Annotated in this window: 55 protein-coding genes, 2 tRNA genes, 2 pseudogenes and 1 riboswitch (2 of these 60 cut by a window edge); of the genes and pseudogenes, 35 read left to right on the top strand and 24 right to left on the bottom strand. The window is 34.1% G+C overall.

Features of this window, described 5'->3' with window-relative positions; all coding sequences use genetic code 11:
* On the top strand, positions 1-392 hold the 3' end of the coding sequence (locus tag G551_RS0102075) for a M16 family metallopeptidase (protein WP_169558805.1). Its footprint begins 2,431 nt before the window's first position; the window shows 392 of its 2,823 coding nt (coding positions 2,432-2,823); its start codon lies beyond the left edge, outside the window; the stop codon is at positions 390-392.
* A gap of 65 nt (positions 393-457) precedes the next feature.
* Here the strand turns inward: G551_RS0102075 and G551_RS0102070 are convergent, their stop codons facing one another.
* The 4 genes from G551_RS0102070 to G551_RS0102055 all read right to left on the bottom strand — a co-directional run bounded on the left by G551_RS0102070 (position 458) and on the right by G551_RS0102055 (position 2,632).
* Complete coding sequence (locus tag G551_RS0102070) at positions 458-727, bottom strand: DUF6520 family protein (RefSeq protein ID WP_027884007.1); 270 nt, start codon at positions 725-727, stop codon at positions 458-460.
* A gap of 91 nt (positions 728-818) precedes the next feature.
* Positions 819-1,241: a MauE/DoxX family redox-associated membrane protein gene (locus G551_RS16635; protein WP_027884006.1), complete on the bottom strand. Its 423-nt coding sequence runs from the start codon at positions 1,239-1,241 to the stop codon at positions 819-821.
* 108 nt (positions 1,242-1,349) lie between these two features.
* Positions 1,350-2,261: a helix-turn-helix domain-containing protein gene (locus G551_RS16105; protein ID WP_027884005.1), complete on the bottom strand. Its 912-nt coding sequence runs from the start codon at positions 2,259-2,261 to the stop codon at positions 1,350-1,352.
* Positions 2,258-2,632, bottom strand: coding sequence for a DUF7793 family protein (locus G551_RS0102055; protein WP_027884004.1), 375 nt, complete (start codon positions 2,630-2,632; stop codon positions 2,258-2,260). The genes G551_RS16105 and G551_RS0102055 overlap by 4 nt, the downstream gene beginning before the upstream one ends.
* Positions 2,633-2,818: 186 nt before the next feature.
* Between G551_RS0102055 and G551_RS0102050 the strand changes: the two genes are divergently transcribed.
* The 12 genes from G551_RS0102050 to G551_RS0101990 all read left to right on the top strand — a co-directional run bounded on the left by G551_RS0102050 (position 2,819) and on the right by G551_RS0101990 (position 12,452).
* Complete coding sequence (locus G551_RS0102050) at positions 2,819-3,670, top strand: RteC domain-containing protein (protein WP_229797286.1); 852 nt, start codon at positions 2,819-2,821, stop codon at positions 3,668-3,670.
* Between the two features lie 304 nt (positions 3,671-3,974).
* A complete protein-coding gene (locus tag G551_RS0102045) occupies positions 3,975-4,253 on the top strand; it encodes a helix-turn-helix domain-containing protein (protein ID WP_027884002.1) in 279 nt (92 codons plus the stop codon).
* 2 nt (positions 4,254-4,255) lie between these two features.
* Complete coding sequence (locus G551_RS0102040) at positions 4,256-4,795, top strand: hypothetical protein (protein ID WP_027884001.1); 540 nt, start codon at positions 4,256-4,258, stop codon at positions 4,793-4,795.
* Complete coding sequence (locus G551_RS0102035) at positions 4,792-5,460, top strand: P-loop NTPase family protein (protein ID WP_027884000.1); 669 nt, start codon at positions 4,792-4,794, stop codon at positions 5,458-5,460. Before G551_RS0102040 ends, G551_RS0102035 begins: the two co-directional genes overlap by 4 nt.
* 249 nt (positions 5,461-5,709) lie before the next feature.
* Complete coding sequence (locus G551_RS0102025) at positions 5,710-5,997, top strand: hypothetical protein (RefSeq protein WP_027883999.1); 288 nt, start codon at positions 5,710-5,712, stop codon at positions 5,995-5,997.
* On the top strand, positions 5,997-6,275 hold the full coding sequence (locus G551_RS0102020) for a hypothetical protein (protein ID WP_027883998.1): 279 nt from the start codon (positions 5,997-5,999) through the stop codon (positions 6,273-6,275). Before G551_RS0102025 ends, G551_RS0102020 begins: the two co-directional genes overlap by 1 nt.
* A complete protein-coding gene (locus G551_RS0102015; RefSeq protein WP_027883997.1) occupies positions 6,268-8,670 on the top strand; it encodes a TraG family conjugative transposon ATPase in 2,403 nt (800 codons plus the stop codon). The genes G551_RS0102020 and G551_RS0102015 overlap by 8 nt, the downstream gene beginning before the upstream one ends.
* A gap of 18 nt (positions 8,671-8,688) precedes the next feature.
* Positions 8,689-9,282 (top strand): hypothetical protein, encoded by a 594-nt coding sequence (locus G551_RS0102010; protein WP_036243104.1) that lies wholly within the window; start codon positions 8,689-8,691, stop codon positions 9,280-9,282.
* A complete protein-coding gene (locus G551_RS0102005) occupies positions 9,282-10,109 on the top strand; it encodes a hypothetical protein (protein WP_036243103.1) in 828 nt (275 codons plus the stop codon). The genes G551_RS0102010 and G551_RS0102005 overlap by 1 nt, the downstream gene beginning before the upstream one ends.
* Before the next feature lie 17 nt (positions 10,110-10,126).
* Positions 10,127-10,753 carry a conjugal transfer protein TraK gene (locus G551_RS0102000; protein WP_027883994.1) on the top strand — a complete coding sequence of 209 codons (627 nt, stop codon included), beginning with the start codon at positions 10,127-10,129 and terminating at the stop codon, positions 10,751-10,753.
* Complete coding sequence (gene traM, locus G551_RS0101995; protein ID WP_027883993.1) at positions 10,734-11,648, top strand: conjugative transposon protein TraM; 915 nt, start codon at positions 10,734-10,736, stop codon at positions 11,646-11,648. The genes G551_RS0102000 and traM overlap by 20 nt, the downstream gene beginning before the upstream one ends.
* A gap of 3 nt (positions 11,649-11,651) precedes the next feature.
* A complete protein-coding gene (locus tag G551_RS0101990; RefSeq protein ID WP_027883992.1) occupies positions 11,652-12,452 on the top strand; it encodes a DUF4138 domain-containing protein in 801 nt (266 codons plus the stop codon).
* Between the two features lie 484 nt (positions 12,453-12,936).
* Here the strand turns inward: G551_RS0101990 and G551_RS0101985 are convergent, their stop codons facing one another.
* A complete protein-coding gene (locus tag G551_RS0101985; protein ID WP_027883991.1) occupies positions 12,937-13,146 on the bottom strand; it encodes a hypothetical protein in 210 nt (69 codons plus the stop codon).
* A 257-nt stretch (positions 13,147-13,403) separates the two neighbouring features.
* Between G551_RS0101985 and wrbA the strand changes: the two genes are divergently transcribed.
* Positions 13,404-14,003 carry an NAD(P)H:quinone oxidoreductase gene (gene wrbA, locus G551_RS0101980; protein ID WP_027883990.1) on the top strand — a complete coding sequence of 200 codons (600 nt, stop codon included), beginning with the start codon at positions 13,404-13,406 and terminating at the stop codon, positions 14,001-14,003.
* A gap of 38 nt (positions 14,004-14,041) precedes the next feature.
* Here wrbA and tenA read toward each other — a convergent pair whose 3' ends face one another.
* The 5 genes from tenA to G551_RS0101955 all read right to left on the bottom strand — a co-directional run bounded on the left by tenA (position 14,042) and on the right by G551_RS0101955 (position 20,801).
* On the bottom strand, positions 14,042-14,695 hold the full coding sequence (tenA, locus tag G551_RS0101975) for a thiaminase II (protein WP_027883989.1): 654 nt from the start codon (positions 14,693-14,695) through the stop codon (positions 14,042-14,044).
* Positions 14,679-15,521, bottom strand: a complete 843-nt coding sequence (gene thiD / locus G551_RS0101970; RefSeq protein WP_027883988.1) for a bifunctional hydroxymethylpyrimidine kinase/phosphomethylpyrimidine kinase — start codon at positions 15,519-15,521, stop codon at positions 14,679-14,681. The genes tenA and thiD overlap by 17 nt, the downstream gene beginning before the upstream one ends.
* Entirely contained in the window at positions 15,521-16,150 is a 630-nt protein-coding gene (gene thiE, locus G551_RS0101965) for a thiamine phosphate synthase (RefSeq protein WP_027883987.1), read from the bottom strand. Before thiE ends, thiD begins: the two co-directional genes overlap by 1 nt.
* Positions 16,143-16,946 carry a hydroxyethylthiazole kinase gene (thiM, locus tag G551_RS0101960; RefSeq protein ID WP_027883986.1) on the bottom strand — a complete coding sequence of 268 codons (804 nt, stop codon included), beginning with the start codon at positions 16,944-16,946 and terminating at the stop codon, positions 16,143-16,145. The genes thiE and thiM overlap by 8 nt, the downstream gene beginning before the upstream one ends.
* A 60-nt stretch (positions 16,947-17,006) precedes the next feature.
* A riboswitch (TPP riboswitch) is annotated at positions 17,007-17,099 on the bottom strand.
* Between the two features lie 120 nt (positions 17,100-17,219).
* Positions 17,220-20,801: a metallophosphatase gene (locus G551_RS0101955; protein ID WP_027883985.1), complete on the bottom strand. Its 3,582-nt coding sequence runs from the start codon at positions 20,799-20,801 to the stop codon at positions 17,220-17,222.
* Between the two features lie 167 nt (positions 20,802-20,968).
* Here G551_RS0101955 and G551_RS0101950 point away from each other — a divergent pair, with 167 nt between their 5' ends.
* From G551_RS0101950 to tamL, 4 genes are all read left to right on the top strand, one after another.
* Entirely contained in the window at positions 20,969-22,891 is a 1,923-nt protein-coding gene (locus G551_RS0101950) for a tetratricopeptide repeat-containing sensor histidine kinase (RefSeq protein WP_156876736.1), read from the top strand.
* A complete protein-coding gene (locus G551_RS0101945) occupies positions 22,892-23,563 on the top strand; it encodes a response regulator (RefSeq protein ID WP_027883983.1) in 672 nt (223 codons plus the stop codon).
* Positions 23,564-23,968: 405 nt separating this feature from the next.
* Positions 23,969-28,972 carry a translocation/assembly module TamB domain-containing protein gene (locus G551_RS0101940; protein ID WP_156876735.1) on the top strand — a complete coding sequence of 1,668 codons (5,004 nt, stop codon included), beginning with the start codon at positions 23,969-23,971 and terminating at the stop codon, positions 28,970-28,972.
* Positions 28,973-31,285 (top strand): translocation and assembly module lipoprotein TamL, encoded by a 2,313-nt coding sequence (tamL, locus tag G551_RS0101935; protein ID WP_027883981.1) that lies wholly within the window; start codon positions 28,973-28,975, stop codon positions 31,283-31,285. It abuts the gene before it with no gap.
* On the opposite strand, the gene G551_RS0101930 is transcribed toward tamL, so the two are convergent.
* Entirely contained in the window at positions 31,282-31,998 is a 717-nt protein-coding gene (locus G551_RS0101930) for a hypothetical protein (RefSeq protein WP_156876734.1), read from the bottom strand. The genes tamL and G551_RS0101930 overlap by 4 nt on opposite strands.
* A 127-nt stretch (positions 31,999-32,125) precedes the next feature.
* Here G551_RS0101930 and G551_RS0101925 point away from each other — a divergent pair, with 127 nt between their 5' ends.
* On the top strand, positions 32,126-32,980 hold the full coding sequence (locus tag G551_RS0101925; RefSeq protein ID WP_036243099.1) for a phosphatase PAP2 family protein: 855 nt from the start codon (positions 32,126-32,128) through the stop codon (positions 32,978-32,980).
* Here the strand turns inward: G551_RS0101925 and G551_RS0101920 are convergent.
* The 9 genes and pseudogenes from G551_RS0101920 to G551_RS0101880 form a co-directional block, all read right to left on the bottom strand.
* Positions 32,977-33,840 (bottom strand): formate/nitrite transporter family protein, encoded by an 864-nt coding sequence (locus G551_RS0101920; RefSeq protein WP_027883978.1) that lies wholly within the window; start codon positions 33,838-33,840, stop codon positions 32,977-32,979. The genes G551_RS0101925 and G551_RS0101920 overlap by 4 nt on opposite strands.
* 475 nt (positions 33,841-34,315) lie before the next feature.
* Positions 34,316-35,455, bottom strand: coding sequence for a glycosyltransferase (locus G551_RS15240; RefSeq protein ID WP_036243096.1), 1,140 nt, complete (start codon positions 35,453-35,455; stop codon positions 34,316-34,318).
* A 178-nt stretch (positions 35,456-35,633) separates the two neighbouring features.
* The gene (locus G551_RS0101910) at positions 35,634-35,939 is read right to left on the bottom strand and encodes an STAS domain-containing protein (protein ID WP_027883977.1); all 306 of its coding nucleotides are present in this window, start codon (positions 35,937-35,939) and stop codon (positions 35,634-35,636) included.
* A gap of 176 nt (positions 35,940-36,115) precedes the next feature.
* Positions 36,116-36,550 (bottom strand): hypothetical protein, encoded by a 435-nt coding sequence (locus G551_RS0101905; RefSeq protein WP_027883976.1) that lies wholly within the window; start codon positions 36,548-36,550, stop codon positions 36,116-36,118.
* A 279-nt stretch (positions 36,551-36,829) separates the two neighbouring features.
* Positions 36,830-37,090: a PAS domain-containing protein gene (locus G551_RS0101900; RefSeq protein ID WP_240470465.1), complete on the bottom strand. Its 261-nt coding sequence runs from the start codon at positions 37,088-37,090 to the stop codon at positions 36,830-36,832.
* 6 nt (positions 37,091-37,096) lie between these two features.
* A pseudogene (locus G551_RS16100) lies at positions 37,097-37,390 on the bottom strand (PAS domain S-box protein); the annotation flags it as partial.
* Positions 37,391-37,445: 55 nt separating this feature from the next.
* The gene (locus G551_RS0101890) at positions 37,446-37,955 is read right to left on the bottom strand and encodes a PAS domain-containing protein (RefSeq protein WP_027883973.1); all 510 of its coding nucleotides are present in this window, start codon (positions 37,953-37,955) and stop codon (positions 37,446-37,448) included.
* A 112-nt stretch (positions 37,956-38,067) separates the two neighbouring features.
* Positions 38,068-38,456: pseudogene (locus G551_RS15235) on the bottom strand (heme NO-binding domain-containing protein); the annotation flags it as partial.
* A 39-nt stretch (positions 38,457-38,495) separates the two neighbouring features.
* Positions 38,496-38,909, bottom strand: coding sequence for a response regulator (locus tag G551_RS0101880; protein WP_027883972.1), 414 nt, complete (start codon positions 38,907-38,909; stop codon positions 38,496-38,498).
* A 200-nt stretch (positions 38,910-39,109) separates the two neighbouring features.
* Between G551_RS0101880 and G551_RS0101875 the strand changes: the two genes are divergently transcribed.
* Positions 39,110-40,492 (top strand): NAD-dependent succinate-semialdehyde dehydrogenase, encoded by a 1,383-nt coding sequence (locus G551_RS0101875; RefSeq protein WP_036243091.1) that lies wholly within the window; start codon positions 39,110-39,112, stop codon positions 40,490-40,492.
* A gap of 39 nt (positions 40,493-40,531) precedes the next feature.
* Here the strand turns inward: G551_RS0101875 and G551_RS0101870 are convergent, their stop codons facing one another.
* From G551_RS0101870 to G551_RS0101855, 4 genes are all read right to left on the bottom strand, one after another.
* Entirely contained in the window at positions 40,532-41,434 is a 903-nt protein-coding gene (locus tag G551_RS0101870; protein WP_027883970.1) for an alpha/beta hydrolase, read from the bottom strand.
* A gap of 106 nt (positions 41,435-41,540) precedes the next feature.
* A tRNA-Pro gene (locus tag G551_RS0101865) sits at positions 41,541-41,615 on the bottom strand.
* Between the two features lie 70 nt (positions 41,616-41,685).
* Positions 41,686-41,771 (bottom strand) — tRNA-Ser (locus G551_RS0101860).
* Positions 41,772-41,907: 136 nt separating this feature from the next.
* Positions 41,908-43,143, bottom strand: coding sequence for an NAD(P)/FAD-dependent oxidoreductase (locus tag G551_RS0101855; protein WP_027883969.1), 1,236 nt, complete (start codon positions 43,141-43,143; stop codon positions 41,908-41,910).
* A 60-nt stretch (positions 43,144-43,203) separates the two neighbouring features.
* Here G551_RS0101855 and G551_RS0101850 point away from each other — a divergent pair, with 60 nt between their 5' ends.
* The 15 genes from G551_RS0101850 to G551_RS0101775 all read left to right on the top strand — a co-directional run.
* Positions 43,204-44,736 carry an HAL/PAL/TAL family ammonia-lyase gene (locus G551_RS0101850; protein ID WP_027883968.1) on the top strand — a complete coding sequence of 511 codons (1,533 nt, stop codon included), beginning with the start codon at positions 43,204-43,206 and terminating at the stop codon, positions 44,734-44,736.
* Positions 44,732-45,463, top strand: coding sequence for a 3-oxoacyl-ACP reductase FabG (gene fabG / locus G551_RS0101845; protein ID WP_027883967.1), 732 nt, complete (start codon positions 44,732-44,734; stop codon positions 45,461-45,463). Before G551_RS0101850 ends, fabG begins: the two co-directional genes overlap by 5 nt.
* A gap of 9 nt (positions 45,464-45,472) precedes the next feature.
* The gene (locus G551_RS0101840) at positions 45,473-46,339 is read left to right on the top strand and encodes an LpxL/LpxP family acyltransferase (protein WP_027883966.1); all 867 of its coding nucleotides are present in this window, start codon (positions 45,473-45,475) and stop codon (positions 46,337-46,339) included.
* A 123-nt stretch (positions 46,340-46,462) separates the two neighbouring features.
* Positions 46,463-46,885 carry a hypothetical protein gene (locus G551_RS0101830; protein WP_027883965.1) on the top strand — a complete coding sequence of 141 codons (423 nt, stop codon included), beginning with the start codon at positions 46,463-46,465 and terminating at the stop codon, positions 46,883-46,885.
* A gap of 15 nt (positions 46,886-46,900) precedes the next feature.
* Positions 46,901-48,049 carry a beta-ketoacyl synthase N-terminal-like domain-containing protein gene (locus tag G551_RS0101825; protein ID WP_051191186.1) on the top strand — a complete coding sequence of 383 codons (1,149 nt, stop codon included), beginning with the start codon at positions 46,901-46,903 and terminating at the stop codon, positions 48,047-48,049.
* Positions 48,042-48,665 carry a hypothetical protein gene (locus G551_RS0101820; RefSeq protein ID WP_027883963.1) on the top strand — a complete coding sequence of 208 codons (624 nt, stop codon included), beginning with the start codon at positions 48,042-48,044 and terminating at the stop codon, positions 48,663-48,665. The genes G551_RS0101825 and G551_RS0101820 overlap by 8 nt, the downstream gene beginning before the upstream one ends.
* A complete protein-coding gene (locus G551_RS0101815) occupies positions 48,640-48,891 on the top strand; it encodes a phosphopantetheine-binding protein (RefSeq protein WP_027883962.1) in 252 nt (83 codons plus the stop codon). Before G551_RS0101820 ends, G551_RS0101815 begins: the two co-directional genes overlap by 26 nt.
* A gap of 52 nt (positions 48,892-48,943) precedes the next feature.
* Positions 48,944-50,131: a beta-ketoacyl-[acyl-carrier-protein] synthase family protein gene (locus G551_RS0101810; protein ID WP_027883961.1), complete on the top strand. Its 1,188-nt coding sequence runs from the start codon at positions 48,944-48,946 to the stop codon at positions 50,129-50,131.
* The gene (locus tag G551_RS0101805) at positions 50,128-51,204 is read left to right on the top strand and encodes a beta-ketoacyl synthase N-terminal-like domain-containing protein (RefSeq protein WP_051191184.1); all 1,077 of its coding nucleotides are present in this window, start codon (positions 50,128-50,130) and stop codon (positions 51,202-51,204) included. The genes G551_RS0101810 and G551_RS0101805 overlap by 4 nt, the downstream gene beginning before the upstream one ends.
* A complete protein-coding gene (locus tag G551_RS0101800; protein ID WP_027883959.1) occupies positions 51,197-51,970 on the top strand; it encodes a polysaccharide deacetylase family protein in 774 nt (257 codons plus the stop codon). Before G551_RS0101805 ends, G551_RS0101800 begins: the two co-directional genes overlap by 8 nt.
* On the top strand, positions 51,939-52,580 hold the full coding sequence (locus tag G551_RS0101795; RefSeq protein ID WP_027883958.1) for a LolA family protein: 642 nt from the start codon (positions 51,939-51,941) through the stop codon (positions 52,578-52,580). The genes G551_RS0101800 and G551_RS0101795 overlap by 32 nt, the downstream gene beginning before the upstream one ends.
* A gap of 129 nt (positions 52,581-52,709) precedes the next feature.
* Positions 52,710-53,081 carry a hypothetical protein gene (locus tag G551_RS16095; RefSeq protein WP_051191182.1) on the top strand — a complete coding sequence of 124 codons (372 nt, stop codon included), beginning with the start codon at positions 52,710-52,712 and terminating at the stop codon, positions 53,079-53,081.
* Between the two features lie 9 nt (positions 53,082-53,090).
* The gene (locus tag G551_RS0101785; protein WP_051191179.1) at positions 53,091-54,290 is read left to right on the top strand and encodes a DUF2062 domain-containing protein; all 1,200 of its coding nucleotides are present in this window, start codon (positions 53,091-53,093) and stop codon (positions 54,288-54,290) included.
* Complete coding sequence (locus G551_RS15225) at positions 54,283-56,715, top strand: MMPL family transporter (RefSeq protein WP_051191177.1); 2,433 nt, start codon at positions 54,283-54,285, stop codon at positions 56,713-56,715. The genes G551_RS0101785 and G551_RS15225 overlap by 8 nt, the downstream gene beginning before the upstream one ends.
* Before the next feature lie 22 nt (positions 56,716-56,737).
* On the top strand, positions 56,738-57,671 hold the 5' portion of the coding sequence (locus G551_RS0101775; RefSeq protein WP_156876733.1) for a C45 family autoproteolytic acyltransferase/hydolase. 716 nt of this gene lie beyond the right edge of the window; 934 of the gene's 1,650 nt are visible here — the first part of the coding sequence; it begins with the start codon at positions 56,738-56,740; its stop codon lies beyond the right edge, outside the window.

The raw sequence follows: 57,671 nt of genomic DNA, 5'->3' as shown, positions 1-57,671 counted from the left end.
AAAAAGGGTTTCCTTTATATGATTATGCAACAGTCGGAAAGTTTAACGAGGCTATGAATCGTTTTGAGTTTGAAATTCAAGTCAATTCACAGGATAGTAAAATTAAAGAGTTACGAAAGGAATTAGATTTTATATTAAAAAATATTTCTGAAGATTTATCCGAAGATATATTCCATCAGGAGAAGAAGCGAATAATTCAAGGAATTGATTTTAAACAGGAGTTCTTGAATGAAAGAGAAAAAAAATTATATAACTATTACAGATATCAAAAACCTTTGATCAGTATCCAACAACATAAAAATTACCTTACTGATCTAAAACTAGAAGATTTCTTAAAAGATATGACTAATTTTATCGAACAAAATAGTAAAATGGAATTTATATTCTTGTAAAACTATAGTAAATAATAAAAGCACTGGAGATTTTCTCCAGTGCTCCTTTTTAGATTATGGAATAATTAGAATAACTCAATAGGATTAGGGTTATTCGTATTTTTGGCAACAGTTAAGTCTTCATCATCAAAAACTTGATATTCTGTTCCATTAGGCTCTAATTGAACTCTACAATTTAATGTTCCTGCTCCGCATTGCATTTCAGAAATACGAACTACTCCGGCATCGGTAGAGATAAAATCAAAATCCGGATTTACTACAGTTCTAGCTGTAGTAAAGGACATCGCGGTTGTAAAGATTACCGCTAACAACGGAATTAAAAATTTACTTTTCATAATATTGAATTTTTAAATGAATAATATGCCTACTATTTTATACAGGTGTTCAGCTTCCTCCTGGTTTTGTTGCGCAACAAAACAGGTAATACTATTTTATTTTTAAACCTCGTAACTGTAATAAACCTATTAGAAATACAAATAAGCTTAGTGTAAAGTATAAGTGACCATACCAACCCAGTAGCGGTAGAACAGTCCTACAGGTACAGGGGATTTCTTCTTGAAAGAATAAGAGGTTGATCAAATATCCGCTATAGACTATCAATACTATCAAAGAGATATACAGACCAATATTTTTCTTAGGATAAAACAAAAAAGTAAAAGAGGTGGTTATTTCCACGAGAGGAATCCCCAAACTTAATCCTTCAATAATAAGCTGGTTTTCGATATTGGTTGAATTCAGTAAGGTATGGTAGAAAAGATCCCCTTCCCATAATTTTTTTAAACCGGTATAGAGAAATAATATTCCTACTATAAGTGTAGAAATTTTTAAGATGTACTTTTTGGTTTCCATAACCTTTTCTTTTAATGAGGTTAAAGTTAAGGAAGCGAAAATGTTCTTAAGGGATAAAAAACTGTCTATAAAGGATTTATTATTGTTTAACCCTAAAACACACTAAATTTAATTATTACCATTTCTGAATTTTTTAGGGGATTTTCCATATTTCTTTTTGAATGCTTTTAAAAAATGGGAGTAGTCTTTAAAACCAAATTGAAAGGATATTGATTTTAAGGGAAGTTGGGTACTTTCAATTAATGTTTTAGACATTTCAAGACGCTTTTCTAAATGAAATTTAAATACAGTAATTCCATAAATGGTTTTGAATCCTTTCTTTAGTTTATATTCGTTTAGATTGGCACTTCGAGCAATGATTTGCAATGGCGGCAAGCTCTGATGCAGATTATCTAATATATACTGATGTACCTCTCTAATTTTGAGAATATCATTTTGTACCTGTTTCTTTTTCAATTTTTTATCTTCCGCTTCAGAATTATCAGGTTCAATTTGAGAAACTTTTATAAATTTTAAGGGTAATAGTCTAAAAAAATAGAATCGTTCGCGTTGATTGACAATCAAATGACAATATCCCCAAACTTTCAATTCCTCATTGTGTTTAGTCATAAAAGTCAAGATAATTTTAACCGGAGTAAAAGTCTGTCCCGTGTGAAAATTAGAATTCACCAAATGCTGAAGTTCTAATGCAGAGCTTTTGGTTAAAAATTGCGATATTTCCTTGTTAAGGATCTCATTATGACTATTAAATAAATGAGAGAATCGACAATTAATAGCTTTAATATTCAATTGATTATCAAGTACGAAGGTATAGGGGTCAGTCATATTTTTCTCACCAAACGAGTTCGAACTGATAAAAAAATTACTTAATTCTTCGCCTAGCATATTCAGCATCATCGCTAAATCTGAACCATCTTCCTGAAGATCTGATTCATTTATTCTATAGGCAAAATTTCCTTGGGCAAGCTGCATAATAGCCTCATATAATTTCTCTAGGTTCTTTTTTTTGATCTTACTCATCGTTTATAAAGTTTTAAAAAATCTAAGGCTTCATCCTGCTCTGAAAAAACTTTTGTAGGAATAAGTGGTTTATTGACTTTAATGAAAAATTGAATAAGACTTCTTTCGCTATCTTTAGAAATGAAATAAGCGACCGCCTTTAATCCCAAGGAGCCATGAATAGCTAAGTAGTGTCTTGCCTGTTCGTCAGGAAATACCATTTTGCGTATATCACAAAAGGCAGGTAAAACTCTTTCTCCTTGAAAATATAAACGATCCTCAACTACTTGCTGAGCGATTTTAAGGTTAAAAGTCTGGAATGCTTTATATTTACAGTAAATAATACCATCCTTAATATCAAATTTCACATATTCACTCTCCCAGGAATTCATAAATATTACCTATTAGAAGTTACTTAAAATTACATTTTAACGAATAAATATACATTTTATCGATAAAAAAGGTCTTTAAGGGATTAATAAAGGTATATAACGGATTCATTTATGTTTTGAGAGAATTAGAGGTAAAGCTTTGAAATATAATTCTGTAGCTTTCATTTTCTACCTAATAGTTATGAGATGATGAAAGATTATGAAAAAGTTATAAAAGAGTTTGAATACAAACTTCAAGGACTTCAGCAAAAAAAATTGGAACCTATTAAATATATGGTTTCAGGGATTAGTTTATGTAATAAAACGCTAGCCAAACTTAAAAGTTTAGTAGAAGAATTTGATTTTGAAACCATTCCCGGTGAGATCCACTTCTTCAAGCATTTAAAATCCATTCCTATGAGTCAATTGATTCTTTTTACGGAAATGCGTACCTGCGAATTACAGAAACCTAAAGCGGGAAGGCAGTATAAAATTAATTTTTTGGAAAAAGAACTTAAAAAAATCAATAAATTCTTTTATCGTAATTCCGATTTCGTTTACTATATGGAAATGGATTATAGTTACCTAGACCATCAGTTTTTTTCACGTACCCATCGCTCAAAATTTCCGGTTAGCCCACTTACCGATTACTATCAGTTTCCGGAGTTTTCAACCTCCCACGATATGCTTTGGGCAAAAGTAAAAGCCATGTATCAATTCATACATTACTTAAGGGAATCTTTAGAAGAACTAAAGCCGGGGCAAACCAAGAAATATGAACAGAAAAAGCATCAAGTTTTAGTATGGACAGCTTCCAAGACAGCACTGATTGAACTCATTTATGCGCTCTATTCCGATCAATGTGTGAATCACGGAGCAGCTGATTTGAAAATGATTACTTCCAGCTTTGAAGATTTTTTCAATATCAAACTTGATCAAATTTATAAAACCTATTCAGAGATAAAGGAAAGGAGGGGAAGTAGAACTAAATTTCTTGATGAATTGATTATTCATCTTCAACATAAAATGGATAAAGAAGAAGGCTTCGAAAAAACGTAGTTACGATTCGAGCTACTTCTTAAATTTTTTGATAGAAAAATCCCTAGAGGATTAAAATTAAAGCCTAAATCATCGTATTTGGGCTTTTTTGTATCTATTTAGAGAGGATGTTAAAGTTTGTCGTAACTGCGATTCATCTTGGGATAAGAACCCGTAAAAAGATTCAAAATTTGTAATGAAAGTCAAATCAACGGTTGATGGAACCGTTCTATGAATAGAGCAAATTCATCAGCCAAATTTAAGTGAGTACCTGAATAGGTGATAGTAGGAGGGTACTCGCTTTTTTAATTTAAAAACAAATATTATGTCAGCAACTATCATTACCACCGATGATCTTCGAGAATTTAAACTTGAACTTCTTGAGGAGATCCAAGAATTACTATTAAAACAATACTCAACTACTTCGAAGAAATGGTTACGGTCAAAAGAAGTTCGTGAACTTTTAGGAATTTCCCCCGGCACCCTTCAGAATTTACGAATTAACGGCACGCTACCTTATACTAAAATTGGAGGTGTTCTCTATTATGATGAGGAAGAAATCAATGCTGTTTTAGAGAAAAATAGAATACATCATACCTTTTGATTTTGGAAGCAGTAAATTACATCAAACATCTCAATCGCGTATTTGCGCTTTTTTCTCGAGATAATCGACTAAATCCTTCGCACATCAGTCTGTATCTTGCCCTTTTTCAATTTTGGAATGTCAACTACTATAGCAGTGAATTTTTTATTAATCGCCAGGAAGTGATGAACCTGGCTAAAATTGGTTCTAAATCCACTTACCATCGATGCATCAGAGAATTGAGCCATTGGAGCTATTTGGTTTATATGCCTTCCCATAATCCTTGGAAGGGTAGCAAAATTAAGATGTTCAATTTTGGGACAAGTAGTGAACAAGTATTAGACCTCAACCATACTAAAAATAGGACAAGTAGTGAACAAGCATTGGTATCTATAATAAAACATATACAAACTATAGAAAACATTAAAAACAATAAAAAAACAGAAATTTTTGAAAATTTAAATTTTTCGGAAAATGAAAACACTGAAAAACTTAACCTAGATGTCCCGAATCAGGACAACCTTAGAACTAGTGATGATAAAAATTATGATGAACCCTTATGAATTTTAAATCACCACATATCATTCAGGAAGGTGGAGTTGCTTATGAAATAGGAAAAATCTACGGAAAAGAAATTCGTTATGATTTTAAAAAAATGCAAGTCTACCTGGAGGCTAAAGGTAAATTGCTTTTCGGGGAAAAATTTAAATTATACCGAGAGGATCGAGAGATTATCTACAAGCTTTGTTCATACCTCATTAGGGATAAGGAAAATTGTGAAAAATTCGAAATAGATGTCCATAAAGGGATTTTATTATCCGGACCCGTGGGTTGTGGAAAAACAAGTTTAATGAAGCTTTTAAAATTTCTGGTTCCACAGCAACGTCCTTATGAGATGATTCCTAGTAGAAATGTGGTGTTTAGTTTTAACCATCTTGGTTATAAGGCCATTGAAGATTACGGCAATTCCAATTTTTTCTGTTTTGATGACCTGGGTATTGAGCCTTACGGTAGATTCTACGGAAAGGATTGTAATGTGATGGGAGAAATCCTGCTTTCAAGACATGAACTTTATTTAAATACCCACAGAAAGCTAAAAACTCACGTGACTACTAATCTTAATGCAGAGGAACTGGAAGAGCGCTATGGGAATCGCGTTCGAAGTAGGATGCGGGAGCTTTTTAATTTGATTGCCTTTAGCAAGGATGCAAAAGATAAAAGAACGTAAATATGAAGAGCCTCCAAGACTTTTGGATAGAAAATTGACGTTTTTAGAGATGATTATCCTTATCACTTTTTCGGTTATCAACAGCAATTTTCAAAACGATCATTTATTTTAAGATGATTTAGAACCATATTACAACAATGAATAGCAAATAGAATGTTATTCACAGATTCCTGACGTTTAGCATAATAAAGAGCTGAATATCATAGCTTTACTTTATCAATTTCAAGTATCACAAAAATCTTATTTGATATGAAAAAAGCTATTTATGTTTCACTTTTATTACTCTTTTTCACAGGATCGGCCTGGGCACAAATCGGAGGAATTGAAAATTCCGTGAATGATATTTCAGATACTATTCGAGCGATCTTTCCCATTATCCTTGGAGTCATTTTTTTAGTAGGTTTCCTGTTTAACGCCGGTCACTTTTTTGGAGAAAATGCAGATCTTAAAAAGGGGATCACCCGGGTACTCATCTTTGTTCTTATTGCGGGAGCGGTAGTTGGGATTTTTACGTACCTGATAGGAATAGTGGTCTAATGAAACAATTTAAACCCTATCGGGATATTCGAAAAAAAGCGGTCATCTTCGGTTTGCCCTTAAACCTCTTTGCGCTGCAGATGTTATCGGTGATCGGCTCTTTGATGGTAATTATTTTCTCTTTTGGAATGTTAACCATTCTAACCGCAATTGCCTGGAACTGCCTTCTTTTTATAGGGCTTAACAGGTTTTCAAAACAACCCCATTTAGGATTTTTAAAAAAATCTTTTCCTAAACGAATTAGTAATAAACGCCAATCAACTCTTGACTATGAATGAATTTAATCTCTCTTCACATTATCCCATTTTAGATATACAGGATAATTTAGTTTTTGCTGCTAATGGAAATCTGGTGATCGGTTATGAATTGCAGCTTCCGGAAATCTATTCGCTTTCAGAAAAGGATTTTGAAGCACTGCACGCCCAATTTTTTCAAGCTATCAAAAGCTTACCGGTGGGCACCATTGTGCATAAGCAGGATCTCTATAGAAAATCAATTTATAAAGGAAAGCAGCTTCAACGAGAAACGTTTTTACAAAAGTCTACCTATCACTATTTTAAAGGGAGAAACTATCTAGAACATCAGAGTTACCTGTATTTTATTTTGCCGGCCTCTAAAACCACTAAGGCTAGTGGGGATATCAATCCTTTTAAAACTGTAAAAACAGATTTTTATAAGAAGATAAAAGCTAGGGCACAGGCGTTTCAGCACGCCGTATACGATGTGATCGCTTTTGTTCAAAATTCCAAAAAAATAGAGATACAACCATTACATTCTTCATCATTTCATCAGCAAACTCAGCGTTACTTTAATGGGTTTAATGAACATGTAGATACTGATATCGAGTTAAGCAAGGAAATCAAAATCGGGAAGTATTATTTTGATGTATTGGCTATTAATAGCGAATTATGTTTTGGTGATACGTTGCAAACCAGTAAAATCAATGAAGAATTTACTTCGGACGATTTCAGTTTTCATCAGGGGTTTATCGATGGTTTAGGACTTAATCTCCACGAAAACCATATGGTCAACCAAGTCTTGTTTCTTGATGATAAACATCGATGGAGAAAACTTTTGGAGAAAAAAGTAACTGCGCTTCAAAAAAGCGCAAATTTTGGAACCCAAAACAAAGTGATTCTTGAAAAAATAAAGCATATTCTGGATAGGATCAATAAAGATGAACAATCGCGAATTATTCGAGGACAGCTCAATGTCATTTATTGGAGTGAAACATTAGAGCAGTTAAAATCTATTTCCTCCCAAATAAAAGGTGAATTCAAAGAATTGGATATGATTCCTTATGCTCCTAAAGGAGATGCACGAAAGCATTATTATCTAAATTCCTATTTCTGCTACTCTAGTAATTTTACCGATGAAGATCTATACGTGAGTGATTTGAAACACGCCCTTTGTTTATGGATACAAAGCACCAATTATAAATCAGACCAACAAGGGGTAATTTTTAATGATCGTCAACATAACTTACCCATCTTAAAGGATGTATGGGATCAAAAGAAAAAAAGAATTAAGGCAAGAAATTTCGCCATTTTTGCACCCACGGGGGAAGGAAAATCTTTTTTGGCCAATAACATCCTTCGACAGTATTTCGAAGACAAGGTACGATTGGTGATCATCGATTTGGGGGGGTCTTATTCCAAGTTTGCAAAACTATACCCTGACGAGCATATTATTTTACGCTATCAGCACGGAGAAAGTTTAGGAATTAATCCATTTTATATTTCAAGTGAGCAAGACCTGACCCCGGAGCGATTGGAAGACTTAAGTGTTTTTCTGTTAGAGTTGATGGCGGAAGGAGCCAAGGTCTCTAAGGCAAAACAGGTAGCCATGAAGAAGGTGCTATTGTATTACTATAAAGAAATCAGAAAAGAACATTCTCTGAGTTCTCTTTATGATTTTGTAGATCATCATAAAGACCACTTTCATCAACTGCTTGGTATACGGGAAAGTTATTTCAGTATTTATGATTTTTTACATATTCTATCAGAGTATGTAGGTGATGGTCTATATAGTTTTCTATTTGAGGTTGGTGAAGACCAGACATACAGGATTGAGGATAAGCAGATGATTATCTTTGAGTTAGACGAGGTAAGAGATAACAAAGAAATCCTCTCGGTGATGTTAAAGCTAATTAAATCGGCCATTCAACGCACGATTTGGCGAAATCGTTCTGAACGTGGAATCATTTTGTTTGATGAGTTTGCCAAACAATTGAAATTTCAAAATGTGTTGGAGAGTGTGGAGTTTTACTACCAAGCTATTCGAAAACAAAATGGAGCCATCGGTATTATTCTTCAATCGATTAATCAATTACCTAAAAACGCTACTTCGGCTAGTATTTTGGAAAATACTCAAGTGGTTTATAGCCTTAGAAATGAAAAAGGTTACGATGACCTACAAAAAAGACTGAACCTTTCCAGTCACGATCTGAATCAGTTAAGATCCATCCGGAATCGTCTCACCGGTGATAGAAAATATACAGAAATGTTTATCAAAATAGGGAAGGAGAGCAATATTTTTCGTCTAGAGGTTCCTCCTGAGGTATACGCGGCTTACCTCACCGATGGGGAAGAAAGCGATCAAATTCTTAAGCTATTCCAAGAATCGGGGAATATGGAACAAGCTATTCAGGATTTTCTTCAACGTAAAAATTAAATCTTAAAACTTATAGAAATGAACAATCTTATATCACCACCGCTTCGAAAGATTACCATCATACTATGTTTGGCTTTTCTAATGCCAAGCATAGCAATGTCACAGGGAATGCCTGTATATGATAATACAAATTTCATCAGCCTGGCCAAGCAGTTGGTGGAGTCAGCAAAACAAACTACAAATCTTTTAAAGACGGTAGAATTTTTAAAACAACAAAAGGAACGTATTGAAAAGGTAAGTAATGTGATTCAGCAACTAGATGCGGTCAGTAACCTTATTCAAAACAATCAGCAACTTTACCAGTTGGTTCAACAGGATTTACAGGAAATCTTAAGTTCACCTTATATCAAACCGGAAGAAGTTGATCAGGTAAGTGAATCATTTGATGAAATCCTGCAACGCTCCACTCAAAATGTAAATTACATCGATAAAATTTTAACCAGTGACTATTTAAAAATGAGTGATGGAGAACGGGCAGCCATACTTAAAGCCCATGAAGAAACTTCCTCGGAGATGTTAGCGGAAGTAAATAACAAAACACGAAGATATCACAGCATTATATCATTTCGAAAAATGCAGGATAAAATCAATAATCGTGAAACCGATTTCTGATGAGTATAGGTTTAGAATATATCGATACGGTATTCCAGACGATTAAAGAAAGTGACTTTTCTCAATATACCATCACAGGTATGAAGACGCTTGCCATATTGTTCTTTCTGGTCAATATTTTAAAAAAATATAATGAAGGAATGGCAAACACTGATGGTCAAACTTGGGGTCTTCGTCCTAATGAACTTTTTAAGAACTTTATCATTGTGCTATTAGTGATCTTTTCCACTGAAATTCTGGGGGTCTTTGATGGTATTCTGGTTTCTATAGAAAGTCAATACAGAACTACGGCACCGGCACTGATGCCATTACAATTAAGTGATGTCGATTTGGAAAAAGATGTAGGTGCCATTGAAGCCACAAAAAAGGCGATGGCCGTGCTTTACGAAGCTTTGGTGACCCCACTTTTTGGTTTAAAAATGATTGCATTTATTGCCGGGGTCATTCTTTGGCTATTGGATTTATTTATCTATCCCTTATTTCTGGCTGAACGCTATTTTTTATTGGGGCTGATGCAAGCGTTTTTTCCACTTGTCATTAGTCTGGCGGTCTTTGAGAAATTTCGAAACTTGGCGTACCAGTTTTTTAAATTGTATACCGGAGTCTATATGTTGGTGCCTGCCTTCTTTTTGGTAAACATTTTCATTAATAACCTTTATACAGAAATAAATTCAAGCTTTTGGAATGATCTCTTTGGTACCGATTGGGGAAGTGAATTTTTTGCCCCGCTTATTGAGCTGGCTTCCATAGGATTTATCGTGCTTTTAAAATTCAAATTATATAAAAAGTCAAGCTCCTTTGTATTACGTCTTTTTACCGGAGGATAAAATCAATTCATAAAATTATGAAAACACCTTATACCAATATCTATAAAGTTCTCAGGACAAATCGTTTTGTCGTATTAACGGTCGTCATCGGTGCTTCCTTATCGATGATTGCATCGGGATTCTTTGCCTACCGAATTTTTAAACAAAGTCAGCAAAGTGCATTTGTGATTAATGATCAAGGACAAGTAATCCCCTTACAGCTTATTGAGCATCGGGAAAATCTCGAAGTAGAAGCTAAAGCACATTTAGAAATGTTTCACCGTTATTTCTATCAAATCAATGCCAATAATTTTGAGCGAAATATGGAAAAGGCATTATGGCTTGGGGATAACTCGATAGCGGAACTCTATCGTCAAAAAAAAGCCGAAGGAATTTATAATCGCTTATTGCAATACTCACTTATTCAAAAAATAAGTGCTATACATTCAGAAATATCTTTAAAAAATGGCGAAATCAATTTTATGACCACCACCCGGTTTAGTATTACCCGGGGCGAGGCTACCGATTCCTATGAAATTAAAACCAGCGGTCGACTGATGAAGGTGGATCGAAATTTTCCACACAATCCCCACGGGTTAATCATTAAAAATTTTTATGAACAAAGTTTAACTAAAATACATAGCCATGAAAGTACAAAAGAATAAAATCGTAATGATAGTAATATTACTAAGTGTGGTATTGTTTATCGTAGGGTATTCCATTATCACCTTTGGAAAACAGGAAGAAGATTCCTTAGAAGATAAACAGCCTCCAGTTCCGCAATTAGAAAAAGATCCTGAACAGTACAATACAAAAATGGAAGCATTGGATCATCTGGAGGAAGAAAGAATCGAGCATATTCCAGAAGTTTATAACGAAGATTTGTTTGATACTACCGGGACCTATCGGGAAGATCAATTGGCTTATGAAAAACAACAGTTGATCGATAGTGTCTATCAACAATATTCAGATAATTCCAGAATAAGACAAGCTGGAAATAATACCAGTACCCTCAATCCTTCTCAAAATACATTGGAGGAAGAGAAGCAATTAGAACAATTAGAAGAATTAGGTTTAGAACATCAATTGTTCTTTGCCGCTAATGGGGTAAATACTGTTTCAACAATGAAAGGCAGAACAGATGAAATCATACCGGTGAGTGTTGATGGCGAACAAAAAATCAGTACTAATGAAAGATTATCCCTGCGCTTAGGTAAAAAATCCTGGATAGGAGGAAAACAGTACTTTAAAAATACACCTATTTATGCTACCGTTAATTTTGCTCCTAATAGAACTTTACTGAAAATCACCCATATTCAAGAAAAAGAAGTACAACTAAATGCCTTTGATCTACAAGACGGAGGGGAAGGGGTTTATTTGAAAAATAGCTTTCAACAAGAAGCTACACGGGAAGTACTCGACCAGACGGTAGGTTCTATTAATATTCCAACGGTGCCTCAAGTCAGCGGGCTTAAAAACTTATTTAGAAGAAATAATCGAAATGTGAAAGTAACCATCTTGGATCAATATCAAATGAATTTAAAACCCGTAAAACAATAAATTATGAAAAATCTAATTCTAAAATTTCTACTACTGTTCTCAAGTTTTACCACTTTTGCATTCTCTGATCCGGACACGCTATATGTAAATAATTATAAAGCAGTAGCGTTGTTCTTCCCATCGCCAATCAAACAAGCAATTACCGGAAATAATCATTTTACGTTTACCTATAATAGAGAGGCACCTCAATACCTGGGACTTTTGCAAGGAATAGATGGCGAAGACGGGAATTTATTAGTGATTACCGTTGATGGTAATGTATTTAGCTACATTGTTAAATACAGCGATGATTTAAAGCAGCTTACTTATTTTATACCTAAGAAGAAGCGAGTGGGAACCGAGCACGCTTTACTCCAAAAAAAACTATCTGCTTTTGAAAAAGACTCGGTCGGCAGACAACAGGAATATTTTGAAAGATATAGCGAATATCTTTTAACTTCTTCTTCTCAGCATATCAAAACTAAACGCCGATCAGGTATTAAACTCAAAATGGAAAGACTGGCCTATAGTCGTGATCAAACTTATCTAGTTATAGAAATTAAAAATAAATCAGGGATTGCATTGGAGTTAGAATACTTAGAACTTTTTAGGGTTCAGGGAAATCAAAAAAGAAAATCCTCTTACCAAAAGCTTTCTTTAACTCCTATTTTAAAATATAAAGTGCCCGATAAAGTGTACCATAGTCAAAGTTTTAGGTTTGTTTATGTTTTCCCGAAATTTGTGTTAGGAGAAGATGAGAAACTTCAATTAGAACTTCAAGAGAAAAAGGGGAGAAGGAAATTAATTTTAAATGCTAAACTATAAAAAAAAGACCGGCAATTTTGTCGGTCTTTTTAAATTAAATCATTGGTATTACCACCAAATATTAGCTCTGTGATATACTTGACAAGTATAAAAAAGAATTATGTGCAATAACTATATTTAGTTTGAGAAATAAATCTTGAAAAAGTTTTGCGAAAGATTCTTTTCAATTCAATATTTATTCCTATCAATTTTTAATTATATAAAAGTTAATTAAAAATTAAAATCATTAAATTTGCTAACAGGGATAATTTTTTTATTTCCTTTATAAAATATAGACGAGAGTAAAAAGTCATACTGGTTCACAATTCGGTTCACAATTGCAAGGATGCTTTAGCTAAGATTAATAAATACAAAGGTTTTCAAATAGGTTCGAATCCTGGTGCGATCACTTTATAAGTTTAAAACCCTCTGATTTTCAGAGGGTTTTTTGTTTGCAATTTGCTTAAGTGTTAGAGTAAAGTGGGGTATGTCTTAACGTTTAAAATTACTGGAACGTCGCGTAATCTATTTCATCTAATTTAAAATAAAATTTCTTCGCACGTACCAACTCTCTTTTTTGGTCAAAAATTTTTGCCTCCAAATCTTGCATTTCATCCATCGATAAGTCTTCAGAAGGAATATTCGAATTTTTAAAAATTTCTTTTTCTAAAACTTGAATACGATCTTCTAAAAGCTCTCTTAAATAAACTTTCATCTAACGTAAAATATAATGTGTGATTAATTATGAAGTCTAAATTTAATTAATTTGTATCACATAGTATTTATAAAATCGATGATGTGTAATAATTTTCGATAAATAATATCAAATAATCACTTGTAACTACATTGTGTATATAAATAATTACAAATTATTTTCTATCTATTTTGTATATTAATTAATAATTTATAAAAACTTTAAATTTCGTTATGAGTATTAACTAATTCATTTACAGTATATTGAAAATAAAAACTATGGAAAATTTAAAATTGGCAATTATTTATTACAGTTCAACAGGAACAAACTACACTTTAGCTCGAGAAGCAGAAACTGCAGCTAAAGATCTAGGTGTAGAAAATATTCGGTTTAAAAGAGTAGAAGAAACCGTTCCTGAAGAAGTGATTAAAGAAAACGAAGACTGGCACAATCATTACCAAGAAACAAAAGAGATAGAAACAGCTACCGTAGAAGATCTAGATTGGGCAGATGCAATTATTTTTAGTTATCCAACACGCTATGGCGATGCTCCTTCACAATTTAAAAGTTTAGTAGATTCTACCGGCGGACTTTGGCAAAACGGTAAATTAGTAAATAAAGTAGTTACAGGAATGACGAGTGCAGCCAATCCGCACGGAGGTCAAGAAGGTACGCTACTTTCTTTATACAAAACGATGATGCATTGGGGAGCAATTATTGCTGCTCCAGGTTACTCTGATCCCGTAATTTTTGAAACGGGAGGAAATCCTTACGGATTTAGTATAGTAGGAGGAAGCGATCTCGATGGGAAACAAAAACAAGCTATCGCTGCTCAAGTAAAACGAGCTTTGGAAATAACCGAAAAAATTAATAATTAATTATTACGAGAAAGGGAAGCAAAATTTGCTTCCCTTTTTTATACTTCCCAATACTTTAATCGATAAGCGCTATCCCAAAACATAAATTCTAATTTGCTTGCAGCAACAAATGCATCCGTCATTTTTTGTTGTTGAATTTCGGTACAATTTTCTGCGACCAAATCGCAAATTTCTTTTGCTTTTATCACTAAAGTTTCAAATTCTTCACCGGCATAAGTGTCGATCCATTTTTGGTAGGGATTATTTTCTTTCAACTGATTTTTATAAATATAATCTCCTACTTCTTGATAAATCCAAAAACAAGGTAAGACTGCCGCCATCGCAACCTCAACTTGGTCTAAAGCTGAAGTACTTTTTAGGAAATTAATATAATGATGCGTTGTCGGTTCAATATTTCCTCTATTTACTAAACCAAATTCCTGAAAATAAGAATCATGTAAGGCTTTTTCAACCACGATCGCTCCTTCAGCAAATCGAATAAAATCTAAAGAGTGATCTATGCGTTCGGCTCTAGCACCGATCAAGGCTAAACTTCGGGCAAAATTTTCTAAATAATAAGAATCTTGCCCCATATAAAATTGAAATTTTTCAAGTGGAAGCGTTCCGTTTTGAAGCTCTTTTATAAAATGCATTTCAATTATTTTCTGGTAAATCGTTTCAATAGATTTCCAAGATTTATCTGTCCATTTCATTTTTGATAAGTTTTTGCGGATTAAAAAAGTGATTTACCGGTCCGTTACCTTTACCTATGGCAACATCTTTTCCGTGGTAAATGGCTTGATGAATATATTCTTGCCCTAAACTTACTGCTTCCAACAAGGATTTTCCTTGTGCTAAATACGAAGCAATTGCCGATGAAAGCGTACAACCTGAACCGTGCGTGTTGTTGGTTTCATATTTAGGAAATTCGAAACTCTTGATGTTTCCGTTAGGTGAAAAATATAAAGAGGTCAGTTTTTTAGATTTTAAATGTCCGCCTTTCAGCAAAACAGATTGACAACCGAGTTCCATAATTTTTTTACCTGCAATTTTCATTTCTTCCACCGTTTCAATCTTCATTTCGGCTAAAATTGCAGCTTCATCAAGATTGGGCGTGATCACATTTGCGATAGGAAATAATTGCTGAACAATACTTTGTATCGTTTCATCTTCAATTAAATGATCACCACTTGTGGCCACCATTACCGGATCGAAAACGATCGGTAGGTTAGGGTAGTGGCTTAATTTTTCAACGATAGTTTCCACTAATGTAGAAGTATGTACCATCCCGATTTTTACAGCATCAGGAAAAATATCTTCTAAGATCGTTTTAATTTGTTCGCCTACTACTTTCTCCGGAATACTGAAAATAGATTTTACACCTGTGGTGTTTTGTACCGGCAAGGCGGTTAGGGCAGAAGTAGCATAGCAACCTAAAGCCGAAATGGTTTTCATATCGGCCTGAATCCCTGCGCCGCCGCTTCCGTCAAATCCTGCAATAGTCAAAACGGATGGATATGTATATTTTTTAGAATTCATTATTTTTCGATTTTATTTCTTAATTGTTCTGCTGCTTTTGCAGGGTTTTGAGCAGCGCAAATAGCTGAAACCACTGCAATACAATCGGCTCCCGCTTTTATCACTTCATTTGCATTTTCAATCTTCATATTTCCAATAGCAACGAGTGGTTTTTGAGATAACGAACGTATTTTTTCTATGCCCGATAATCCCCACTCAATAATTGTGTCGGTTTTGGTGTCGGTTTTAAATACCGGACTCACACCTAAATAATCGGCAGTTTTGGTTTCTAAAGATTCTAATTGTTGTAAATCTTCAATTGAATAACCTAAACATTGTACGTTTTCCCAGCGTTCACGAATTTGAGTTGGAGGAACATCTGAAGTCCCAACGTGAATCCCAAAAGCTTCAACTTGCCGAGCAACTGCCAGATTATCATTGATAATTAGCGGGACTTGATAACGATCTAAAATTTCTTTCAACTGAAAAGCTTTCTGCTGAAATATTGCTGTGGAAGCATTTTTCTCTCGTAATTGAACTAGATCTACGCCGCCTTTTACGGCTTGTTCAGCTACGGTTAAAAAATGATCATGTTTGCAAGCTTCTTCAGAAATGACCAAGTATAATTTATAGGGAAATGAATTAACCACGTTTTACTTCAATTTTTAAAGTAGTTGAAAATTCAGTTTCAGTGAGGTTGTAGAGTTTATCTAAGATATTTAATTGTAAACTTCCCGGGCCTTTACTTTCTTTTGCGGCTAATTCTCCCACAACGCCAAGTAATGCCATCGCAGAAGTTACTGCTTCAGCTTTATCTTTAATAATTGCTGAAAACGCCGCGACCAATGCAGTTGCAGAACAACCCATTCCGGTGATTTTTGCCATTAACGCATTTCCGTTAGTAAGGTGAATTTCTTTTTGATCATTCAAGATAATATCGATTTCCCCTGAAATACAAATGGTCGTTTGATATTCTTCAGCTAAAAATTTGGCAGCAGCTATAGCTTCGTTACTTTCCGCAGAACTATCTACACCTTTGGTTGGTGTAGTGTTGTGTTTTGCCAGCGCCATAATTTCTGAAGCGTTCCCTCTAATAATAGTTGGTTTCATTTTTAATAAATCGGCAAGAACTTCATCTCGATAAGGGGTTGCTCCGGCGCCAACAGGGTCGAGCACCCAAGGTTTTTGAAGTTGATTGGCTTGCGTTGCGGCTTTTTTCATGGAAGTAACCCAATATTCATCGAGTGTACCGATGTTTACTACCAAAGCTTGGCAGATCTTCATCATATCTTCCATTTCGGGATGTGCGTGCGCCATAATTGGTGAGGCTCCGGCTGCTAACAGAGCGTTTGCCGTGTTATTCATCACCACATAATTGGTAATGCTATGAACTAGGGGAGATTGTGCTCGAAGTTGCGTGATATTCTTCCAAAGAAGGTCTTTCATCATTTAAGTTTTTAAAATTATAAATGGCTGAAGGACGAATTCCTTTAGAACAAGAAGAAACTTTAATTCTAAACTTTTCCCTACGACGGTGTTAACCGAATCAGGTTCAAAGGGACTCTCTCAATTCTTTACAGAATACCCCTAAAGCCAATTCAAATTTAAGGATTATGAGTTGATTTGAAGATATATTCAGTTGAAATTACCGAAGAAAAATAAATCCATAAAAAAAGCGTGAATTTAAATTCACGCTTTTGATAATTTTTATAATTAAGGTTAGAACTTAAATCCTAAAGTAAACATTACTCGGTTACCGTCTTCACTATGATAGAATCCTAAATTCCCGGTAAAGGCTTGAAAACCGTTAAGGAACACAGAACCACCGTAACTGTTATGCCAATCGTTGCTATCGTCGTTTTCTTCCCAAACGCGACCATAGTCGAACCCGGCAGTAACTCCCAATCGAAGTGGAATAAAGTTGGTTCTAATTTTTGTAATTCCTACGCGTAAATCTGTAGTTTGAAAGTAAGAGTATTTACCGTTAAAACGTTCATATCGATAACCTCTTAAACTATTATTCCCGCCGATGGTTGCACCGTGATAAAACTCATAATCCTCACCAATAATCGCTCTACCTTTTAATTTGGTTGCCAAAACGGCTAAACCACTTTCGTGTAACGGATAATCGAAAGACACCGTAGGTTCAATATACCCAAATTTGTTGTCATATTCATCGATATTGGTTTTGTAACCACCAACTATTCCAAATTCCATTCCGCGGCGAATAAAAGCTAATTGCCCCGGTTTGTTTTTAAACTGAAATCCAATTTCTCCACCGGCATAAAGTTGGTTGTTAAAAAGCGGATCGTTTTCATCTAATAATCCTGTCACCTCATTGGCGTTATATTCTACCTCGTAAGATTCTATAGAAGGTTTGATGTAAAAACTATACCCAACATCGTCTCTCCAGATTAATGATGGAGCAACACTCCATTGACCAATACCAACTCGGTTATAATCCATCGTTACGGCATCGTCGTCATAAGTTGTATCATTTCCGTAGCCAAAAAAGTTAATGGCATAATTTGGAGTTGTGAAACGAGCGTCGATACCAAAATTCCAATTATAGAAAATGTGTGCAAATTCTCCTGAATAGTCAAATGAAAAACCGTTGGTTGCTGAATAATAACGTGCATCAAATGTATGTTTGGATGAAAATGGATTATTGGTTAAGCCTTGCGTTGTATAAGAATCTCGAAGACCAATTTGAAAACCGGCATCTGGATCGAAAGCAATACTTGGTAAAAGTACGTTTTGAGAGAATTTCTTCTTATTAGGATCGTAAGTATTTACATCGTAAGAATCTACTAACCACTTTTTACCGACATTCTCTAAAGTATTTTTCTTGCTTTTGTAATCGTAAACTTTTGTTTTTCGAGTATTTTGAAAATCGTAAACATCGTTATTTTCACCACCAAGAACATTGATTCTAATGTAGTGATCGCCATCGCCTTCAATTTTAAATTGATCTTCGCCATCTAAACCGTAAAGCCAGATTTCTTTAGTTTCATCTTTGTTATATTCATTATCAAAAACTATTTCACCATCTTCATTAGTCATTTGTATTTGAGTGATCCCGTTTGGCTTACGGGTAATTAGAAATTCGTCGTCGTCTTCTGTACCGATCACAGTTTCAAACTTTTTTTGATAGGTATAGTAACGTTTTGCAATATCTACAATATTACTTCTTCTAGCTTTTAAGTCTTTTTTAATCTGCTCTATACTTTCATCCTGAACATCTTTCGGTAAAGCTGAAAAAGCAGCATCTATTTTACTATCTGTTAAGTTATTTTGAATGTACTCTGCTTGTTCTTTCCATTCTTCCCAAGTAGCGCCATTAATAAAAGCTTTGTCTAAAACATAACCATCGCGGTTTAACCATTTCACGCTTTTAATGTCCGGACCAAAACTCTGCATAGGTCTAAAATCGGGAGCTCCGAATTTTAATAAAGAAACTGCTAAACCATCATATTTAGAAAACGCCTGATCTCGATCTCGAGGGATAGCCTTGTAAACTTTCTTATCTTCGCCTTGCTCAAACTCTGCCCAACGCCATTGGTCGTTGTGACGATCCCAATCTCCTAAAAGCATATCCATTATTCGAGCTCTTATAAAAACCGCCTCATCAATTTGTATGTCTTTAGACTCTCTTTGTTCTAATAACATATCTGCGGTACTTAAAATATCGTCTGCATCTCCAAAATCTTTAAAACTTTTATTTTCATCTCCCACGTGTTCTTCTAACATATAAAGTTTATCGCCATAATCTTCGTTATAAATACCTAAGTTTTCTTGTTTTGGTACATAGTAGATCTTTGGATTTGCGTGGTAAATATCTATCGCTTCCAAAAGATCGTTCACCGCAAAAGGAGCGTAAGGATGTGCTGTTGTATAAAAATCTGAAACTAAATCTTCAGCAATAGTTTCTTTCATATAATCACGTACGTAGTGGTCTTTAATGAATGATTGTAAAAAACGTAAAGCACTTTTCCTTACTTCACGTAAGGTGTATTCGTGATCGTCTTCGCCTTTAATTCTTAAAGATCTGGATTGGTGCCCGCCACCTTCACGAACAGCAACAGGATTACCTGCTAAGGTATCTATAAATAGAACCGGAACTTCGATATCTTTGCTGTACACATTTCTATAATGTTCTCCCCAGAACCATTTATAAAGTCCGCTTTTATCGGTTTCTTCTTTAGAATATACTGATGCTTTATAGGTTTGACCATATTCATTTTTAGAATGGTAGCTTACTTCATCTTCAGAAATACGCTCTCGTTTAATTTGATGCTCACCGATTTTTGTTGAATTGCCATTGGCAACACTATAAAACTCTACTTTAGAGCTTCCATCTTTAAAAACGGTAAGTTTTGCATATCCAATATCTGTTGAAGCGATATGATCGTCTTCATCTTTTTTAGCTTTTTTTGTATTTGTAACCGCTGCGCCGCTAATGATTTGCGGGATACCATCATCTTCTAAGAATTGTAAATTTTTATCGTGACCAGATACAAAAATTACATCTTCAAACTGACTGGCGAGCGTTTCCATTCTTCCGGCAAGTTCTTGACGCCTTTTCCCATAATAAGCTTGTGAACTAAAACCGCCCATTTTTTCAAATAATCCTAATTTGGTAGAAGACATAATTGGGTGATGTACAACGACGATTACAGTTTTACCTTGCGCATCTTTAATATCGTCTTTAAACTCTATAAAAAATTGCTCGCGAGTTTTAATATCACATTTATTATTGATGTAAGGATGCTCGTTCCAATCTTCTAAAAACCATTCAGAATCGACCATGATTAATTCTACTTCATCACTTAAAGTTTCATTTTCGCTTGCACAACCATCGTCTGGCCAAAAATCTGAATTACTGTTATCTTGTAAGAAAGACTCCATATCGTCGATATTCTCGTGTCCTTCTTTATTCCATTCGTTGATTCCTGGCCCAAATATTAAATTTCCATTAAAGTTTGCTAAAGGATTTAACAGTTCTTCAGTGAGATATTGTTTTATTTCTTCTCGTTTTTCTTCATCATCGCGTTGCGGAAAACCATCTTTTGGGGTTAAATTACCAATTAATACAAAAGAGGCATTTTCTGCATTTTGAGAAGCTTTGGTAATTGCTTTTAAAACTTCTTTAGAAGCAGAATTTTTCTTAAAGCCCGTATTTGCTGTAAAAAATAGAGTTTTCGAGACTTCTTTATTGGTTGAAGTTTGTGCAGAAACACTTCCTAAAGAACCTAAAATTGTTAGGAAAAATAGCCATTTGAAACGAAGTAGTTTTTTCATATAAATTTAAATGCGTTTGTTTTTAACATTTCAATTTTCAAAAATTTTCCTTTACCACGGCTAATTTTAACTCATTATAACATTTGATAAAAAATTATTTAGAAAGCATTTGGAAATTCTTTTTCAGAACTGTTATTTTTACAAAAATTGAATCAAATTTATCTTTTTTGGAACCTCACAAAATTTTTCAGCTGAAATTTTTGCTCGGTGTTATGCTGTTTTTGCTGTTTGTAAGTTACGATCATCAGGCAGTAGAAGAGGAGCGATCTGATATGCGTACAGAAACGCTAAAAGATAGTGTCTATAAGCATTCATCAATAAAAAGATTATACCATCTACTTGATGAAAGTTTGGAAGCTGAAAATTATGCTGAAGCTTATAAAGGCTATTCATATATTTATCCGTTGATTGCCGATAGTTTACCCAAAGAAAAAGTAGAATCTTATTTAGATACCTTATACAATTTAGCTGAAAAATCTAACCAAAAGCAATATTTAGCCCAAGCCAATTACGATATTGGTATGCACTATTTTGGCAATCGTTATCAATTTAAAAAAGCCTATTTCTACTATAACAATGCAAAAAAACTCTTTTTAGAATTAGAAGATAGTTTAAATATCGCTAAGTCTAGTATTCGAATGGCTAGCGTACAAAATAAGTTAGGTGATTTTGTAGGAAGCCAAAATGCACAAATTGAAGGTTTAAGTTATCTAGATTTAAGTAAAAAAGAGAACGAGCGTTTTTTAATTTCCGGTTATAATTTATTGGCACTGATTTCATCTAATCAACACGAAGATGAAGCAGCACTAAATTGGATCCAAAAATCGATCGATCTAAATAGTTACTCGCATATAAGACCTACTTTACAGAACAATAAAGGAATGTTCTTACTTAAAGCCGGTAAGTACGATGAAAGTATACAATTATTTAAAGAGCTGCTCGAGGATAGTTTAGTTTACAAGTCGGTAACCAGAAGAGCTCGAGGCTTAGACAATCTAGGTTATGCTCAACTAAAATCTGGAGATCAATCAGGTTTAGTACTTATTCAGCAATCCATTCAACTATTAGCAAAAGAAAATTATGCACCTCGTTACGCTGCCTATTTACATTTAGCCGATTATTATAAAGACAAAAATGTAGCCTTAGCAGTAAAGAATGCAAAAAAAGCATTGGCATTAGTCCCAAGTGTAGAAGATAAGTTAGAAATGTATGAAATTCTAGCTTTACATAGTAACGATAATGAAGAAAACGATTACCTGCGAAAATATATATATTTAGAAGATAGTCTATCTAATGCCAGACTTAATGCGGCCAATCAATTTGCGAAAATTAGGTTTAATAGTGAATTGCAAGAACAACAAATTTTAAAACTCGAGAAAGTTAATACAGAAAAAGAATTGGCGATCGAAAAAGAAAATTTTCGACATTTTTTAATTATTACTGTAATTAGTATACTTCTTGTTCTATTAATAGTTGGTTTTATAGTTATTAGAAAGAAAAACGAAAAAAATAAAAATATCGCTATTTCTAAATTAGAAAATAAACTCTCAAAACGTGTTCACGACGAAGTTGCTAATGAAGTTTATACGCTTATGAATAAAATTGAACATCGTCAAATCTATTCTAACGACGAAATGTTAGATTATCTCGATCATATTTACGTAAGAAGTAGAAATATATCTCGAGAATTAGACAGTTCTTTATTGCTGAAAAATTTCCACGGAAATCTAAAAGTAATGCTTACTTCATTTCAAAGTAAAAACGCCAATGTATTAATACAAAACTCTTCAGAAGAATTTTGGCAACCCTTAAAAAATAACTTAAAACTTACTATATACCGTATTTTACAAGAACTAATGACCAACATGAAAAAACATAGCAATGCCAATGTGGTGGTTATTTCTTTTAAGAAAGAAGAAAATTATCTTCAGATACAATACACCGATAATGGTAAAAGTTTTAATTTGAGAGATTTAAAATTTAGTAACGGCATAAAAAATATTGAAGCAAGAGTTGCTCATCTTTCCGGAAATTTAGATTTTAAAGAAACCGAAAAAGGGATGGTGATCATTTTAAAATTTAGAGTCTAAATGTCGCGTATTCAAAAAGTAATTATAGCAGAAGATGTAAAAAGTATACATCAAGGTTTAGCCAGTGTTATGCAAGAAATAAATATTGCTGAAACTGAATTCGTTCAATATTGTGATGATGCTTATTTGCTGATAAAAAAAGCAGAGCAAAACCAAGAACCTTACCATTTATTAATTACCGATCTTTCTTTTGCCAGAGATCATCGAGACGTAAATTTAGAAGACGGTGAAGCTTTAATTAAAGCCTTAAAAGAAGAGCAGATCGATATTAAAATTCTTGTATTCTCTATCGAAGATCGTGCACAAAAGATTAAAAAGTTTTCTAAATACCTCGATATCGACGCTTACGTTTGTAAAGGCAGAAATGACCAAAAAGATCTAAAGCAAGCTATTCATCATTTAAATAAAGGGAAAAAGTTTTATTCTGAAGCGGTAGGTAATCGTTGCGAAGAAAATAAACAATACGAAATCACCAATTACGACATTAAAATTTTAGAACTTTTAGAAGAAGGTTACCATCAATCAGAAATTTCTACCCGCTTTAAAGATGAAAATAGAAACCCTTCTAGTACCAGTTCCATAGAAAAACGAATAAATAATTTAAAAAATTTTTTCAAGGCAAAAAACACCACAAACCTTGTGGCTAAAGCGAAAGACCTCGGTGTCATTTAGTAAATCTTAAAATTTTAACTATTCATTTACGGATTTCCGTAAGGATGCTATGCAAACATAATATATCTTTGTTTTGGGTTTTGGTTAAGCAATTAACTGTAAGTGAAAGACTGCTAGCCAATTTATGTTTATTTGCATAAATTACAACAAACCGCTGCAGGATTTGTTGTTTTAGGTGAAAACAGGTACGTGGGGTAAATTTGTTTTTGTTGCAGTCTTTCCTTTTTTATTCTACTTAAGAAACTTTAACTAAATTTCAACACTTTACTTTTCTGTAACATTTTTCTTCGGTATATATTGGTGAGCTAGAAGTAGAGCGCATCTGTGAACCAAGAAAAATCAACTAATAAGACTAAAAAACGTTTAAAAAAAACGTTTAAAATTATAGCGAGAATTATTCTAATCTTGCTGCTTTTATTCATTTTGTTAGTCTTGTTTATTAGAAGTCCGTGGGGACAAAACATCATCGTCAACAAACTTACCAATTACGTTTCTGGTAAAACAAATACAGAAGTTCGTATCGATAAACTTTTTATTACGTTTTCCGGAGACATTTCTTTAGAGGGCTTATATCTGGAAGATCAAAAAGGCGATACACTTATTTATTCTAAAACTTTAGAAGCCGATATCCCTATTTGGCCATTGGTGAAAGGAAATGCTTTTAGCGTCGATAATTTAGAGTGGAAAGGTTTAAAAGCTAACATCGTTAGAAAAGATTCGATCAACGGTTTTAACTATCAGTTTTTAATCGATGCACTAGCTGCCAGCGATACCACACAAACACAACAACAGCAACCTTCTCAACCGATGGAAATTTCTATTGGCGATCTCGATCTGGCTGATTTTGATGTGACTTATAAAGATTCGGTTAGTGGGATCGATGCAGAAGTAAAACTAGGGAAGTTGTTTTATGGCGGAGAAAATTTTGATCTGCAACAAATGAATTTTGAAGCTTCAACACTTCAGCTTGAAAATACGAAGGCAAAAATTGTTCAGACCAAATTAGTAACTTCAGAAGATAGTACGACGATTGCTTTACCAAGATTTAAAGTAGATGAATTTCAATTGAAAAACGTACAAGCTAGTTTTGAGTCGATTCCGCAAGAGAGTAGATTTTCTGGTGTAGTTGAAAATTTTTATGCAGAAATGCCTTTACTCGATCTCGCTTCGCAAGAAATAGAATTTAATACCATCGAGCTAGAAAATTCTTTAGTTGAAATATCGTTGCCAGAACAAGAAGAGCCAACCCATCAAAATTCAACTAATTCTTCAGAAAGTTTGAATATTGAAGAAATTTGGCCAGATTGGAGGCTTCAGGTTGCTAATTTAGCCTTGGTGAATAATCAAATTTTATATCAACAAGGAAATCAACTTCCTAAACCTAATCAATTAGACCCTCAAAACATTCAGCTTTCCAACTTTAATCTTAAGGCAGAAAATATTGAGCTTTCTAAAGAAACTTCAGCTCGACTAAATTTAACCGAATTTAATTTCAATGAAAATGTAAGCAATTTTAATTTAGAGCAATTCACTTTTAATGCTGAAATAACTCCCGATCAAACTCGTATTGAGCAACTTCAACTTAAAACAGGTTCAAGCAATTTACAAGGTGAAATTACAGCCAATTATACTAGTTTAACGGAAGCTATTCAAAATTACGAGTACGTTCGTCTTTCAGCAAACATCAACTCATTGTATTTGCAAATGAGCGATCTAACTCGATTAAATCCTGCGCTCAAACAAAATGAATATATTTCAAAATTAAAGCAAAAACCTATTACCGGAAGTGTTCGTGCAAACGGTACTGCGCAAGATCTTCAGCTAAATAATTTACTTTTACAATGGGGAATGACTACTAAAATTAGTACCCACGGTAGATTGGTTTCGGTAACTGATCCTGAACAGCTTCAGCTAGATTTGCGATCGATCGATATTACTTCTACCAAAAGTGATTTGCAGCAATTTGTAAGTGAAAAAGATTTGGGAATTTCAATTCCGAAGAAAATTCAGCTTACCGGTAATTTACAAGGAAGTTTAGCTAATCTTACTGCCGATGCGGTTTTACAAATGCCTGAAGGTCGAATAGAAGTTGTTGGAGATTATAAAAATACCGATGGTTTAGCTTTTGATGCTGAAGTAAAAACGATAGAACTCGATCTGGGTACGTTGCTGCAAAATGAAAGTTTAGGCAAAATTTCAGCTGAAATTACTACAAAAGGTAGCGGAAGTTCTATCAATACCTTGGATGCTGAGTTAAATTCTAACTTTACAAAACTCACGTATAACGATTACGATCTTTCAGATTTACAATTATCCGGTAAAATTAAAAATGGCAAAGGCGATGTAAAAGCGGCTTTTAAAGATGAAAATGTAAATTTAAATGTCGACGCTTTTGTAAAGCTAGACAGCGTTGCTCCCGAGGCAGATTTTAAAGTAGATTTACAAGGTATCGATCTATATGCTTTAGGGTTTACCCAAAAACAAATTCGCGGTAAATTAATGCTGAATGGAACTTATAAAGGCGAGAAAGATGCTTTTATGGTCGATGCAAAAGTAGATGAAGCCATTGCGGTTTACGACAACAATCCTTATTACATTGGCGATTTAGATATACATACGAGAATCGCACAAGATAGTACGGCAGTTACGGTAAATGGAGGATTTTTAAATGCTAAATTATTTTCTAATAGCAATCCAACCCAATTTTTAAAAGCTTTACAACGCCATGCTGCGCATTATTTTAAAGAGCCGGAACCTCGCGATAGCTTGCAAAAACCTGTTCGTTTATATGTAGAAACCAGTATTTCTCAGCGCCCAATAATTTCTGAAGTTTTTATCGACGGGATTGAAGAAATGGATAGCATTCATATAAAAATGGGCTTTAGTGAAGAGAAAGAAGAGTTAGTGGCAGATTTTAATTTACCCTACGTAAAATATAAAGAAAATACATTAGATAGTTTACAGTTAAAACTCAATTCAACCGCTAAAAAAGCCGATTTTACTTTCGGTTTTTCCGGGATCGATGCTGGACCTTTATCAATCGAAAAAACTTTTTTTAAAGGTCATCTTACCAGAGATACACTTCGATTAGATTTTAACTCAGATAAAGGCAACCAAGAACTATATCATATTTCGAGTATGATGACGAGTAACGATGGTAAAATTCAGTTTTCTATAAATCCGGAGAATCTAATTCTTAATAAAAATGAATGGCAAACTCCGCAAGATAATTCGGTGATTTTTGAAGATAAGACTATCGTATTCAATAATTTTAATTTCAGCAGAAATAATCAGCAGATAGATTTCAATAATAATTTTAATATTGAAGCAGAACATTTCGGTGCAGAAATTCAGAATTTTAAACTCTCTACTTTGCTAGGTTATTTTAATCCCGATGAATATTTATCTTCAGGAATAGTTCAAGGTAATTTGATTCTAGTTAATCCGTTCGAAGATCTTGGGATGATCGCAGATCTAGATATTCAAGATTTTAAAGTCACTCAAATTCCATTAGGTGAATTAGCGATCGATGCGAAATCGAAAGGTGGCAGCAATTATGATTTTCAGTTAGGTTTACAAGGAGAAGAAGTAGATCTAACGTTAAATGGAGATTATAAAGCTAACCCAACTGCTGCCAATTTAGATTTAAAGTTAAACTTACAGAAATTAGGTTTACCGCTTATTCAGCAATTTGTTCCTGAAGAATTAGAAGAAGCTAAAGGAAATTTAAGCGGAAATGTAAACATTACCGGAACAACTTTAAATCCTGAGTATTCCGGTGAATTTAAATTCAACAATACTCAATTTGTAGTAAGCAAATTAAATTCAGAATTTTCAATTTCAGATGAAACCATTAAAGTGAATAACGACGGAATTAATTTCTCTCGTTTTTTAATTTTAGATGCCAATAACAATGAGTTTGTTGTTAAAGGAAATGTTTCAACCCAAGAAAGTATGATCGATCCTGCATTTGATTTAAGTATTAATGCGAACGATTTTCAGGCGTTAAATTCAACAGAAGAAGATAACGATCTATACTATGGGAAAGCTATTTTTGATATCGATGCTAAACTTGGTGGTAAACTTAGTTTCCCTGAATTGGATGTTGACGTTACCATTAACGAAAAAACAAATGTAACCTATATTGTACCACCATCTCAGGTTGGAATGACCGAGCGTGACGGAGTTGTGGTTTTTGTAAATAAAGAAAATCCCGATGCTATTTTAACGCGTAATGATGCCGATGATACTTCTGCTATTTTAACCGGATTAGAGCTAGCTTCTAATTTAAAAATTGAACCGGGAGCAACCGTTAATGTGATTTTAAATGAAAGAACAGGTGATAATTTAAAACTTGTCGGGCAAGGTGATTTAAAATTTAATATTGAGCGTAATGGCAGAACGTCACTTACGGGAAGATATCAGGTAAACGACGGTCATTACGAGATGAATCTTTACAATTTAGTGAAGCGTAAATTTAATATTGCTAAAGGAAGCACGATTACTTGGAGCGGCGACCCGATGAATGCAGATTTAGATGTGCGAGCGATTTATAAAGTAGAAACTTCAGCTTCCTCGTTAATGGCAAGTCAAACAGCAGGCTCTGCAAGTAACATTCAAGATCGCTACCGACAAAAACTTCCATTTTTAGTGTATTTAAATGTAGATGGAGAACTTATGCAACCGCAGCTAAATTTTGGTTTAGATATGCCTGAAAATGAACAAGGAGCTATTGGTGGTACGGTTTACGGTCGCGTTCGACAACTTAATCAGCAAGAAGGTCAACTTAATAAACAAGTATTTTCTTTACTCGTATTAAATCGTTTTTACCCAGAGCAAGGCGCCGATGGTAGCCAAGGTGGTGCGGCAACAGTAGCTAGAGATAATTTAAACCAGGCACTTTCAGATCAATTAAATGTATTTTCAGATCGTTTAACCGGTAATACGGGTATCGAGCTGAGTTTTGGCTTAAATAGTTATACCGATTATCAAGGAAATGCGCCGCAAGATCGTACCGATTTAAATGTGAGTGCGCGCAAAAAATTGATGAATGATCGATTAGTGGTGCAAGCAGGAAGTGAAATTGGTGTGCAAGGAGAAAATCGTCCCGGTGAAGCCAATCCTGTAATTGGTAATGTGAGTATCGAATATTTATTAACCGAAGACGGCCGTTGGCGTTTACGCGGATTTAGAAAAAGTCAGTACGAAAATATTATCGACGGTCAAGTGTTTGTTAACGGAGTAGCTTTAATTTTTACGCGAGAATTCAACAAATTTAATGAGCTATTTAAAAAAACTGCGGAAGAATTAGCACAAGAGCAAGAACAAGAAAAACGAGAACAGGAGAAAAAAGAGCGAGAAGCTAAAAATTCAGCAAACAAAGAAGCTGTTGAAGAAGAAGAAAATTAAATGAAATTACCTTTTAAAACATATCAAATCGGGATACTGTTAGTTGCATTAGCAGTATATTCTTGTAGTGTTGAAAAATACATACCCGAAGATGAATTTTTGTATCGTGGAGCAAATTTAAAATTTATCGATACGGTTTTAGATAAAAATTACAAAGAAGTTAAAACCGAAACAGAAGGTGTGCTTTACCCTCAACCCAATTCTCGTTTTTTAGGAATGTATCCCGGCTTGTATTTTCATTATAAAGCGCAACGTGAAAATCCGGGGATCATCAATAAATTTTTCAACAAAAAAATAGGAGAGGAGCCGGTATATTTTTCTGCTGTAGAAGTTTCTGAAACTGAAGAATTAATTTATAACCGATTAGAAAATCGTGGTTTTTTCTATAGTTTAATAGAATCTAATTCTACCATCGATTCTTCTTCGCATACGGCAAAAGTAAATTATGAAGTTACGCTTAAGAAACCCTATGTTTTAGAAACCTATCAGTTAGAGAAAGATAGTTTACCAAGTACAGACAGTTTAGAATTGGTTAAAAAGCTTGAAAAAGCGGTTGTTGATGAAAATTCTGTCATCAAAAAAGGAATGCGTTTCGATCTGGCAGATTTTAAATCAGAAAGAGAACGTATCGACGAATTTTTGAAGCAAGAAGGTTATTATAATTTTAATGGTAATTTTCTAATTTTTGAAGCCGATACTAATACTTACGATAATAAAAAATTCGATTTATTTTTAAGACTGAAAGATAATGTACCCGATAAATCTAAAGTACCTTATATTATAGATGATGTAGATGTTTATCCCAACGAATCTATAGAAACTAGAGACCAAGAGAAAGATACTGTAAGCTTAGATAGTTTAGATTTTATACAAGCTAAAGAGTTTTTTAAACCAAAACGATTATCACCTTATATCCTTTTGAAGCCTGGGCAGCGTTACAACCCTATTCTTTCCAAATATACCAGTAGAAGGTTATCGTCGATAGGTACTTATAAATTTGTAAATATTCATTACAAAGAAAATGACACTGTCGTCGATGAAAATGGATTTAGGCATTTAGACGCCATTATCGAACTTTCACCTTTGCAGAAGCGTTCGTTACGAGCAGAATTACAAGGCGTCACTAAATCAAACAACTTTGCCGGTCCCGGTTTAGGTTTAACTTATACCAACAGAAATTGGTTTAAAGGCGGAGAACAATTAAATATTAGAGGGAGTGTAGCTTACGAAAAACAATTTTCTTCAGGCGAACAATCGGGTTTAAGTAGTTTACAGTTGGGTTTAGAAACCTCGGTACGTTTCCCAAGATTGTTATTTCCTATTGTCGATGTAAATAAACGCTTTAAGTATAGCATTCCGCAGACCGAAGTAAAATTAGGGATCGATTATTTAAATAGAAGTCAGCTTTACAGTTTAAACTCTTACCAAACCTCATTTGGTTACATTTGGAAGGCAAATCGATATGTTACTCATCAACTCAACCCTATTAATATCAATTACGTAAGATTAGGAAATGTGACCGAAGAATTCAATGAGATTCTCAATCAAAATCAATTTTTAAGAAGAAGTTTTGAGCAACAATTTATTGCCGGTTTAACGTATGGTTTTACGTATAATGAATTGGTAGATAATTATCGAACCGGCGCTTTATACTTCAACTTCAATTTTGATATCGCAGGAAATACCTTAAGTCTTTTTGATCAATCTGCTACCGATGAAGATGGTAATGCTATCAATGAATTTTTAGGCTTACAATACGCACAATATGCTAAAGGCGATATTGATATTCGCTATCATTATAAGTTGAATGATGATGGGCAAGTGCTTATTGCTCGACTGTTTGGTGGTTTAGGTTATTCTTACGGCAATTCTGAATCTTTACCCTTTGTAAAACAATACTTTGCCGGCGGACCGTATAGTGTTCGTGCTTTTAGAATTAGAGGTTTAGGACCGGGAAGCTATCAACCCACCGATGAATCTAGTTACAATGCTTATTTTGATAGAGCAGGAGATATTCGTTTAGAAGCGAATCTAGAATATAGGTTTCCGTTATTTAATTATGTGAATGGAGCCATTTTTACCGATGCCGGAAATGTTTGGCTGTTAAGAGAAAATGATGCCTTACCGGGAGGAAAGTTTAGTTCTTCTTTCACCAATGAATTAGGTATTGGTAGCGGAGTAGGAGTGAGGGTAGATATTCAAGGTTTTGTAATACGTTTCGATTTAGCATCGCCATTAAAAAGACCGGCTAAATCATTCGAATTTGAATATGATTCACCGGTCTTAAATTTTGCAATTGGGTATCCTTTCTAGTTTACTTTCGTAATAGCTAAATTTAGTATTCTAACTGGAGCAGATTGAGTACCAGAAACACCTGAATCTTTATTTATTACATAACGAATATCTACAATATCATTAGCATTAAATTGGTAAGTTAATACTCCCGATGAACCCCAGTAGTTACCAGAAGGATCGTCATTTAAAATGCTAATTTCACCACGGTTAGGATATCCTATTAAAGTTCCGTTGCGGTAAATTCCTATAACATATTTTCTATTTCCTACAGGAAGATTATTCGTTGATAATCCGCATGAAATATTATAGATGCCATCTTGTAATATCTCAATTTTACCAGCACTAACTACAGTATAATAATCAGAATCAATATAATTTACGTGAGATGATCCTAATGGAAATTGATAGTAAGTATCTTCCGATAGTGTAAAATTAGTCCCACCATCTCTATTCATTAATATGGTTGGTAAAGATCTTACCATTTCGTGCCATTCTAAACCATTATAGGTAAATAAATGTTGTGAAGTTGTATTAAAAACCATTGCTCCTTGTAATGGATTTTGAATATTTGCCATTTGAGTTGCAGTCATTCTAGGAGGTACAAGAGCTCCGGTTTCACTATCGATCTGAAAGGCAGAACCTTCACTTGGGTTGGTAGTACCAATTGCAACCTGTGAAAACGAGTAAATGGTGAAAAATAAGAAGAGTGAGGTAATTATATTTCTTTTCATAAGGGGTAATTTTTTCCCGGCAAACCTAATTGTTTCTTTTTGACGCAAAAAATTTCAAATGTGAAACTTTAGTGAATTTTTATTTAAATTAAACTGAATAACTTTTTATTTGCATAAAATATTTACAATGAGAATAATTCTTACTAGTCTGATCATAATTTTAAGCTTTACAAATTCAGTTTTTGCTCAAATCGATACTACTCAAGTTATTTCCGAAGAAAAAATAACCACTTGGGAATTAGCTAAATACGATGCCGGTTTAATGTGGGGTGGTTTTAAACAAGTGTATACGAGTCCGTTTAAATGGGATCAAGATGACTGGGCAATTGCAGCGAGTATTGCGGTAGGAACTGCAGGTTTAAATATTATTGATGACGATGCACACGATTATTTTGCTCGACAAAACGAAGATATTCCCGGTGTAGTAAAAGATTTTGGTTGGTATTTTGGTTCTCCTCAAAATAATTACGGCGTAAACGGAGCAATTTACCTAGCCGGTTTATTTACCAAAAGTAAAAAGTTACGAAAAACCGGTATTCTCATGATATCTTCTGCAAGTGCTGCCGGACTTATACAAACCATTAGTAAAACCGCTACCGGTAGGGCAAGACCAAATTCTGGAAGTAAAGCTACGTTTAGGCCTTTTAGTAATGAAGGTGGTTATCATTCTTTCCCATCTGGACATACAATTTTATCATTTACCACCTTTTATGCCTTGTCGAAACAGTTTGATAATATATGGGTGAAAGGCGCACTAATCGCCGGTGGAATGGTTTCTCCGGTATCAAGACTTTGGGCAGAAGCCCACTGGCTAACCGATGTAGCTTTAAGTACAGCTTTAACGATTGTGGTAGTCGATTCTATCGATAAATATTTAGACCGAACGATGAGCAATGATCCTGCTTACAAAGAGCGTAACAATAAAATCTCTTGGCAATTACAATTCGGTGGAAATAGAATAGGAGTGATCGGTACTTTTTAATTAATATCTACATTGTAAACAAACGCTCGATACTTGAGCAAAGCCACAAAAAATGCACCGCCAATGGCATTACCTAATAACGCAAAAGACTGAAATCTTATATAATCTAAAAACTGAATACTTTCTGAGGTGATCATTCCAGAGAATACTTCAACATTACCAATAATGCTATGATGCAGACCGGTAAAAGACATCGTTGCAGTAATAATAAAAATAATGATAATTCTGCTAACCGTTTCTGTCGCAGAAGATAATAACCAAGACAAAAGTCCCATAAGCCAACCGGCTAAAATTGCACTTATAAAAATGGTAATTGTATCGGGTTTTGTAACGTGTTTAGCAATGGTTTCAATTGTATTTAAATCGAATAATTTTAGCTGAGGTCCTATCCAAATTAGGGTTAATGCCATTAAAATTCCACCGATTAAATTCCCTAGGATAACGTGACTCCATATTTTGAATAGGCTTTTTACACTTCTTTTTCTATTTAATACCGGTAAGGTTAATAAGGATGTTTGCTCTGTAAAAAGTATAGATTGTCCTAAAATCACTAAAATAAATCCTACCGGATATACAAAAGCAATAAGTTTGAATAATGTAGTATTATCGAAAGTGTCTTTCAAAAAATAAAATAAGCTACAAATAAGCAAATAACTAAACCCAATTTCTAAACCAGCGGTCATCGAACTTAATATAATACTGCTTGGTTTCTTATTATAAGTTTCTTGGCCTTCACAGATCTGATCTTTTAAAATCTCTCCATGAGATTTTTTTGTACTAGCACTTTTTTTTGAATCGTTAGCAGAATCGTGAATTTCAGAATCGATATGATGTTGGGTTTGTTCTTCTTGTTTTGTCATCGTTGAGATATAATACTCAAATTTAGGGCGAAGCGTTAAAGACTAAAAATAATAAGCATTTTTTTAACAACAAAAAAGCGCCGGCTCACAAAGTGAAACCGACTCTCGACGTGGGGTAAACTTACTAACATTTAAAAACTAACAATTATGAAAACCCACATCTAGAACTCAACTTGAAAAATACTATTTATACGTTGGGCTATCAAAATCTCAATAAAAACACTTTAAATTTTTAGATTGTTAATCTATATTTCAAAAATAGGTGAAATATGCAATGCAATTTGTTTTTTAGCCAGTTACATACTAAGTGTAGATGAAATGTAACTATCTTTAGACCAGTGTTTTTTGGTCAAATTTTGATGACTTTTATAGTTTCTGTGAAGTATAATTACGAGAATTAATTAAGTGAATTTTAGGTATAAAAAAAAGAGGGCGTTTGTCCTCTTTTCATTCAAATTTATTAATGGGATATGTCTTATACCAAGGCATAAGAATATTTGTTATCGATAATATTCTTAAATAATGTAATGTACGAAGACGTTACAGATGCCAATGTATTTTTACAAGCTGCTTGATAATTAGTTTCTGCAACTTCTGTTCTATATTCATCGTTTACGATAAGGCTTTCAATTGCTGTTGCGAGTGAACTTATACTACGTTCATTAAAAAATGCTCCTGTATAACCTTCTTCTTGAGAAATAATCTCAAAATCTTTAGTTTGCGGTAAAACAGTTGCTTTACCGTAAGCTCCTGCTTGGTGTAGAATACCGGCATTACCTTCTAAAGATGTATACGGGAATGCAACAATTGTACTTTCTTTAAATACATGCTTTACATCATTCTCTTCAACATAACCAGTAAAGAAAATATCTTCTACATCATGATAACTTTTCTTTACTTTATCCAGATAACCCTGAGCTTCAGGTGCATCTATTCCTGCGATAATGAGTTCAATTTTTTCCTCAGTGCGTTTTCTTACTTGCTCAATCGCTTCAATTAAAATCTCTACACGCTTGTAGGTTCCAAATTTACCAAAAGCTAAAACTTTTTTAGGCTCATCTTTTTTTACAGGCTGTGGAAAAACCGGAGTACTAAAAGAACCGTGACGAACTACAGAAACATTATGCGCATTAAAATTCTCTCTAAGCAAACGAGCTTGCTCTTCTAAAGTTACCGTTACTAAATCTGCTTGTAAAAGTAAACGTGTAAAAGCTTTATTTAAAAAGCCTTCAGTTTTAACTTGATGTAATAATACGATAGTTGAAATACCTTTCAGTTTTAATACTAATGGTAATAATACACTCATTAGACTATTACTGTTTGGTTGGGTTGAATGTATATTAAATAGAATAGCGTCTGGCTTTTCTTCTTTAACAGCTTTTAAAATGCTAAATGCATTTTTAGTGGTTTTACGATCTAAACATTCATTTATCTTAACTGTACACCCATTAATTTTGCTATAATCATTCGTGTTGGTTTGATCAATTGAGTTTTCTGTAAAAACAATTAATTCTGAAACATCTTGATTTTTAGCAAAATTTTTAGCTAAATGATATCCGTACTCACTAACATTAGTTTTATTTGGAGTAAAATTGGTTACGACAGCTAATTTCATAGGGTTTGAGTTTAATCTGTAAAACGTTTGCATTGTAAAACTAAAAATTTAATCGACTAAAAACAACTTTACTCGATAAATTGCTGATTTTTTTAACATTTAATAAAGCTATTAACATTTATGTAACATTTAAATGATTGATAATGAATCAATAAGAGATTTAAGTGTTAAATAGAAATTATGCACTTTGTAGATAATCGAGATTAAAAAACATACCGTTTAACGGTAATTTTCCCTTCAATTTCGGATTTTCTGTACCGGTTATCGACAAATGAAGATGCCTTTGATTGGTATATTTCAATAATTTTTGAATTTCAAAAACACTTGCGGTATCAATTTTATCTAAAGCACCTAGATGTATTATCGCTTCATTTTGAGTTTGAAAAATTAATTCAAAATGTTTTCTAACTAAATTTGCGTTATTAGCTGTAAGGTTACCTCGTAACCAAAACTTGCCATTTTCAAAGGAGATTGCGAAAGCCATAATTCAAAATTTTGTTTGTTGTTAGTGAATCAAATATCTTGTATTTAATCGCCCAACTAACTTAAATTTCGATGAATGGCAATTATATATAGACGAATACGTTATATTTAGGTAGGAACAGTTATCTATATTTTTTGAAGTAATTCAACTTTAATTAGTTAATATATAAATAGTTATTAGTATTCGTATAGAATAGGTTCTGTAATTCCATCAATACTTAGCAATACAGAGTTATTATTTGCTACTTGAAGATTAGAAATATCGAAAGACATTTCTTGTTGGATCACTGCTGTATAAAGTTCTTGATTAGTCAGTATGAATTTTAAATTTCGCTGTGGTGGGTTAGTTTCTAAAATATCTTCTGAAGCTATTAATTCAACTTCCCAAGAAGACCCATCGCAACCACTAGCGGTATAATCTAGCGCCAAACAATTTTCTGTAATCGCATGAAAAGATATAGTAACAGGATCTGAAGTTGAATTTTGATAAGCGAGCGTACTTACCGTTGTATTTAGATTACAATCTAACAAATTTATAGAACCGGAATCATCTTCACAATCTTGACAAGCAGCAACCATAGTAATTACGAGAAGTAGAAGTAATTTTTTCATCTTTAGATCTTTAGATTTACATCCTTAAGATGATTAATTATTTGAAAGGTTGCTTATTTAAAACAAAAAAGATCGAGAGATTTATCTCCCGACCTAAAAAAACCAATAAAAACTTATGAAATAATTACTTAAGCTCAGTTCAAATATCGTTAGCTTTTCCTTTTTAAATACCTGTTTTTCGTTGAGTGGTCGTTATGTTTCGATGATTATAGCTATAGTTTAGATAAATGTAATTTTGAAATAAATTTTACGAGAAGATATTAGAATTTTTTAACTAAATCACTCTGCACTTTTAGTGCAGAGTGATTTAGTTTCTTCTGCAGCATTACTATAATCTAAACCTTTTAAAGCCTCCGGCGGAGCATCGATACCAAACATATTACAGAAACGCTCGTTGGTAAGTAAGATATTTCTATTTTCATCTTCTAAGAGAATTCCGGTTTGTAGGTTTACAATTAATGCCGCAAGTCTGTTTTCAGATTCTTTAAGTTTTTCTAGGGCTTGTTTTTCTTTTGAAATATCTTCGAAAGTCGCTACCATATAGGTTTCATCTGTATCTGAAGATCGAACAGCTTTGGCAGAAGTTTTTACCCATATCATCGAGCCGTCTTTCTTAATATATCTTTTCTATACAGAATAATGATCTATTTTACCTTCTTTAAGGTTTTCAAAATATTTTAAAGACCAATCACGGTCTTCAGGATGTGTGATTGTGGTAGCATCTATATGGTTTAATTCTTCTTGAGAATACCCTAAAAGTTTAGAAAGCGTTTTGTTGGCAATCACTAAACCTTCGTAATTAGATTTAGATAGACTAATCCCGATAGGGGAGTTATCCATCACTAAGTCTAATTGCTTTTTTTGTTCTTCTAACTGCTTTTTAAGCTGAGTTTCGTTAGTGATGTCGAGCAATACCTTGTGCGGCAATAGGCTTACCATTATCGTCGTAAATAATACTCGCGTTAATTTGAACGATTCTTTCTTGGTTGTTTTTAGTAAGTAGCTTTGCTTTATAATTAGAAAAAGTTCCTTGCTCGTAAAGTGTCCTAAAGGCGTTTAAGGTGTAATCTTTAAATTCTGGTTTTACAAGTTCAATTAGATTTACGTTTTCTTTTTTGTGATCGAATCCCAAAAGCTGAATAGCGGCATCATTCATCGTAAGCACATAACCACTAATATCGATCACCACATAGGCATCTAAAATGTTAGTGAAAACATCTTCTAACTGATTGGTTTTTTCTTTTAATAAATGAGATAATTTTTGGTTCGAAGTTTTTAGAGCTTCAGAAAGTGCATACAATTCAGTCGATTTTTCTTCAAGAATATCTTCCGCTTTCTTACGAGCTTTTTTTTCTCGTTCAAGTGCTTTTTCAAGAATTTCAACCTTTTTCGATAAATTATTCATGGGAATTTATTAAAAACTTTACTTCAGTTCCTTTGTCGTTAAGTAAGTTGTATTGAATGTCGACATTTTCGTGGTAATACTCAAATGTTTTCTCCATTAAAGCTTGGGCAAACATGAACATGGCTCTTTCAGACTTATAGATTAAACTAAGCGATTGCTCGTTTTGTTCTACGATTTTGAAAGTCGGTAATTCAGCCTCAGGATATATTTTTTAACCTGTACGTGAATGTGATTTTCGATGGAAGCCACCATATCTATAGGCGAATTATAATATTTAAAAATATCTCCGTGATGCGAGGTGAGCGTTTTAAAAAAATATAAACCGTAGGTATAAATTAGATCATTAATAGGTATTTTACTCACTTCACTTAGATGAACTAGTAATTGTTGCATCTCAAAGAAATCGTAAGTCCCAACAGCGGTATAAATCCCTTCAGAAGCTAACTCAGAGCTTTCGATAATGTAATCGACAACTTCTAGTCCAAATTTCTCTTCAACCATTTCGAGAAATTCGGTAAATACAATTCCTTTCATAATTACTTATCCTTTAATAAGCTCGTTTAAACTCCAGTAATCAAGTAGACATTTGAGCTTAATTACATAATCTTCATATTTTAATGGCTTTATAACATAACCGGCAATACCAACTTTATAGCAAGCTAAAATATCTTTTTGGTTGGCAGAAGTTGTTAAAATAATTGTAGGCAAGTACTTGAGTGTTTCATCGTTTTTAAGGGTTTCTAAAAATTTAATGCCATTCATCTTAGGCATATTTAAATCGAGCAAAATAATATCTGGTAATTTTGCATCGCTTCTAAGAAAGTCTAAAGCTTCTTCTCCCTTTTTAGCTTCTATAACCTCGTGGGGTAATTGAGATGAGCCGATGGTACGATTAAGTTTCATCACTTCAATCATATCATCTTCAATTAATAGAATTCTTAATTTATTTCTCATGTTAACATTAGTAGGTTTTGCAAACAAATATCAATAATTAAAGCCTTTGTAGTTTCATTAATCGTTTAAGGTAAGTGCAATATCGTTCAATTAGACTTAAGTGTCGATGAATGGTTTTAACAGAAATGTCAAAAAAATGTTACATAACACACTTTTAAGACTTAAGATGGTTTGTTTTCTCTAGCTTTATAAAAAAAGCTATGTCTAAAACATTTAAAACAATTAACCCAGCAACAGAAGAAACAATAAAAGAATATTCTTTTATAAATGATGCTGAAGCAGATCAAGCTGTAAAAGATTGTCATCAAGCTTTCCAAAAATGGAAGTTTACATCATTTGAAGAACGCGCAAATAAATTGAAGGCGATTGGTGTTGAACTTAAAAAGAACAAGACCGAATTTGCCAAATTGATGACGAAAGAAATGGGAAAACTTATTTCTCAAGGAGAACAAGAAATAGAACTTTGCGCTAGCATTTGTGATTATACAGCAGAAAACGGAGCAGAAAGTCTAAAAGATGAACAACGTACTTTACCTAATGGCGGTAAAGGTTTAATCACGTATTCACCGCTCGGAGTTATTTATGGTATTCAGCCCTGGAATTTTCCAGTCTATCAAGTTATCCGTTACACGATCGCAAATTTAATGGCCGGTAATGGAGTTTTATTAAAGCATGCAGAAAATGTTACCGGATCAGCATTAATGATAGAAAAAGTTTTAAAAGATGCTGGTTTACCAGAAAATATTTTCAAAGTAATTCTTGTAGATCATGATCAATCTGATAAAATTATCGAACACGATTTGGTAAGAGGGGTAACTTTTACCGGTAGTGCAGCCGGCGGAAAAGTTGTAGCAAAAAAAGCAGCAGAAAACCTTAAGAAAACGGTGTTAGAGTTAGGTTCTAACGATGCTTATATTGTATTGAAGGATGCAGATCTAGAAACAGCTGTAAAGAGTTGCGTGAATGGTAGAGTTTACAATAACGGAGAAACTTGTGTAGCAGCTAAACGTTTTATTGTTGAAGCTGAAATTTATGAAGATTTCAAAGAAGCTTTCGTAAAGAAAATGAAAGCTATAAAATTTGGAGATCCTACGAGTAATGATGCTAATATTGGACCAATGGCTCGTAAAGATCTTCGTGAAAAACTTCATGAACAAGTCGAAAAAAGTATTGATAAAGGAGCTAAAGTTTTATGTGGGGGAGAAGTACCAGATCAAAAAGGTTATTACTACCCGGCTACCGTTTTAGACAACCTAAGCCCCGGAATGCCGGCTTATGACGATGAACTTTTTGGACCTGTAGCTTCCTTGATAAAAGCAGAAGATGAAGAAGATGCATTTAAAATTGCTAACGCCAGTAATTTTGGATTAGGTGGCGGAATTTTCACCAAAGATGAAGAAAAAGCTTTTGTATTAGCAAAAAAACATTTTGATACCGGTATGGTATTTATCAACTCATTTGGTGTCGCACAGCCTAATATGCCGTTTGGTGGAGTAAAAGACTCTGGTTACGGTAATGAGCACGGCGGTTTTGGTATTCGAGAATTTGTAAATGCTAAAGCTGTAATGCGATTAAATGATTAGAATAAAAAAAAATCCTGAAGCACAGCTTCAGGATTTTTTTTATTCAATAGTAACTTCAGACTGAATATGTTTCTTTTCTAAAAACACTTCTTTAAAGTAAGGAAATACCTGATCTAAATAATCAAAAGGAATACTTGAAATTTCGTGTTTGGCCTCTTTAAAAGTATAAAGCATATAAGAAGTTTCTAATTGTTTTAATCTTTCAGTTATAGTCTTAGAACCATCTAAAATTAAATAACCGGGAGCATTTTTATCGCAGTAATGGTGAGGTGCTGTAGCATAAGGTACTAAATTATCTGCAGTTCCATGAAAAAATACAGCAGGAGTGGCATTTTCTTCATTTAAATAACGCACATCAAGCATCGCTCCGGCTAAAGAGAAAAGTCCGCTAAATTTGATGTTTTCATAAGCAGAAGCATCTTCAAAAAGTAAGTTTTGTTGATAGACTGCGTGCAGAACTGCTTCAGCTCCGGCGCTACTTCCTCCGGCTATAATCTGATTTGGATCAATATTAAATTCTTCATGATGCTGAATCATATATTTTACCGCATCTAAATAATCTTCCGCAGCTTTTTTAAAGGTTTCTCGTTTTCCTTCTGCAGAATAATCACAATCAAAGCCTTTACCTTTTCTTGTAAGTCTATAACCAATTTGTACAGCAACATAACCTTTTTTAGCACATTCTTTTGCAAATTTTACTTCAGCAGGATTGTGTGGAGAACCTACACCAAAGCCGCCACCGTGCATAAATATAATGATCGGTCTTTTTTTTGCGGAATCATTTTTAGGTTCGTAAACGTATAATTTGAGTTGCTCACCATCTTTTGTAGCATAAACTTTTTCAATTGCTTTTTTAGGCTGAAAGAGATCATCAATATATCTAGTTTGTGCTTTACAAAATAAGGATAAAAAGAGTAGAGGAAGTAAAAATTTTAGTTTCATAAGTTAAGAATTAATAAAAAATAAAATAAGATATTCTAAGAAGAATTAAGCAAGAAAAATAAGCTTAAAAATAAAAAAAGCCTTAGATTTTATCTAAGGCTTTTTGTCGGGGTGGCAGGATTCGAACCTGCGACCTCCTGCTCCCAAAGCAGGCGCGATGACCGGGCTACGCTACACCCCGAGTGGTAATCGTCTTGTGATTGGAGCGGCAAATATAAAACTATTTTTTAAACTACCAAACACTTTTTTTGTGGCGGAGAGACCGGGATTCGAACCCGGGCATCCAAGAAGGATGACAGCTTAGCAGGCTGCTGCATTACCACTCTGCCACCTCTCCAAAAAATTATGAACTTTGCAAATCATTTTGCGGATGCAAATATATAACCTCTTTACGTTCTCACCAAACAAAAAATAAGCTTTTTTTGAGTTAAATTATATCTTACTTAAGCGCAAATAGTTATAAACGATATTTTTTATAAACTTTTTTCTAAGCTTATTAATTTCGCTACATTTTTCACGATTCGCTGGTGTTTTTTTACGAACGGATTTTCTTGATTCCATACATATCCGGCCAAAACTGCACAAAGTTGTTTCTTTATTTCTAAGTTGGGTTGTTGATGTAAAATTATTTCTTGCAAATTACCGGTGTACCATTCTTTTACATAAGTTGAAAAAACTTTGATCCCGGCATTCATATAATCTACGTAGTCTTTCTGCCAATTAACTTGTTCTCTTTTCAATTCCTTATCGATTAATTTTGCTGCTAATAAACCACTTTCGGTCGCAAAAGAAACTCCGGAAGAAAATACCGGATCTAAAAATTCGGCGCTATTACCGGTTAATACAAAGCGATTACCGCATAGCTGAGTCACATTTTTAGCAATATTTTTAATTTGAATAGGAGCGAAGTTAAATTTTACCTTCTCAAACTGTTCTTTAAATTCCGGACTTAAAGCTAATATTTGTCGAAAAGCAGTTTCGTTATCTTCAGAAAATTGGGCTAACCAATCGGTTGGAGCAACTACGCCTAAACTTGTATTTCCGTTAGAAAAAGGGATATACCACATCCAAACTTCTTTTTCTAAAATATCAAAAGTAATCGTATTTTGATGTTTAAAGTTTTCTCGATCTATATCTTTCACTTGAGTGAAAATCGAAGAATGCGAACTTATTTTCGCTTCAGCTTCTAAACCAAGTTGTTTGGCAAGAACTCTTCCGTTACCGCTGGCATCAATGATATATCGAGCAGTTATCGTTTCAGAAATAGTTTTAGAACGATAGGAGATCGTTACTTTTTCTTTCGCAGAAAAATCTACCGCAGTTACTTCAGTTTCAAAAAGAATTTTGACACCTTTTTTCTGACAAGATTCAGCTAAAACCAGATCAAAATCATCTCGAGGTACTTGCCAAGTCCAATTCCAACCTTCACCAAACTTTTCAGCAAAATCGAATGCGCCCACAACTCCGTTTCTTATAAACTTAGCTCCGTACTTTTTTTGGTAATTTTGTTGTTGTAAATCTTCTAGAAGTCCGGCCTCCTCAAAATTATCCATACAACGCGGGATCAAGCTTTCCCCGATCGTATAACGAGGAAATTTACTTTTCTCTAAAATCGTAACTCGATAACCTTTTTGCGCGAGATACGAAGCAGAAACACAACCCGAAGGACCGGCGCCAATAATTAAAACATCTACTTTTTCTGTATTCATCTAATTTTTTTTGCTAGGTAAATATACTACATTTGTCGGGTAAACCTTAAGCAATTTTTAATGCCGAAAGCTCCGTATTCGTTTAGTTTTTCAGAATTTAAAGCCATTATTTTTCAGCAGAAAGAAGTTGAAATCGCAGAAGCTACACTTCAAAAAATGGAAGAGAGTTTTAAGTTTCTCAAAAGTTTTGCTGAAGACAAAGTGATTTATGGCGTAAACACAGGTTTTGGGCCGATGGCGCAATATAAAATTCCGAAAGAAAGCTTAAAAGACCTACAATATAATTTAATTAGAAGTCACGCTTCAGGTACCGGAAATATTTTAGCTGAAGATGAAGTAAAAGCGGTAATGTTGGCTCGTTTGCAGACGTTGAGTTTAGGGAAATCCGGAATTTCTTCCGAAGTTATTTTAATAATGAAAGAGCTCATTAATCGAGAAATTTATCCGGTAATTTTTGAACATGGCGGCGTTGGTGCAAGCGGAGATCTAGTGCAATTAGCGCATTTAGCTTTGGTATTAATTGGTGAAGGCGAAGTGTTTTATAAAGGAAAGCGAACCTCGACTTCAGAAGTTTTTAAAGCTGAAAATTTAACGCCGATTCCTATTCAGGGGCGTGAAGGTTTGGCTTTAATTAACGGTACTTCGGTAATGACGGGTATTGGTTTACTCAATTTTTATTACGCTGAACGTTTACTGAATTGGTCAATTTTTACCAGCAGTTTGCTTAATGAATTGGTAAGCGCTTACGACGATCATTTTTCTGCTGAATTAAATGAAGCGAAATTGCATCAAGGCCAACAGGAAGTCGCTCAACAAATGCGTGAACTTTTATCGGGAAGTCAACTCATAAAAAAACGCGAAGCACATTTGTATAAGTCTGTTGAAGAAGAATTTTTTAAAGAAAAAGTACAAGAATATTATAGTTTACGTTGCGTACCGCAGATTTTAGGTCCGATAAAAGACACGTATCAAAATGTATTAAAAGTTTTGTTGAATGAAGTGAATTCTGCCAACGATAACCCAATTGTCGATGCTGAAAAACAACAGGTTTATCACGGCGGTAATTTTCACGGAGATTATATTTCTTTAGAAATGGATAAAATGCGTTTGGCAACGACTAAACTTTCAATGTTGGTAGAGCGACAACTTAACTATTTAATGAATGCGAAGCTGAACGATACTTTTCCGCCATTTTTAAATCACGGTAAACTCGGACTCAATTTTGGGATGCAAGGTGCTCAATTCAGCGCGGTTTCTACAACAGCAGAAAATCAAACCTTGTCAAACTCCATGTACATTCATAGTATTTCAAACAATAACGACAATCAAGATATTGTGAGTATGGGCACCAATGCGGCAACGCTAACCAAACGTGTGATCAATAATTCTTTTGAAGTTTTATCGGTGCAAGTAATTAGTTTAGTGCAAGCGGCGTATTATTTAGAGGAAGTAGAAAAATTAGCACCAAAAACAAGAAGTATTCTTCAGCAGTTACAAATCTTTATTCCGAAGATCGAAGAAGATCAGCCTTTGTATTCGTTAATCGAAGAAACCACCCATTATTTGAAAAATCACGATTCTTATGAAAATTAAATATGCATTAGTTACCGGCGGTTCACGCGGAATTGGGAAAGCAATCGCCAAGCAAATTGCCAAAGATTTAGGTTATCATATTTTGATTACTTACCTAAATAATGATGAAGCGGCAGCCCAAACCAAAGCAGAAATTGAAGCTGAAACTGATGCAAGTTGCGAAACTTTAAAATTTGACGTTGCTAATAGAAATGAAACGCAAAACGTTTTAGAGAATTGGCAAGAAGATCATCCAGATTCGATTATTGAAGTGATCGTGAATAATGCCGGAGTGACGCATGATGGTTTATTTATGGCGATGAGTGAAAATGATTGGGATCAAGTGATCAACACTAGCGTTCAGGGTTTTTATAACATCACAAAACCACTCATTACGCCGATGATTAGGCAACGTTTTGGACGGGTAATTAATATTGTTTCGGTTTCCGGAGTTAAAGGAACTGCGGGGCAAACCAATTATTCTGCGGCAAAAGCAGCAATTATCGGAGCGACAAAAGCTTTGGCGAAAGAAATTGCTAAACGTAAAGTAACCGTAAATGCCGTTGCACCAGGGTTTATAAATTCTGATATGACGCAAGATCTAGATGAAAAAGAATTGAAGAAAATTATTCCCGCAAATCGTTTTGGTGAAGCTCAAGAAGTGGCAGATTTGGTGAGTTTTCTAGCTTCAAAAAAAGCCAATTACATTACCGGAGAAGTAATTAACATTAACGGCGGTCTTCATTAAAATCAACTTATGGCTAAGTGGAACGGTAAATCTCGCGGAAGCGTTTCTGGCATTAAGGTTTTTGTGTTTTTTATCAAAAATTTTGGACTCCGAGCGGCTTATCTCTTACTAAGTTTACCGGTTCCTTATTTTGTGATCGCTGCTCCAAAGGCGTCCAAAGCCTTGTTTTACTATTTTCATCGAAGATTAGAATATTCGGTTGTCACTTCAGTTTTCAAAATTTTTCAAACTTATTATGTTTTTGGGCAAAGTTTAATCGATCGGGTTGCGGTAACCGTAGGCAAGCGCGATAAATTCACCATGAATTTCGACGGAATTCATCATATAAAAGAATTAATTCAGCAGAAAAAAGGCGGAATTTTATTTACTGCGCATATTGGAAATTTTAATATTTCGAGAACATTTTTTGAAGAATTAGGGAACGAAGCTGCTATCAATATGGTGGTGACCGATCACGAACACAAAAACATTAAAAATTATTTAGAGTCAGTTACCGGGAAAACAAAACTCAACTTAATTGTGGTAAAAGAAGATCTATCGCATTTATTTCAAATTAACGAGGCTTTAAATAATAATGAGCTTTTAGTTTTTGCCGCCGATCGTAGTGGAGAAGGTAAACATATAAAAGCTGACTTTTTAGGAGAAAAGTCGCGGTTTTTTGAAGGTCCGTTTAAATTGGCAGCCTTAAAAAAACTGCCCACCTTAATGGTGTACATTATGCGAGAACCTAATTATCATTACCATTTTTACGCCAGAAAATTAGAAGTCGAAAATCACGAACCACAAAAAATTCTAAAAGGATATTTACAAAATTTAGAAAAAATGGTAAAAAAATATCCTACACAATGGTTCAATTTTTACGATTTTTGGGATTGATTATTGAATTGAAAACCAAAAGTCATGCTGAACTTGTTTCAGCATCTCATCAAAATAAGAAAATCTTTGATGTGACCCTGAATCAAGTTCAGGGTGACGAAAAGTTAAATTAGCTCATTCGCTATGAAAACACTTCTTACTAAATCTCAGGTTGAAAACCTTCTACCACAAAAAGCTCCATTCGCGATGGTTGATGGTTTAGTTGAAATAAATAGGGAAGTATTTTCAACTTTAAAGATTGCAGAAGATAATTTGTTGGTCAGTAGAAACCGTTTTTCTGAAGCTGGTTTATTAGAGTTTATGGCGCAAAGCATTGCGGTTTCTTCTGCATTTATGGAAGAAGCTCAAAAAGAGGCGAAAGTCGGATTTATTGGCGCTATTAAAAAAGCAGAGATTCTAGCATTTCCAAAGGTAGCTACGCGAATTTTTGGCAAAGTAGAAAAACAATACGAAGCGATTGGTATTCAGTTAGCTAAGGTAGAAGTCTTTAATTCTTCTCAAGAACTTTTAGCTTGGGCTGAAATAAAAACTGTACTTTCGTCTTAAATAAACGCCATCAATTTGAGACAGAAACCCGCTGTACATATTATTGACGATGAAATTATCGCGCCGCTAGGTTGGGGAACTTCAGCTAATATAGCGCAAATTAAGCAGCGACAAACTGCTATTAAAAAACATAAGATTTCTGCGGAAAATTTTTATTACGCGGCACTTTTTGAAGAAGAAGAACTTCAGCAAAATTTTAAGAAATTATCATTTTCGAATGCGGAAGATTTCACCAAATTAGAAAAGTTATTCTTATTAACGGTTCATCAATTATTAGAACGAAATCCTATTAATTTAGAGGAAACAGTTTTAATTATTTCTACAACCAAAGGAAATGTAGAATTACTCGAAAATGCTGAAAATTCTATTCCTGAAAAATCAAAACTGTACAGTTTAGGGAAAACCATTCAGAAATATTTTAACATCAAAAATGAACCGATCACACTTTCTAATGCTTGTATTTCCGGTGGTTTAGGGTTAAGTGTTGGTAAACGTTTGCTAGAAGAAAATGCCTATAAAAATGCATTGGTTTTAGGTGGCGATGTGGTTTCTAAATTTACACGTTCCGGTTTTCAATTATTGCAAGCGATGGATAGTGAAATTTGTAAACCTTACGACAAAAATCGAAAAGGCATTAATCTGGGGGAAGCTGCAGCCGGAGTTTTATTGAGTACAGAAATACAAAATTCAACCATTCAAATTGTAGGGGAAGCCATAGCAAATGATGCAAACCATATTTCAGGTCCGTCGCGAAGAGGTGAAGGTTTGGTTAAAGCCATTTCTTCAGCTTTAAAAGAAGCTCATTTAGAATCCTCAGCGATAGATTACATTTCTGCGCACGGAACGGCAACACTTTACAACGACGCGATGGAAGCGCAAGCTTTTGGCAGATTAAACCTTCAGCAAAAACCCTTGACCAGTTATAAAGCTCATTACGGACATACATTTGGAGGTTCAGCTTTGATCGAAAGTATTTTGAGTATCAAATCTCTTCAGCAAAACCTATTATTTCCATCCTTGGGTTGTTCGGAAATAGGAGTGGAGCCACCATTAAATATTCAGCAGAATTTAGAAGAAAAAAAATTAAAATACGCCTTAAAAACCGCATCAGGCTTTGGAGGTTGTAATTTTGCGATGATTTTTAAAAACTTGATGTATGCATAAAAATCATCAAATTTCGGCATCGGTCATCCTTAGAAATCATCAAGTGATCTTCAACGGAAAGGTTATTTTTGAAACTGCTGAAGATCTAGAATTACTGGCATTTTTAAAAGCTTGCTATCAAGATTTAGAAATCGATTATGCTAAATTCTATAAAATGGACCTACTTTCTAAATTAGGATTTATCGCTTCAGAATATCTAGCAAAAGATCAAAAATTAACCCCGGAAACGGCTTTAATTCTACAAAATAGTTCTGGAAGTTTAGAGACCGATCTTAATTATCAAGCAAGCATTTCTAATGAAAATGCTTTTGCTTCGCCTTCAGTTTTTGTGTACACTTTACCGAATATTGTGTTGGGAGAATTGAGCATTCGACAACAATTACAAACAGAAAATGCTTTTTTTATTTCTGAAAAATTTGACGCTTCATTTTTAATTGTTTATTTGCAAAATCTATTCAGTACCAACAAGGCAAATGCTGCAATTTGTGGTTGGTTAGATTTGGATAAAGAAGGATATAATGTATTTTTGAGCCTGATAACGCAAGATGATAAAGGCAAGGCCTTGACTGCCGAAAATTTAAAAGAAAACTATGAGCAATTTAAGACAAGAGCTTAAAGCACAAATTATAGAACAATTAAATCTTGAAGATTTAGAAATTACAGATATTAACGATAACGATGAGCTTTTTGGAGATGAAATTGGGCTCGACTCGATCGATGCTTTAGAATTGATCGTTTTATTAGAAAAAGATTACGGCATAAAAATCACCGATCCTAAAGAAGGAAAAGAAGTTTTTTATAGCGTAGAAACGATGGCGACTTACATCGAAAAACATTCCTAAATTTCCTGCAAGGTTTTCAAAACCTTGTAGGTATTCAATTAAAATTTAACTAATGATTCAACGCATCGCCATAACCGGGATGGGCATTGTCTCTGCTATTGGGAATAATGTTCAAGAAAATTTGTTGGCATTAACACAGCAAAAATCGGGGATTGGTCAACTAGAATTGTTAGAAACTATACATCAAAAATTCCCTTGTGGCGAAATTAAATTAACGAATACGCATTTAGTTGAAGTTTTAAAGGTGAAGCAAGATGAAACCTTTACTCGCGCGGCTTTGTTAGGAGTGAAAGCTGCGGAAGAAGCTTTGCAACAAGCAAAAATATCCTCTACAACTAAAATAGCCTTCGTTAACGGAACCAGCGTTGGCGGAATGGATTATACAGAGAAATTGTACCAAGATTTTTCTAAAAATCCGCATACCACAAAATATATTGAAGCACAACATCCTGGTTTTACCAGCGATACGATCGCACATCATTTAGCTATAACAGGTTTAGTAACCACAGTAAGTACCGCGTGCTCTTCGGGAGCTAATGCCTTAATTACCGGAGCCAAACTATTAAAAGCCGGGAAAGCTGAAACGGTGTTAGCCGGCGGAACAGATTGTCTTTCTAAATTCACCTTAAACGGGTTTCATAGTTTGAAAATTCTTTCTGAAAAACTTTGTCAACCTTTTGATGAATATCGAAGCGGACTTAATTTAGGTGAAGGCGCCGCGTATCTGGTTTTAGAGACCGAAGAAAAAGCAACAGCTCAAAACAAAACTATTTTAGGCTTTTTAGACGGTTATGGGAATGCGAACGATGCTTTCCATCAAACGGCATCTTCCGCAACCGGAGAAGGTTCTTTTTTAGCAATGCAAGCCGCGTTAAATTCGGCAAAAATTAATGCTGAAGAAGTTTCTTATATCAATGCTCACGGGACGGCAACTGAAAATAATGATCTTTCTGAAGGTATCGCAATTCAACGTATTTTTGAAGAAAATCTACCAAAAATTTCTTCCACCAAAGCATTTACCGGACATACCTTGGCCGCTGCCGGAGCAATTGAAGCGGTTTTTTCTTTATTAGCAATTCAAGAGCAAAAGATTTGGCCAAATTTAAATTTTAAAGCACAAATGCCGGAATTATCTTTTTCTCCGGAAACAGAGATCGTTCCACAGAAAATCGAAAAAGTATTATCAAATTCATTCGGGTTTGGGGGTAATTGTTCTTCTTTACTATTTTCGGCGGTATGATAAAAACTTGCTACATTAACGGAATCAGTTCGCTGTCGCCACAATCAACAGTTGAAGAAGAAAATTTTGATTTTCAGCAAATTCAAACTTTCGAAAAACCGGTGTTGCAAGTTGCGTTTAAGGGTTATAAGAAACTAATAAAACCTGCTGCGATGCGACGCATGTCGAAATCGGTAAAAATGGGCGTTTTTACAGCAGCCTCTGCGTTGATCGATGCTAATATAAAAGAACCGACATCCATTTTAACAGGAACCGGAATGGGTTGCAAGCAAGATTCTGATATTTTCTTAGAAAATTTACTTTTGCAACATGAAGAATTGCTTTCTCCCAGTAAATTTGTACAATCGACGCACAACACGGTTGGCGGCCAGGTAGCGTTATACTTAAAAAGTAAAGCTTATAATTTTACGTATGTACAAGGTTCTGCTTCGTTTGAAAGCGCCTTGCTTGATGCGCAATTAACAATCCTTACAGAAGAAAAAAAACATCAAATTTTAGTAGGCGGAATCGATGAAATTTCGGAAAATACGATTGGTTTGTTGCAACTCGATCAACAAATTAAAAGTGAAACTTCACTTGAAAATTTAAAATTACTCGATTATAAATCTAAAGGAAGTATAATTGGAGAAGGGGCTCATTTTTTTGTGATTTCAGAAGAAAAAAGTCAAAATTCTTACGCTCAACTTATTGATCTTCATTTAGAAAATAGTTTAGCAACAGAAGAAGTTCTCCTCAAAACAAAAGCGTTTTTAGCTGAAAATAAGCTAGCAATTGCTGATATTGATCTGGTTATTTTAGGCAATAATGGCGATGTAGATTTTGATGCGTATTTTCAGCCGCTTCAGCAAGAATTTATAGAAATTCCTCTGGTATATTATAAGCATTTGGTAGGTGAATCGTACACAGCTTCTGCTTTTGGAATGCAATTAGGAGTAAAAATTTTAAAATCTCAACATCTCCCGGAAGCTTATCGATTGAATAATGTTCAACCTCAAAAAACAATTAAAAAAGTTTTACTTTATAACCAATTTAGAGGTAAAAATCACAGTTGGATTCTATTAGAATATGTTTAAACGTGAACCGGTAAATACAGTTTTTTTTATCTTATTGGTTTTATTAACCTACGCGGTTTTTCAATACCAATGGCCAATTTATTGGTTTTTAATTCTTGGTGGAACTTGGTTTTTACTCACCATTATTGGCTCTACGAACGTTCAACTGAATTATTTTTATTCCGCATTACATAAAAATCCCGGAATTGTTCAGCAAAAAATTGCCTTGACTTTTGATGATGGTCCACACACAAATACAATTCAGATCTTAAAGCTATTGAAAAAGTATAACGCCAAAGCGACATTTTTTTGTATCGGTCATTGTATTGACGAACATCCTGAAATTTTCAAACAAATTATTGCTGAAGGTCATACGGTTGGAAATCATACTTATGCACATCCTAAAAATTACGGTTTTTTAAAATCGAAAACCATTATTCGAGAAATCGAAACTTGTAATCAAGCGGCAAAAACGCATGGGAATGTCGATTTAAAATTATTCCGTTCTCCGTTTGGTGTAGCGAACCCGAATATTAAAAAAGCTCTAAAAGCTACAGAAATGCAACCCATTGGCTGGAGTTTACGCTCGTTTGATGCGTTATTTTCTTCCGAAGATCTTTTATTTAAAAACATTACCAAACGATTAAAAAAAGGCGATGTGGTTTTATTGCACGATAATCAAGCACATACCTTGGTAATTTTGGAGCGATTATTGGTATTTTTACAAGAACATAATTTTAAATCTGTGACCATAGATGAATTATTCCATATCAAAGCTTACGCTTAGTTTTTTAGCGTTGTTGCTTATTAGTTTCTATTCAAATGCTCAAACTGAGCTTACTTCCATAGAAATCGAAAATTTTCAGCAACAAGTTTTTGCAAAAGCTGAAGAGGTTGAAAACTTGCAGGGAACTTTTATACAAACTAAACACGAAGAGTTTTTGAGTTCACCCGCAGAAAGCTCCGGCAAATTTTACTACAATACCAACAACCAGTTAAATTGGACGTATATAGAACCATTTGCGATGGGAATTCTTTTTACCGATGGCAAATTATTTCTTACCGAAAATGGTAAAGCGAGAGAAATTGATGTTTCTGCTTATAAAATGTTCGACCAGTTAAGTGAGCTTATTTCTAAAAGTATTAATGGGAAAATTATTCAGCAACAAGATTTTGAAATTACGTATACGAAAGCAGGCGATTTTACCAAGACGATTTTAAAACCAATTTCACAGCAACAGCAGCTATTCAGCCAAATTGAATTGTATTTTAATAGTGATTATTTAGTGGAACAAATTAAGCTGGTAGAAGGAGAAGAAAGTTATGTGCTTATTTGCCTTAATGATCTAAAGGTGAATCAACCGATTGCTGAAAGTGTTTTTGAAGTTGAAAAATAAAATCTTTGTTATTCTGAACTTGTTTCAGGATTTCATCTTCATTAATTTTCAGGAATAGTTACAAAATTGCCAACTTACACTTCGAAAAGCTCAGTGTGACCACAGATAAAATTATCATTGTAAAAAGTTATGCTTAAAAATTTTTCAGAAATCATTCAGCAGCAATTTGAAGAAGATCAATTTGAAGTTCGATTAAAACTGAATGCCGATCACGAATTGTATAAAGGTCATTTTCCCGATCAAAAAGTAACGCCGGCCGTGGTGATGATTCATTTATTTAAGCAAATTGCTGAAGATTTTTCTGCGGAAGAACTTCAGCTTGAAGAAGCTTCAAATCTTAAATTTTTAAACGTACTCGATCCCGATCAAGAAAACGTTTTAATTTGTACCGGAAGTATTGAAAAACAAGAGAATAAGTTTATTTTAAAAGCGATAGCCAAAACTTCTCTAAAAGTTATTGCCAAAGTAAAATTGATTTTCACGACTTTTGTCGACCATTAAATCAAGAAATTGAAAGAAAATTCGGCTTACATACCTATTTTCAATGCGTTAAAATGCTGTGTGATTATTCCAACGTATAATAATCAAAACACGTTAAAACGGGTGATCGACGGCGTTTTAGAATATACGGAGAATCTTTTGGTGATCAACGATGGTTCTACCGACGATACACCAACTATTTTAGCTGATTATCCGCAAATTCATACGATTCATTTTAAGGAAAATAGAGGGAAAGGAAATGCTCTAAAAAAAGGTTTTCAAGAAGCCGAAAAACTGGGATTTAAGTATGCAATTACTTTAGATTCAGACGGGCAACATTATCCCAAAGACTTACCGAAATTTATAGAGCAATTACAGCAGCCTCACGAAAAACCTTTATTAATCATTGGTTCTCGACAAATGGATAGTCCCGGCGTACCACAGGGCAATAGTTTCGGGAATATTTTTTCGAGTTGGTGGGTTTATATTGAAACGGGTTACAATTTAAAAGATACGCAATGTGGTTTTCGATTATATCCGCTCGAAATCGTGAATAATATCAAGTTATTTACGCCTAAATTTGAGTTTGAGATCGAAATTATGGTGAAAAGTGCCTGGCGTGGTGTCGAGCTAGAAAACATACCTATCGATGTATTGTATGATCCTAAGGAGCGGGTGACGCATTTTCGCCCAGTGATCGATATTACCCGAATTACTTTATTGAATATTTGGTTTGTTTTTGTCTCTTTTTTCTTTGTAAAACCGGTTAGAAAACTCAAAGAAATTCAGCAAAAAGGAGGGAAGCGTTTCTGGCGAGAAGATATTTTAAAAATTCAGGAGACTCCGCTACAAAAGGCAAAAGCGATTGCTTTGGGCGTTTTTATTGGTATTTCGCCATTTTGGGGTTTACATTCGTTAATCGTTTTTTTTGCTGCAGAATACTTTAAATTGAATAAAGTCTTGGCATTTTTCGCTTCAAATGTGAGCATTCCGCCAATGATTCCGTTTTTGTTGTATTTCAGTTATCAATTTGGAGCGATCATTTTAGGAAACGAGCCTGATGCCACCTTAAATATTGAAAATATTGAAAATGCGCTCGATATTTTAATGGGCGTGAAGCAATATTTGATAGGAAGTTTTGCCTTAGCTGCCGTGAGTGCAATTGTTTTAGGAATATTATTTTTCTTAATTTTCAGTTTATTTAGCAAGAAAAATTCAGCAGATGCATAAGTGGCTGTTTCAACTTTATCAATATTTTCAATCTCATAAATCTTTTGCTTTTTTGGGATTTTTCTTATTGGTTTTATGTTTTGTGTTTGGCGCTTCCCAGTTGAATTTCCAAGAAGACATTCAACAACTTATCCCAAAAACGGAAGCGTCTAATCGGTTACAGCGAATTTTAAAAACCGTAGAATTTACCGATAAGATCGTGGTGAATATTTCTTCGGAAAAAACACATAATGAAGATAGTTTGGTAAGTTATGCGGAAGCTTTTCTGCAACAAATTCAGCAATCACCCGATTCAATTTTTATTGAAAAAATACAAGGAAAAGTTGCAGATCGCGAAGTACAACAGACCTACGATTTTATTCTTGAAAATTTACCACTTTTCCTTACCGACGAAGATTACGAGATAATTCAGCAACGAATTGCCAAAGATAGTGTACAATCAAGTATAGAAGGAGTTTACAAGAGTTTGGTAAGTCCGTCGGGCATTCTCACAAAGAGATTCGTTTTAAACGATCCTTTTCAGTTAAGTAGCTTAGGTTTAACGAAGTTGAAAAGTCTCGAACTACAAACCGGTTTTCGTATTTACAAGAATTTTTTAGTACATAAAAACGGTAAAAATCTTTTACTGTTAATTACGCCAAATTCAAATTATTCAGATGCGGCAAGTCAAGCCAATTTTGCCGATTATTTAAATTCAACAGTTGAAAAACTTAATCAAAAAAACGACGTTAAAGCTAGTCTTTTTGGGAGTTTATTGTATAGTGTTGCGAATGCTAATCAGATCAAAAAAGACATCCTTTTCACCGTTGGGATTGCTGTTTTTATCTTGTTTGGAATCCTTATTTTCTTCTACCGAAAAATTTATATTCCGCTCGTTTTATTTTTACCGACCTTGGTCGGTGGTATTTTTGCGTTAGCATTTATTTATGTATTGAATGGCGAAGTTTCATTAATCAGTTTAGGGATCGGAGCCATTCTTTTAGGAATTTCGTTGGATTATTCACTTCATATTTTAACGCATTACCGCAACCAACCCAACGTAAAATCTTTATATAAAACAATTACAAAACCGGTTTTAATTAGCTGTTTTACGACGGCGATCGCATTTTTCTGTTTACTATTTTTAAATACCGAAGCTTTAGCAGATTTAGGTTTATTTGCTGGCTTAAGCGTGATAGGTTCTGCAATGGTGGCGTTATTCATTATTCCGCATTTGTATCGAAAAAAAGATACCATTCTTCCTCAGCAAACATTTTTAGATCGATTAGGAGCTTATGAATTCTCTAAAAATAAACTATTGTTGGGAAGCCTTGGCTTAGCTTTTCTAGTTGGCTTATTTTTTATGCATAAAGTTGAATTTAATAACGACTTAGCACAACTTAATTACCAACCGAAAGTATTAATAGCTGCTGAAAAACAGTTGCAAGCTTTGGAAGAAGGCCAAAATAAAACGCTTTATTTAGCCAGTTATGGTAATACCTTAAACGATGCGTTGCTCACCAACCAAATGCTTTATAAAAAGCTTCAAAAAGCGAAAGAAAATGAAGCGATTACCAGTTTTAGTAGTATTGGCGGAGTAGTTTTATCGACGCAAGAGCAACAGGAACGTATCGAAAAATGGAAAAATTTCTGGTCGGTTGCTAAACGAGAAAAATTGCTTCAACAAATTGAAACGACTTCAGATTCATTAGGATTGAAAAGAAACGCCTTTCAAGGTTTTGAAAAATTACTAAAGAAAGATTTTAGAACGTTGAACCTTCAAGATTATCAGCAAGTTTCTAATTTATTTATTGACGATTTTATTCAGCAATCTTCCGAAGAAAATTTAGTAACGATTACATCTTCTATCAAAGTTCGTCAACGAATTTCAGCCGATGTGATCGAAAAATTTAATCAAGAAGAAGGAGTTTTAGCGATCGATCGAAAAGCGATGAATGAATCTTTTTTAGGCAGTTTAAAAGACGATTTTAATGAATTACTGTTGTATTCTTTTATTGCGGTTTTCTTCATTTTAATCATATCATTTCGAAATCTGAAACTTGTTTTTTTAACCTTGATACCGATTGCGATCACTTGGGTTTTAGCCTTATTTATCATGTATATTTTAGGCATTCAATTTAATGTATTGAATATCATTGTCTCCACTTTTATTTTTGGCTTAGGGGTTGATTATTCAATATTTATAACTAGCGGATTAAAGTATGAGTTGAATCATAAAAATGAAGTTTTATCAAGCTATAAAACCTCTATTTTACTTTCGGTGATCACCTCTTTATTAGGAATGGGCGTAATGATTTTTGCTCAACATCCGGCGTTGAGATCAATCGCTTCAGTTTCTTTGATCGGTATATTTTCTGCGGTTTTGGTTTCGTTTACCGTGCAACCTTTTTTATTTCGATTACTTTACCGAAAGTCGAATGCGTAAGGGTTTTATATATTTGTTGTCGATGCGATATTTAGCTTTCATTTTCATAGTATTTCTCACTTCTTGTGGAGTAAAAAAATCCTTGGAAGACCGACCCGATCTCACCGGAATAGAATTGATCGACACGGTTCGTGTTCAGCAAGGTGAAGAATATTATCGATTAGGTAATAATTCCCTTCAAAAAAATCAGTACGGTTTATGGGAATTGTATGTCGAAGGAAATCCGTTAGAACGCGGTTTAGCGATCGGTAGTTTAAGTCAGGATTTACTAAAGAAACAAGAAAAAGCTTTTATGGGAAAACTTGACGATTTTGTCGATTCTCCCCAACAGAAAAAGTTTTTAAGTAAGGTCGTGAAATGGTATAACCGAAAAATGTACCTGCATATTCCTGAAGAATACAAGCAGGAAATTTACGGGATTTCCCGATTCAATTCGCACGATTATGATGAGTTTGCCAAGCCTTATGTGCTTTCGTTGTATTTGCACGGCGCTCATGATATCGGTCACGCGCTGAGCGATTTGATGTTGGTGGGTTGTACATCGTTTGCCGCTTGGGATGAGCATACCGAAAACGGACAATTATTGATCGGCAGGAATTTTGATTTTTATGCCGGGGATACCTTTAACGAAGAAAAAATCATCGAATTTTTTAATCCGGATAGCGGTTATAAATTTATGATGTACTCTTGGCCGGGATTTATTGGTTCGGTAAGCGGGATGAACGAGCACGGACTTACCGTAACCATCAACGCGGGGAAATCTAAAATCCCGTTGATTGCCAAAACGCCTATTTCTCTGGTTACAAGAGAAATTTTACAATACGCCAGAACGACTGAAGAAGCCATTGCCATTGCTAAAAAGCGAGAAGTTTTTGTTTCAGAATCGATTATGGTGGGAAGTGCAGAAGAGATAAAAGCCATTTTAATTGAAGTTTCCCCTAAAAATTTTGGAGTTT

It is taken from the genome of Mesonia mobilis DSM 19841 (assembly GCF_000423405.1).
Taxonomy (GTDB): Bacteria; Bacteroidota; Bacteroidia; order Flavobacteriales; family Flavobacteriaceae; genus Mesonia; species Mesonia mobilis.
The sequence above is the reverse complement of the archived record's forward strand: the minus strand, read 5'-3'. Positions and strand labels throughout refer to the sequence as shown.

Coding starts and splice junctions, on each gene's coding strand:
- G551_RS0102070 (WP_027884007.1), bottom strand. CDS start 727: ATGAAAAGTAAATTTTTAATTCCGTTGTTAGCGGTAATCTTTACAACC.
- G551_RS16635 (WP_027884006.1), bottom strand. CDS start 1,241: ATGGAAACCAAAAAGTACATCTTAAAAATTTCTACACTTATAGTAGGA.
- G551_RS16105 (WP_027884005.1), bottom strand. CDS start 2,261: ATGAGTAAGATCAAAAAAAAGAACCTAGAGAAATTATATGAGGCTATT.
- G551_RS0102055 (WP_027884004.1), bottom strand. CDS start 2,632: ATGAATTCCTGGGAGAGTGAATATGTGAAATTTGATATTAAGGATGGT.
- G551_RS0102050 (WP_229797286.1), top strand. CDS start 2,819: ATGATGAAAGATTATGAAAAAGTTATAAAAGAGTTTGAATACAAACTT.
- G551_RS0102045 (WP_027884002.1), top strand. CDS start 3,975: ATGTCAGCAACTATCATTACCACCGATGATCTTCGAGAATTTAAACTT.
- G551_RS0102035 (WP_027884000.1), top strand. CDS start 4,792: ATGAATTTTAAATCACCACATATCATTCAGGAAGGTGGAGTTGCTTAT.
- G551_RS0102025 (WP_027883999.1), top strand. CDS start 5,710: ATGAAAAAAGCTATTTATGTTTCACTTTTATTACTCTTTTTCACAGGA.
- G551_RS0102020 (WP_027883998.1), top strand. CDS start 5,997: ATGAAACAATTTAAACCCTATCGGGATATTCGAAAAAAAGCGGTCATC.
- G551_RS0102015 (WP_027883997.1), top strand. CDS start 6,268: ATGAATGAATTTAATCTCTCTTCACATTATCCCATTTTAGATATACAG.
- G551_RS0102010 (WP_036243104.1), top strand. CDS start 8,689: ATGAACAATCTTATATCACCACCGCTTCGAAAGATTACCATCATACTA.
- G551_RS0102005 (WP_036243103.1), top strand. CDS start 9,282: ATGAGTATAGGTTTAGAATATATCGATACGGTATTCCAGACGATTAAA.
- G551_RS0102000 (WP_027883994.1), top strand. CDS start 10,127: ATGAAAACACCTTATACCAATATCTATAAAGTTCTCAGGACAAATCGT.
- traM (WP_027883993.1), top strand. CDS start 10,734: ATGAAAGTACAAAAGAATAAAATCGTAATGATAGTAATATTACTAAGT.
- G551_RS0101990 (WP_027883992.1), top strand. CDS start 11,652: ATGAAAAATCTAATTCTAAAATTTCTACTACTGTTCTCAAGTTTTACC.
- G551_RS0101985 (WP_027883991.1), bottom strand. CDS start 13,146: ATGAAAGTTTATTTAAGAGAGCTTTTAGAAGATCGTATTCAAGTTTTA.
- wrbA (WP_027883990.1), top strand. CDS start 13,404: ATGGAAAATTTAAAATTGGCAATTATTTATTACAGTTCAACAGGAACA.
- tenA (WP_027883989.1), bottom strand. CDS start 14,695: ATGAAATGGACAGATAAATCTTGGAAATCTATTGAAACGATTTACCAG.
- thiD (WP_027883988.1), bottom strand. CDS start 15,521: ATGAATTCTAAAAAATATACATATCCATCCGTTTTGACTATTGCAGGA.
- thiM (WP_027883986.1), bottom strand. CDS start 16,946: ATGAAAGACCTTCTTTGGAAGAATATCACGCAACTTCGAGCACAATCT.
- G551_RS0101955 (WP_027883985.1), bottom strand. CDS start 20,801: ATGAAAAAACTACTTCGTTTCAAATGGCTATTTTTCCTAACAATTTTA.
- G551_RS0101945 (WP_027883983.1), top strand. CDS start 22,892: ATGTCGCGTATTCAAAAAGTAATTATAGCAGAAGATGTAAAAAGTATA.
- tamL (WP_027883981.1), top strand. CDS start 28,973: ATGAAATTACCTTTTAAAACATATCAAATCGGGATACTGTTAGTTGCA.
- G551_RS0101930 (WP_156876734.1), bottom strand. CDS start 31,998: ATGAAAAGAAATATAATTACCTCACTCTTCTTATTTTTCACCATTTAC.
- G551_RS0101925 (WP_036243099.1), top strand. CDS start 32,126: ATGAGAATAATTCTTACTAGTCTGATCATAATTTTAAGCTTTACAAAT.
- G551_RS0101920 (WP_027883978.1), bottom strand. CDS start 33,840: ATGACAAAACAAGAAGAACAAACCCAACATCATATCGATTCTGAAATT.
- G551_RS15240 (WP_036243096.1), bottom strand. CDS start 35,455: ATGAAATTAGCTGTCGTAACCAATTTTACTCCAAATAAAACTAATGTT.
- G551_RS0101910 (WP_027883977.1), bottom strand. CDS start 35,939: ATGGCTTTCGCAATCTCCTTTGAAAATGGCAAGTTTTGGTTACGAGGT.
- G551_RS0101905 (WP_027883976.1), bottom strand. CDS start 36,550: ATGAAAAAATTACTTCTACTTCTCGTAATTACTATGGTTGCTGCTTGT.
- G551_RS0101900 (WP_240470465.1), bottom strand. CDS start 37,090: ATGGTAGCGACTTTCGAAGATATTTCAAAAGAAAAACAAGCCCTAGAA.
- G551_RS0101890 (WP_027883973.1), bottom strand. CDS start 37,955: ATGAATAATTTATCGAAAAAGGTTGAAATTCTTGAAAAAGCACTTGAA.
- G551_RS0101880 (WP_027883972.1), bottom strand. CDS start 38,909: ATGAGAAATAAATTAAGAATTCTATTAATTGAAGATGATATGATTGAA.
- G551_RS0101875 (WP_036243091.1), top strand. CDS start 39,110: ATGTCTAAAACATTTAAAACAATTAACCCAGCAACAGAAGAAACAATA.
- G551_RS0101870 (WP_027883970.1), bottom strand. CDS start 41,434: ATGAAACTAAAATTTTTACTTCCTCTACTCTTTTTATCCTTATTTTGT.
- G551_RS0101855 (WP_027883969.1), bottom strand. CDS start 43,143: ATGAATACAGAAAAAGTAGATGTTTTAATTATTGGCGCCGGTCCTTCG.
- G551_RS0101850 (WP_027883968.1), top strand. CDS start 43,204: ATGCCGAAAGCTCCGTATTCGTTTAGTTTTTCAGAATTTAAAGCCATT.
- G551_RS0101840 (WP_027883966.1), top strand. CDS start 45,473: ATGGCTAAGTGGAACGGTAAATCTCGCGGAAGCGTTTCTGGCATTAAG.
- G551_RS0101830 (WP_027883965.1), top strand. CDS start 46,463: ATGAAAACACTTCTTACTAAATCTCAGGTTGAAAACCTTCTACCACAA.
- G551_RS0101820 (WP_027883963.1), top strand. CDS start 48,042: ATGCATAAAAATCATCAAATTTCGGCATCGGTCATCCTTAGAAATCAT.
- G551_RS0101815 (WP_027883962.1), top strand. CDS start 48,640: ATGAGCAATTTAAGACAAGAGCTTAAAGCACAAATTATAGAACAATTA.
- G551_RS0101810 (WP_027883961.1), top strand. CDS start 48,944: ATGATTCAACGCATCGCCATAACCGGGATGGGCATTGTCTCTGCTATT.
- G551_RS0101805 (WP_051191184.1), top strand. CDS start 50,128: ATGATAAAAACTTGCTACATTAACGGAATCAGTTCGCTGTCGCCACAA.
- G551_RS0101800 (WP_027883959.1), top strand. CDS start 51,197: ATGTTTAAACGTGAACCGGTAAATACAGTTTTTTTTATCTTATTGGTT.
- G551_RS0101795 (WP_027883958.1), top strand. CDS start 51,939: ATGAATTATTCCATATCAAAGCTTACGCTTAGTTTTTTAGCGTTGTTG.
- G551_RS16095 (WP_051191182.1), top strand. CDS start 52,710: ATGCTTAAAAATTTTTCAGAAATCATTCAGCAGCAATTTGAAGAAGAT.
- G551_RS15225 (WP_051191177.1), top strand. CDS start 54,283: ATGCATAAGTGGCTGTTTCAACTTTATCAATATTTTCAATCTCATAAA.